This window comes from Streptomyces sp. NPDC051555, from assembly GCF_044454405.1.
GTDB lineage: Bacteria > Actinomycetota > Actinomycetes > Streptomycetales > Streptomycetaceae > Streptomyces.
Window position 1 is genome coordinate 399,198 of record NZ_JBITDP010000004.1, and the last position, 41,502, is coordinate 440,699.

A 41,502-nucleotide genomic window follows, 5' to 3' on the forward strand; every position below is an offset into this window, starting at 1 on the left:
GGCGGCGCCCCCGCCCGGGCGGCCCCCCCGGGGGCCGCGGGGGCGCCGGGGGGGGGGGGGGGGGGGGCGCCCCCCCCCCCCCCCCCCCAGCCCCGCAGGGCCCCCGAGCCGCACCCACGCCCCCCGCCCCGGAACGAGAGGCCCCGCAGGGCCCCCGAGCCGCACCCACGCCGACACCCGCCCCCGCCCCGGAACGCGAGGCCCCGCAGGGCCCCCGCCCCACTCCGGAGGAGACCCGAACCCTCGCCTCCTGGGACCGCGACCTGGACGCCCTGGAGGGCGAACTGCGCCGCTCCCGCGCCGCCGTCCGCGACGTCCAACTGCCCGCCACCCTCTCCGCGAGCCAGCTCCTGCGCCTGGCCGCCGACGAGGAGGGCTTCGTCCGCGACCTCGCCCGCCCGCTGCCCAAGCCCCCGCAGCCCGCCGCCCGCCAGGGCACCCGCTTCCACGCCTGGGTCGAGTCCCGGTTCGACGACCTGCCGCTGCCGCTCCTCGACGTACTGGACCCGGTCACCGAGCTGCCCGGCTCCGACCAGGAGGTGGCCGACGAGCGCGACCTGGACGCCCTGAAGGCCGCCTTCGAGCGCAGCCCGTACGCCGAGCGCACCCCGTACCGGATGGAGGTGCCCGTCCAGTTCACCCTCGCGGGCCGGGTCGTCCGGGGCCGGATCGACGCGGTCTACCGCAATGACGACGGCAGCTTCGAGATCGTCGACTGGAAGACCGGCCGGTCCGCCGAAGCCGATCCGCTCCAGCTCGCCGTCTACCGCCTGGCCTGGTCGGAAGCGACCGGAACCCCGCTCGACCGGATCACCGTCGCCTTCCTGCACGTCCGCAGCGGCCGGGTGATACGGCCCGCGAACCTGCCGACCAGGGCCCGCCTTGAGCGGATCCTCCAAGGCGAAACGGACACGGACGGCGCCCCACAGGCGGACGGTTAGGCTCGTGGGTATGAGCCAGACCCCGGACAGCGCCGTCCGCGCCTACATCGACACGCACCGCGCCGCCTTCCTCGACGACCTCGCCGAGTGGCTGCGCATCCCCTCCGTCTCGGCCCAGCCCGAGCACGCGGACGATGTGGAGCGCAGCGCGCGGTGGCTCGCCTCGGCGCTGGCCGCGACCGGCTTCCCGGTCACCGAGATCTGGCCCACCCCCGGCGCCCCGGCCGTCTTCGCCGAGTGGCCGAGCGAGGACCCGGACGCGCCCGTCGTCCTGGTCTACGGCCACCACGACGTACAGCCCGCCGCGCTCGCCGACGGCTGGCACACCGAGCCGTTCGAGCCGGTGGTCAAGGACAACCGGATGTACGGGCGGGGCGCGGCCGACGACAAGGGCCAGGTCTTCTTCCACACCCTCGGCGTACGGGCGCACCTGGCCGCGACCGGCGCCGCCGCCCCCGCCGTGCACCTCAAGCTGCTGATCGAGGGCGAGGAGGAGTCCGGCTCCACGAACTTCCGCGCCCTCGTCGAGGCCGAGGCCGCCCGCCTCGCCGCCGACGTCGTGATCGTCTCCGACACCGGCATGTGGTCCGAGAACACCCCGACCGTCTGCACCGGCATGCGCGGCATCGCCGACTGCGAGATCGAGCTGGACGGGCCGGACCAGGACATCCACTCCGGTGCCTTCGGCGGCGCCGTGCCCAACCCGGCGACCGTGGCCGCCCGCCTCGTCGCGGCGCTGCACGACGCCGACGAGCGGGTCACCGTCCCCGGGTTCTACGACAACATCGCCGTCCTGACGGACGCCGAGCGCGCGCTGATCGCCGAGCTGCCCTTCGACGAGGCCGAGTGGCTGCGCACCGCCAAGTCCCACGCGGCCTCGGGGGAGGCCGGCTACTCCACCCTGGAGCGGGTCTGGGCCCGCCCGACGGCCGAGGTCAACGGCATCGGCGGCGGCTACCAGGGGCCCGGAGGGAAGACCATCGTCCCCGCCTCCGCCCAGCTGAAGCTGTCGTTCCGGCTGGTCTCCGGCCAGGACCCGTACGAGGTCCAGAAGGCCGTGACGGACTGGGTCGCGGCCCGGGTGCCCGATGGGATCCGCCACTCCATCGTCTGGGGCGCCCCCACCCGGCCCTGCCTGACCCCGCTGGACCACCCGGCGCTGCGGTCGGTCGTACGGGCCATGGGGCGCGCCTTCGGGGAGAAGATCCGCTTCACCCGCGAGGGCGGCTCGGGTCCCGCGGCGGACCTCCAGGACGTGCTGGGCGCCCCCGTGCTCTTCCTCGGGATCTCCGTACCCTCCGACGGCTGGCACTCGCCGAACGAGAAGGTCGAGCTGGACCTGCTGCTCAAGGGCGTCGAAACGACCGCGTACCTGTGGTCCGACCTCGCCGAGAACTGGAAGCCCGCGTCCGCGTCCGCGCCCACCGCCGGCTGATCGCGCCCGCACCCGCGCCCGTACCCGTCCCACCACTCCGGGGGAGTTGGAAGTACTAGTGAGCATCTCGACCGAGCACGCCGCCGTTGACGGCCCGGCCGCCGACCGGCCCGTCTCGCTGACCGCGCCCAGCGGCATCGACCGCGCCGCGCACCACCGTCTCGACGAGGCCTGGCTGGCCGCGGCCTGGAGCCACCCGACGACCCGCGTCTTCGTGGTCTCCGGCGGCCAGGTGCTGATCGACGACACCCCGGACGGGGGCACGGAGATCGTCATGACCCCGGCCTTCGAGGCCCCGGCCACCGAGACCCACCGCTACTTCCTCGGCACCGGCGAGGACGGCGTGCGGTACTTCGCGCTCCAGAAGGACTCGCTGCCCGGCCGGATGGACCAGTCGGCCCGCCCGGCCGGCCTGCGCGAGGCGGGCCTGCTGCTCCCGCCGCGGGACGCCGGGCTGATGGTGCACGCTGTGGCCCTGGAGAACTGGCAGCGCATGCACCGTTTCTGCTCCCGCTGCGGCGAGCGCACGGTGGTCGCGGCCGCGGGCCACATCCGGCGCTGCCCGGGCTGCGGCGCGGAGCACTACCCGCGCACCGACCCGGCCGTGATCATGCTGGTCACCGACGACCAGGACCGCGCGCTCCTCGGCCGCCAGGTGCACTGGCCGGAGGGGCGCTTCTCGACCCTGGCGGGCTTCGTGGAGCCGGGCGAAGCCATCGAGCAGTCGGTGATCCGCGAGGTGTGGGAGGAGGCGGGCGTCCGGATCGGCGCGGTCGAGTACGTCGCCAGCCAGCCCTGGCCCTTCCCGTACAGCCTGATGCTCGGCTTCAACGCCCGCGCGATCTCCTCGGAGATCACCGTGGACGGCGAGGAGATCGAGGAGGCCCGCTGGTTCTCCCGCGAGGACCTGCGGCGCGCGATCGAGGCCGGCGAGGTGCTCCCCCCGGCGGGCATCTCCATCGCGGCCCGCCTGGTCGAACTCTGGTACGGCGCCCCCCTCCCCAGGCCCACCGCCTGACGCCCGTACCCGGCCGCCCGTACCTGACGCCCGTACCCGCCCCCCGCACGGGGACCGGGTACGGGCGGCCGGGTGGCCGGAAACAAATCATTTGTCGACTTCTGTCGGCCTGCGGATGATGGTCCGTCGTGAGTACTCCCCGACGCCTCGCCGCACTCCTGCCTGATCTGACGCCCTGGCGTTCCAGCCGTGACTTCCGGCTGCTCTTCTGGCAGGGCACGGTCACCTTCTTCGGTTCCTTCATGGCGATGATCGCCCTGCCGCTCCAGATCAAGCACCTCACGGACTCACCGCTGGCGGTGGGCGCGATGGGCGCGGTGGAGCTCGTACCGATGGTGGTCTGCGGCCTCTACGGCGGGGCACTCGCGGACGCGGTGGACCGGCGGCGGCTGATCCTGCTGACCGAGGCGGGTCTCGGCGTCCTGGCCTTGATCCTGCTGGTCAACGCGGTGCTCCCGGAGCCTCTCCTGTGGCCGCTGTACGTGGTCGCCGCAGGCGTCTCCGGTCTCGCGGGCCTCCAGCGGCCCGCCCTCGACTCCCTGATGGCCCGGATCGTCCCGCACGACCAGATGACGGCCGCGGCCGCCCTGAACTCGCTGCGCTACAACATCGGCGCCATCGCCGCACCGTCCCTGGCGGGCCTGGTCGTGGCGTGGGCCGGGTACGCCTCGGCCTACGCGGTCACGGTGATCGGTTTCGTCGCCTCCGTGGTGCTGTGCACCCGGCTGGCACCCGCGCCGCCCGTCCGCGGCGGCGAGCGGCCCTCGCTGCGCTCGATAGCCGAAGGCGCCCGGTACGCGTGGAGCAGGCCGGTGCTGCTCGGCACGTACGCGGTGGACCTCGCGGCGATGTTCCTCGCCTTCCCCAACACGATCTTCCCCTTCCTCGCGGACGAGCTGGACGCGGTGTGGGCCCTGGGCCTGATGTACGGGGCGGGCGCGGTCGGCTCCCTCCTGCTGGGCCTCACGAGCGGCTGGACCTCGCGCGTCCACCGGCACGGCCTCCTGGTGATCGGCGGGGCGACCGTGTGGGGCCTGGCCGTCGCGGCGGCGGGCTGGACCGGCAGCATCTGGGTGGTGCTGGCCTGCCTGGCCGTGGCGGGCGCGGGAGACATGCTCAGCGGCCTCGGCCGCGCCACGATCTGGAACCAGACCATCCCCGAGGAACTGCGCGGCCGCCTCGCCGGCATCGAGGTCCTCTCCTACAGCGTCGGCCCGCAGCTCGGCCAGGTCCGGGCGGGCACGATGGCAGGCTGGACCGGCACCCGCTCCGCGTTCTGGACCGGCGGCGTGGCCTGCGTGGCCTCGGTGGCCGTCCTGTCCGCGCTGCTCCCCAAGCTGTTCACGTACGACGCCCGCACCGACGAGGACGCGCTCCGCCGCCGGGCCGACCGTGAGGCCGCCGCCGCTGCCGACACCGCCGTCGCCGCCGACACGACCCCCGACACCGCCGCCGACCGCGCCCCGGCCGCCTGACCACACGCAGAAGGGCCCATGGAGCTTGGGGCCTTCCCCTGTTTCGAGTTGGAGCTTCCGCGGTCGAGCCGGCGGAGGCGTTGACCTGGCGTCTTTCGCGAGTGCGGTTCTCAACTCGTTCTGGAAACTGGACACGGCAACCCTGGTTCGGCGCGGTTCGGGGAGCAGGTCACCACGGCCACGGAGTGAAACACGGTGCCGCTGAGGTAGTGGCCCAGTGACACGTCACCGCCCCACGTCAGCCGCTCTACAGCGTTCCTCACCAGGACCACGAGCCGGGTCACGTCGCGCTCTGCTTCGATGGCGAACCGGGGTGCGAACTCTGCTAGTTGCAGGCCCAGCCATTCGCCGGACTCCTTCGGCTCCTCCCACGTTCCCCGGACCGTGGAGGGCGGCTTCATCAGCCAGTGCGCCGTCTGGATCGGCGGCATGCCACTCACGGGGAACTCTGCGACAGCCTGCCGGTACCGGTCGATGACCTCCTGCAGGCTCCCGACGGTCGGAGGCTCCCCCGGGGGACGACGAACGCCTTCCTTGTCGAAGTCCTGCTTCTCCCCGAGCCATGCGTAGCCGTGGTGGTGCACCGGTGCTCCGTTCCGAGAGATGACGACGGCCCCACCCGTCGGCGTGAGGGCAGGGCCGTCAGTTCAGGTGGTGCTCAGGGTTCAGGCGGAGAGCGTGAAGCGCGCGGGGTCGATGCCCGCCGCGTCCAGTTCCGCCGTGGTGAAGCGCAGCGGCTCCGCCTCCGGCCGCTTGCTGTCACCCAGGGCCCACGCGTCCGGGCCGATCTTGGCGAGGGTCACGCACGCCTCGCCGTCCGGGTGGGTGTTGCCGCCGCACGCCTTCGAGGAGGCGGCCGTGTTGATGTCGAGCGCGTACAGGTCGGTCATCGTTGCCCTTCCTGATCATCTGACGGCCCTGTGAGGCCGTCTCCCGCCCTCAGTGGGCGGAAGTCTCCGTGACCCTCATGGCCTCGGCTATCTGCTCCACCACGTCGGCCGGGAGCATCCCCAGATGCACGTACGGGAAGCCGTTGTAGGTGACCGTGGGCCGTATGCCGGACCATGCGGCTTCCGGGATATCGAGGGCCGCGAGGGTGGCGCGTATGGACTCAGCGGCGTCATCGGCCCGGCCCCAGGCGTCTCGCCAGGTCTGCATCTCCATCAGGCAGCCACCGCCTGAGCGCTGGGGCACTTGTTGTGCCGGTAGACGACGGCGGGGGCACCCGAGGTGCGATCGACAGTTCCCCTGCGGACGGGTTCGAGCGGCTTCACCGTCCGGGAACAGGCGGAGCACGTGCGCCCAGGGGCGTAGGTCAGGTACTCCCACTCGTCCCGGTCGAACTCCGGAACCTGATCCTGCTTCGCCTTTGCCATGTCGCACCCCTCGCGGTCGCCGTCGCTGCGGGGCAATCCTTCACCGCTTAGCAGGGGCGTAGCGCGATCATGCGCGTCATGGACTAAAGATCATCGGAGGGCGGTCGCGCACGCTGCCAGGAAGGCCCGTGCGTCGCTTCCGAAGATGGCCCGGTCTTCAAGGTGGGCGAACTCTTCCAGGTGGCTCACCACGTCCCGGGGGTCTCGGAAGACCATGACCCCCGTGGACAGCTCGACGGTGGCGATGCGGTCGTCGTAGACCGTGAAGGTGTTCAGCGGTGCGGGCCCGGTGGGGACGGTCAGCGGGATGATCCCGAGCCGTACGTTCGGCAGGTGCGTGAGCGAGGCCAGGTGGTCGATCTGCACCGCGAGCGCGTCCGGGCCGACGAGGGGCCACCGGACTGCCTGCTCAGTGAGTATGAACGTGAACCGCTTCGAGCGGTCGTACAGGACCTGTTGCCGTTCCAGCTTCCTGGCGATGGTCTTCGAGTGATCACCGGAGATGTGGGCGAGGCTCGCCCGGATGTACTCCGGTGTCGAGAGCAGGCCCGTGATCATCGACAGCAGGAAGAACCGGAACTCGGCCGACGATGCTTCGAGGCCGGCCAGCTCCAGTTGCTTCTTGTCGAGGCCCCTGCGGCGCATGCCCCGGGCGCCCTGCCACTCCGTATTCGCGAGACGTGCCAGGGTCATGACCTGTGTGACCAGAGCGGGGGCCGCATCGCAGGCCCTCAGGAGTTGCTCTACGTCCACGAGGGACGGGCGGACCTTGCCGTTCTCGATCCGGCTGACCTTGGACTGAGACATGTTGCAGCGGGCAGCGGCCCGAGCCCCTGAGAGCCCGGACCGCTTGCGTACCGCTTTCAGCAGGGCCGCCAGTTCCTCGCCTGACTGGCCAAGCTCCTCTGGTTCGACACTCACGTACTGACGTACTCCAGGAACGGCACAGACGCGGCTACGGCGATGCGCTGGTACTCGATGAACGGGGCGGGGTCACCCTCGTACAGTTCGCGGCTGATCTGCTTGCCGTCCGCCTCGTAGTGCATGAGGACGACGGTGGAGCGGTCGAACATCCAGAAGTCTCCGATGTCCGGCAGCGGGTTCGGCCGGTCGGTCACGTCGAGGATGCGGATGTCTTCTCCGGCCGGGGCCTGGTGCTGGTAGTACCGCTCGAACTCGAACCGCAGGTAGTCACTCAGCGGCTGAGTGAGGACGTGCACACGCCCGACGGCGCGGGTCCGCACCATCTCCGTCCACGAGTCCTCGTACGGGCCGGGGAACCGGGCCCCCGCCGTGAAGGCTGCGAACTCCTCCGCTTCCTGCGGTACGAGGTACTGCGGCAGTGTCTCAAGCCGCCAGGCTTCCGTCTGGAAGGTCTTGAACTTGGATGCCCAGTCTTCACCATCCAAGAGCACGGAACGCCTCCCTGAGCACTGCTTCGGGGATCTCTACGAGTCCCTCGCCGGTGGGCGGGGTGAAGGCTTCGGATACGTCGCCCTGGACGATGAACGAGCCGGACGCGGTCTGGTAGACGTTCGGGCAGTCCCCCTGTCCACACTCGCCGTTTCCGTTGCCTGTGAGCCGGGTCAGTTCCTGACGTGCCATGTGGAGCCCCCTCGGTGCCAGGCCCCCGCTGGGCCTGATGACCATGACCGTACGGAGCGACGGGCGAGGCCGTCTATGCGCGAACGCGACTATGCACGTCTTCGCATAAACCTGTGCCCGACAGTCCCGGGGCGGACAGCAGAAGGCCCCCGTCTAGGTCGCTGCGTGGCAGCTTCCGGGCCGGGGGCCAGTCTGTAGGTATGGAGGGGGATCGGGTCAGACGGCCAGTGCCTGCTTGACCTGGGCAAGCGACGGGTTCGTCATGACCGACTCGCTACCAGTGGAGGAAAGAACCAGAACCGTGGGAACGGTCTGGTTGCCACCGTTGGCCTGCTCGACGAAAGCGGCCGACTCGGGGTCCTGCTCGATGTTGATCTCGGTGTAGGCGATGCCTTCCCGGTCCAGCTGGCTCTTCAGCCGGCGGCAGTAGCCGCACCACGTGGTGCTGTACATCGTCACGGAACCCTTGTCCTGCATGGCGGGAGCTCTCCTCTGGGGGGTCTGGATACGTCCGAGTAGTCGAACGTACGAAGCGGCCCGCCCATTCCCGGGACCCCGGGGCGGGGGTCGACGCTGCATTCGTATGACCGGTTCGGACCGCCTGTGGACAGGTTTCTCGCCCGACCCACCGGACCTGGCAGCATGGCGGGGTGACAGCAGCAACGCACTCCTCATCCTTCCCGGCCGCCGCCGAATCGGCCGACGCGGTGCTCCTGGGCCTGGACCCGGAGCAGCGCGAGGTCGCCACGACCCTGCAGGGGCCCGTGTGCGTGCTGGCGGGCGCCGGCACGGGCAAGACGCGGGCCATCACCCACCGCATCGCCTACGGGGTGCGTTCCGGCCAGCTGATGCCGGCGAGCGTGCTGGCGGTCACCTTCACCAACCGCGCCGCGGGCGAGATGCGCGGGCGGCTGCGCACCCTGGGCGCCGGCGGTGTCCAGGCGCGGACCTTCCACTCCGCCGCGCTGCGCCAGCTCCAGTACTTCTGGCCCAAGGCGATCGGCGGCGACGTCCCGCGCCTGGTCGAGCGCAAGATCCAGTTGGTGGCCGAGGCCGGTGCGCGCTGCCGGATCCGCCTCGACCGCAATGAGCTGCGCGATGTCACCGGCGAGATCGAGTGGGCCAAGGTCACCCAGACCGTTCCCGCCGACTACCCGGCGGCCGCCCTCAAGGCGGGGCGCGAGGCCCCCCGGGACATGGCCGAGATCGCCCAGATCTACGGCACCTACGAGCAGCTCAAGCGCGACCGGTCGATGATCGACTTCGAGGACGTGCTGCTGCTCACCGTCGGCATCCTCCAGGACCGTCACGACATCGCCGAACAGATCCGCACCCAGTACCAGCACTTCGTCGTCGACGAGTACCAGGACGTCAGCCCCCTCCAGCAGCGCCTGCTGGAGCTGTGGCTCGGCGACCGGGACAGCCTGTGCGTCGTCGGCGACGCCAGCCAGACGATCTACTCCTTCACCGGCGCCACCCCGGACCACCTGCTCGGCTTCCGCACCCGGTACCCGCAGGCCACCGTGGTCAAGCTGGTCCGCGACTACCGCTCCACCCCGCAGGTGGTCCACCTCGCCAACGGGCTGCTCGGCCAGGCCAGCGGCCGGGCCGCCGAGCACCGCCTGGAGCTGGTCTCCCAGCGCGAGGCGGGCCCCGACCCGGCGTACGCCGAGTACCCCGACGAGCCCGCCGAGGCGGAGGGGGTCGCCGGCCGGATCCGGGACCTGATCGCCGCGGGCGTCCCCGCGGGCGAGATCGCCGTGCTGTACCGCATCAACGCCCAGTCCGAGGTGTACGAGCAGGCCCTCGCCGATGCCGGCGTGCCCTACCAGCTGCGCGGCGCGGAGCGGTTCTTCGAGCGCCCCGAGGTCAAGAAGGCCATGCTCACCCTCAGGGGCGCCGCGCGCTCCGGGGGGAACGACCCGCTGGTCGACGAGGTCGTCGGGCTGGCCTCCCAGGTCCGGGCCGTGCTCAGCTCCAACGGCTGGACCACCGAGCCGCCGGCCGGGTCCGGGGCCGTGCGCGACCAGTGGGAATCGCTGGCCGCGCTGGTCCGGCTCGCGGAGGACTTCGCCCGCAGCAGACCCCGGGCCACCCTGGCCGACCTCGCGGTCGAGCTGGAGGAGCGGATGGCCGCCCAGCACGCCCCGACCGTCCAGGGCGTCACCCTCGCCTCGTTGCACGCGGCCAAGGGCCTCGAGTGGGACGCGGTCTTCCTCGTCGGCCTCACCGACGGCATGATGCCGATCACCTACGCCAAGACCGACGAGCAGGTCGAGGAGGAGCGCCGGCTGCTCTACGTCGGCGTCACCCGGGCGAGGGTGCACCTGACGCTCTCCTGGTCCCTGTCGCGGGCTCCGGGTGGTCGGGCGGCCCGCAGGCCCAGCCGCTTCCTGAACGGGCTGCGACCGGGCTCCACGGCCGCGGGGAGCCGCTCGGCGGTGGCGATCGCCGAGCGCGGGGCCCGCAAGCGGGTCCGGCGCGGGCCCGCGCTGTGCCGGGTCTGCGGCAAGACCCTGACCGAGGCGGGCGAGCTGAAGCTGATGCGGTGCGAGGACTGCCCGTCCGACATGGACGAGGGCCTCTACGAGCGGCTGCGGGACTGGCGCGCGGGCCAGGCGAAGGAGCTGGGCCAGCCCGCCTACTGCGTCTTCACCGACAAGACCCTGATGGCGATCGCGGAGGCCGCGCCGTCCGAGGCGGGGGAGCTGTCGATGATCTCGGGTGTGGGTGGACGCAAGCTCGACCGGTTCGGGGCGGACGTACTGGCCATCTGCGCAGGTGAGGAGCCCGGGAGCGGTGCCGGGGACGACGCGTAGAAACTCGTCGGAAAAATAGTTTGCACATGCCCTGTGCAGCCCCATAGGTTCTTAGCAACGGAAACGGTGGCTTCTCCGAAGCCCCGGATTCGTGCTGTACTTATCCGAATACGCATGGGACAGGCCCTCGGGCCGACTCCCCGAGACGCCGAGAGGAGGCGAGACCAGTGACCAGCTTGATGACCACCACCAAACTGACCGATCGCTCGGTTGCCGCTTCCTCCTGCCTGCTTCTCGCTACCTCTGCGCCCTCCGTCCTGGGCACCGGTCTGTCCGCCATTTCCGCGGTCAGCCCCGTCGCCCTGGTCACCCGCCGGGTGAGCGAGCGCAATGAACGACCGTTCCAGGCACCGGTGGCAGTAGCAGCTGGCCAGGCCAAGGCGCATGCCTATGGCGGCTTCGCGGCGGCAGCCGGTGCCGGAAACCAGACGAAGCAGACGACGCAGCACCACCTGATGTGGGCCTTCCGCGGGCTCGAACCCTGGAGTGATCCAGCCTGATCGCATGATCAGGCCGGCGCCTTCAGGGCCGCGGAACCCCACCCGGGATCCGCGGCCCTTTTGTTTGTCCCCGACCGGGGACGACAACGCGAAGGGGCCACGGGACTGGCAAGAACAGGTACCAGCCGAACCCGGCCGACCGGCCGGAACGACGTGACGAACCAGACGAGGAAAAACCCACCGTGCAACTCGAAGCGCACGCCCCGTCCGTACCGCAGACCCAGACGATCTCCCCGCCCGCAGTCCCGGAGGACTCCACCTTGACTCCCCTCACCGCGCTCACCGCGCTCGACGACGCCATCGAGAACCTCGGCGTACCCGTCGCCTGCCGCACCTACGACCCGGAGGTCTTCTTCGCCGAGTCCCCGGCCGATGTCGAGTACGCCAAGTCGCTCTGCCGCACGTGCCCGCTGGTCGAGGCCTGCCTCGCCGGTGCGGTCGAGCGCCGCGAGCCCTGGGGCGTCTGGGGTGGCGAGCTCTTCGTCCAGGGCGTCGTCGTCGCCCGCAAGCGTCCGCGTGGTCGTCCGCGCAAGAACCCGGTTGTTGCGGCATGAACTTCACCGGAACCATCGACCGCCCCCTGACGCGCGATCCCCTGAAGCAGGCCCTCATGACCCCGCAGAACACGAGCGAGCAGCCGTCCGGCTCCGCCACCGAAGACTTCATCACCATGGGCGCGATCACCTCGCGTCAGAACAGGACCCGCGAGATGCAACTCATTCCAGAAGCCCTGGCCCGTGCCCATATGGCCGACCGTATGCGTGAGGCGGACGGCGAACGCCGTGCCCTGCGCGTGGTCGCCGCCCGCCGCATGCAGCGGCGAGCCGAGCGCGTTTCGCTGCGCGCCCGTCGTGCACTGGCCATGGCCGTCATGAACTGACCCAGGCCCCGCCTGGAGTGACACCAGCAGACCCCCGGGGGGCCGCTCCGTTCGGAGTGGTCCCCCGGTGCGTTGCGGAACGCCGCGCACCGGGCGGCGGTATCGTCGGGAGGTGGACCAGCCGACTCCCCGCCCCGCGCCCCAGGGACCCGAGGCCCCTCCCGTCACCTGCGCGCGCTGCGGCGCGCGCTGCCCCGAGGGCGCACCGCCCACCTGGACCTGCTCCGTCGAGAACGGCAGCAGACAGTACTTCTGCCACGACTGCGCCCGGGCCAACCTGCGCGCGATCGAGGGCAGGCTCGACTCCTCCTGGTGGTGAGCCGGGACGCGGCGCGGCGGATCAGGACTCCGGCAGGAACCCCGGGAGCCAGGCCTCCAGTTCCTCCCGCAGTCGCACCGTCGCACCCAACTGGCACAGCACCCCGATCGTGCTCAGCGTCACGCGGTGGATCAGCAGGTAGGACGGCGGGAGGTTGATCTGCCGGCCCAACTGGTGCGCGGGGGAGCGCGGGTCGGCGATCCGGGCCGCCTGGCTGCGCATCCACGCCCGGGTGAAGGTGAACTCGTCGACCTTCGCCGGTTCGATGATCGGGCGGAGGTAGTCCAGCACCGCGTCCGGGTCCAGCTCGATGGACTCCTTCACGAAGCCCTCGGCGCGCAGGTGCCCGTAGACCCCCTCGGCGTCGTCGTCCAGGGTCATCCGCAAGGAACGGCCCACCGGCTTGGGCAGCCCGCCCGGGAGGCGGTCGACCGTACCGAAGTCCAGTACTCCCAGCCGGAGTCGACCGTCCGGGCCCGCCATCAGCCGGAAGTTGCCCGGATGCGGATCGGCGTGCAGCAGCCCGGTGCGCGCGGGACCGGAGAAGAGAAACCGGGCCAGCAGCTGCCCGGCACGGTCGCGCTCCTCCTGGGTGCCGTCGGCGATGATCTCCGACAGCGGCGTCCCCTCGATCCACTCGGTCACCAGCACCTGGTCGCTCTGGTGCACGACATCCGGCACGACCACATCGGGATCGCCCTCGAAGGCCTCCGCGTGGATCCGCTGGGCCTCCGCCTCCAACTCGTAGTCCAGCTCCTCCGACACCCGGTCGCGCAACTCGGTGATCAGCGGCTTGATCTCCATGCCCGGGATCAGCGGTCCCAACAGTCCCGCGAACCGGCCGAGCTGCTTGAGGTCCGACAGCAGCGCCTCCCCGGCCCCCGGGTACTGCACCTTGACGGCGACCTGTCGCCCGTCGTGCCACACGGCCCGGTGGACCTGACCGATGGACGCGGCCGCCGCGGGCTTGTCCTCGAACTCCGAGAACAGATCCCGCCAGTCCTCGCCGAGCCGCTCCGCCAGCACCTGGTGCACCCGCGCGGCGGGCAGCGGCGGGGCGGCTTCCTGGAGCTTGGTCAGCGCGGCCCGGTAGGGCCCGGCGACCTCCTCGGGCAGCGCCGCTTCGAAGACCGACATGGCCTGCCCGAACTTCATCGCACCGCCCTTCAGCTCACCCAGGGTGCGGAAGAGCTGTTCGGCGGTGCGCTGTTGCAGTTCGCGCGCGACGATCTCCGCCGACTTGCCCCCGATCCGCTTCCCCAACCCCCAGGTGGCCCGGCCCGCTATGCCGAGCGGCAGCGCGGCCAGCTTGACGGTACGAGTGACCGCCTTCCGGGGAAGATCAGACATGCGCCCCTCCAGTTCCCAGACAGCCGCGCCGCACGCGGCGCCTACCCGGCCATTGTGTCCTGTCCCTCTCGGGCGACGGAGGAGTCCCCCTCCCTGGACCCCGCCGCCCCGCACGCGCACTCCGGATGAGCGCGCACCCGGGCCCGCTCCCAGTGCAGCCCGGGCAGCGCGGCCTCCCAGCGGGCCCCCGTCGACGCGGGCAACTCCCCGTCCAGGAAGGCCAGTGCATGGGCCGCCGCCAACCCCGCCACCGCGGTGGCCAACCCCAGGTCACAGGCGACCGAGCCGCGGCGCCGGTGGGCCCCGCGCCACTGCACCAGCATCCGCGCCCAGCCCTGGTCCCGCGCCACCCGTGCCCGCTCCATGCACCCCGCGCACCCCGTCGTCCCCGGCAGCACCAGCGGCCCCACCAGCCCGGTACCCTCCAGCACCCCGGCATACAGATGCGGGATCCCCGCGGCCACCCAATCCGCAGCGGTGTCCGGATCCGGGGCCCACGCCTGGAGCCCGTCCCGGGGCGCGACCACCACCAGGGCGAGCCCCGGCTCGGGCCCCTCCCACTCCTGGGCCCGCGGCGCCCGCCCGGGAGCCGACGCCCGCACCAGCGCCCCCACCGCCTCCGCCCGCAGCCGGCCCACGCTCTCCGGCCCGAGCCCGCCGGGCGCCACGTCCCCCGGCTCCACCCGGCCGCCGTCCAGCACCTCGACCCGGCCCACCCCGGCCCCCGCCAGCACCGCCGCGATCAGCGCGCCCACCCGACCGCTGCCCCGCACCTGCACCCGCACGGTCCGGCGCGCCGCGATCCCCCGCAGATCACCGCCGGGCTCCCGGCGCACCAAGGACAGCGAACCCCGGTCGGGCCCCAGCCGCTCCAGCACCTCCGGGCGCCGCAGCAACGACTGGGCCCGCGGCCCGCCCGCCGTGGCGTCATCGAGCACCCCGGCCGCCGCGAGCCGTCGCACCAGCTCGTCCACCTGCCCGCCCGGTAACCCCAGCGCGGCCCCCTCCTTGCGCAGCAGGTCCATGCCGCGGGTCCCGTCGAGCCGTTCGATCAGGGTCCCCGTCGCCGTGTCCACCGGCCCGAACACCACCGCGTGCGCGGGCGTCACCCCGAACTGCACGGTCTGCAGGTCCCGCCAGGCCCGCGCCAGCGCGGGCTTCACCTTCGGATACATCGCCCTTCCCCCTTCGCCTTTCGGCCTTCACCCTCGGCCTTCACCTTTCGGCCTTCGTCCACCGAGCGGCCCCGACGCCGCTCTCGCAGCATGACCGCACCCCGTCCGCGGCGCGGAAAGTTATCCACAGGCGGACCCGATTCGGCATATGAGCCGACCGCCCGGGGGCGTCCGGGGGCGCCGAAAGGAGCGAACCGCGAATCGATCATGTTCGAACCGCCGCGGGGCGGGACTTCGGCCCTGGCCACCCGGTACGGTCGTGCCGTGTCCGCCGATCCACCGCACCGCGCCGTCGAAGTCCGCCGGAGTGCGCGCCGCCGAAGGACCGTCTCCGCCTACCGCGAGGGTGATCGGACGGTCGTGCTCATCCCTGCCCGGATGTCCGAGGCGGAGGAGCAGCGCTGGGTGGGCGTGATGCTCGACAAGCTCGCCGCGCAGGAGAGCAAGCGGACCCTGGGGGACGCGGAGCTCACCGAGCGCGCCGCGCGTCTGTCCGAGCAGTACTTCGGCGGCCGCGCGCGCCCCGGCTCGGTCCGCTGGGTCACCAACCAGAACACCCGCTGGGGCTCCTGCACCCCCGCCGAGGCCAGCATCCGGCTGTCCCACCGCCTCCAGGGCATGCCGGAGTACGTGCTGGACTACGTCCTGCTGCACGAGTTGGCCCACCTGCTGGTCCCCGGGCACGGCCCGAGCTTCTGGCAGCTCCTGGAGGCGTACCCCCGTACGGAGCGGGCGCGCGGCTACCTCGAAGGCGTGGTCGCGGCGGAGCGCCTGCCCAAGGTCCCGGCCGCGCGCGAGGAATGAGCACGCGCCGCCGTGCCCCCGCGTGCCCGCGCCGCCGTGCCCCGCGACGTGACCCGTCCGTGATGTGTACCGGGTCGGTACCGGCTTGGTTCGATGTCGGCGGGAGCCGTTAGCCTGACGGGCACGCATTCATCGTCGGGATGGGGGACGGTCGTTACGTATGGCCAGGGAATTCCAGCGCGGCCACAAGGCCAAGATCAGTGATCTCACCGCGGGCACCGATCTGTACGTGGGTGTGCAGATCGCCGGGCCGGGGCTGACCTTCGACATCAGCTGCTTCGGCCTCGACGCGGAAGAGCGGCTGTCGGACGACCGCTACTTCATCTTCTTCAACCAGCCCAAGTCGCCCGAGGAGTCCGTCCAGCTCCTCGGCCGGCAGTCCGGTGACAGCGAATCCTTCCGGGTGACCCTGGACCGCATCCCGGCGGGCATCCGCAAGCTCTCCTTCACGGCGACGATCGACGGCGCCGGCCAGATGTCCCAGATCGGTCCGGGTTACATCCGGGTCGTCGCGGGCGGCGAGGAAGTGGTCCGCTACTCCTTCACCGGCGCGGAGTTCAGCACCGAGCGCGCCGTGATGCTGGGCGACTTCTACTTCAAGGACGCGTGGCGCTTCGCCGCCGTCGGCCAGGGCTTCGACGGCGGCCTGGAAGCGCTGCTGAAGAACTTCGGCGGCGAGGTCGCCGAGGAGGAGGCCCCTGCCCCGCAGCAGCAGGCCCCGCAGCAGGGCGCCGCGCCCTCCTTCGCGCCCCCGGCCTTCGCCGCCCCGCCCGGGGCCCCCGCGCAGGCCGCGCCGCCGCAGCAGCCGCAGTACCAGCAGCCGCCGCAGCAGGCCCAGCCGCCGCAGCACACGCCGCCCCCGGCCCCCGCGCCGTACGCCGCGCCGCCGCAGCCCGCCCCCGCGATGCACGCCGCGCCCACGATGGTGGGCCCGCTCGCACCGGCCCCGGCGGCCCCCGGGCCGTACGGCCAGCCCGTGCACCCGCCGCAGCCGCCGCCGAGCCCGTCGTACGGGCGCCAGGTACCGGGCCAGACTCCAGGCGGCTACCCGCCGCCGCCCGCCCCGGCCGGTCCCTACGGCCAACCGCCGCAGCCCTCGTACGGACACCAGGTCCCCGGCCAGGCCCCCGGCGGCTACCCGCCGCCCGGCGCGCCCGGGGCCCCGTACGGTCAGCAGCCCGGCATGGCAGCGCAGACCCCCGCCGCCCCCGGCCTCACCTCCGCCCTCCAGCTCTACAAGGAGGCCCCCACCGGCGCCCGCTGGACCGCGCAGAACCACCAGCTCATGCGCGTCGACCTGGGCATCGGCGGCCAGCCCGTCCTCGCCCGCCAGGGCAGCATGGTGCTGTACCAGGGCAAGGTGGACTTCAGCTACAAGGGCGCGGGCTTCGCCGGCCGCATCGTCGGCAACGCCACCGGCCAGGAGATGCAGCTCATGCGCTGCACCGGCCGCGGCCAGGTCTTCCTCGCCGAGAACGGCACCCACCTGCACGCCATCGAGCTCCAGGGCGACGGGATCTGCGTCTCCGCCGAGAGCGTGCTCGCCTTCGACGAGTCGCTCCAGCACGAGGTGCGCCGCATCGAGGGCCACGGCATTCCGGGCGGCGCCCTGTTCACCATGCAGTTCCAGGGCTCCGGCACGGTCATCGTCAAGACGCACGGCACCCCCGTGGTCCTGCCGGTCACCCCGACGACCTTCGCCGACAGCAATGCGATCGTCGCGTGGTCCGCGGGCGCCCAGGTGGTCATTTCCAGCCAGGTCCGGCTGCGCCGCAACGCCTACCCCGGGCACAGCGGGGAGACCGTGAACCTCCAGTTCCGGGGAGCCCCCGGAAACTTCATCATCGTCCAGCCCTACGAGGTCTGAGGGAGCCCGCCATGAACGCAATGAACGCCATGAACCCGCAGCTCGCCGGCTACGCCCCGACCCCCGTCGCGGCCCGCATGGAGAACCACGGACGCGCCATGCTCAAGGTCGCCATGCAGAGCGGCCACGACCTCTTCGCGCGCACCGGCTCGATGGTCGCCTACGAGGGCTTCGTGCAGTACGAGCCCAACCCGCCCGCCGTGCGCCAGATGGCCTCGCAGTGGCTGACGGGCGAGGGCGCACCGCTGATGAAGTGCACCGGCGACGGCCTGCTCTACCTCGCCGACTACGGCGCGGACGTCGTCGTCATCAACCTCAACAACGACGCCCTCTCCGTCAACGGCACCAACCTGCTCGCCTTCGACGCCCATCTCACCTGGGGCGTCGAGCGGGTCAAGGGGCTGGCGAAGTTCGCGGGCCAGGGGCTGTTCAACGTCCAGGTCTCCGGCACCGGCTGGGTCGCCCTGACCTCACGCGGCACGCCGATCGTGGTCGACTGCGGCCGTGGCGAGGACGAGACGTACGTCGACCCGGACGCGCTCGTCGCCTGGTCGCCGAACCTCAAGGTCAAGGGCAAGCGCAGCTTCAAGGCCTCGTCGATGATCGGCCGCGGCAGCGGGGAGGCCTTCCAGATGGCCTTCTCCGGCCAGGGCATCGTCGTCGTACAGCCGAGCGAGGACAGCACCGACCGGCTCCGGGCCCGGGGCTGAGGGGGAGCGGACACATCATGCAAAGTGCACTTTTCGGCCACTCCGAGGCGCAGTCCCAGGAGCGGTACGTCGTCCAGAACCCGCAGATGCTGCGGGTCTCCCTCACCGGCCAGGACGACGTCCTCGCCCGCAAGGGATCGATGGTCGCCTACCAGGGCCTGATCGACTTCGACGGCGAGTACCAGAGCACCAATCAGCGCAACGCCCGCGCCCGCACCGGTGAGGGCCTCGACCTCATGCGCTGCTCGGGGCAGGGGACGGTGTACTTCGCCAACCTCGCCCAGGACGTGCACGTGGTGGACGTCGACCAGGACGGTCTGACCGTGGACAGCAGTTACGTCCTCGCCCTCGACTCCACCCTGCACGCCGAGGCGATCGCGGTCGACAGCCAGTACGGCATCTCCGGCTCGGGGAAGTACCAGCTGAACATCACCGGCCGCGGCAAGGTCGCCCTGATGACCTCGGGGCAGCCGCTGATGCTCCAGATCACGCCCGACAAGTACGTCAACGTCGACGCGGACGCCATCGTCGCCTGGTCCACCTCGCTGCGCGTGCAGATGCAGGCGCAGACGCACTCCACCGGCGTGTGGCGGCGCCGCGGGAACACCGGCGAGGGCTGGGAGCTCAGCTTCCTCGGCCAGGGCTTCGCGCTGGTGCAGCCCAGCGAGCTGCTCCCGCCGCAGAACGCGCAGCTCGGCCAGGGCCTCGCCGCGCAGTACGGCATGGGCCAGCAGGGCGCCCAGGCGCAGAACCAGAACAACGCCTGGAACTGACGCCCGGCACTACGCCCGTGCGACGCGCGACGCCCGACGGCAACGCCGCGGGGGCGGACCCGGACCCTTCAGGATCCGGGTCCGCCCCCGCGCACCGGGCCGCCGGGCGTCAGAGCCGCGCCCGGGTCGCCTCCAGCAGCCTGACCACCGAGTCGTCCGCGACGGCGGCCACCTCGTCGTAGGCGAACCAGCGCAGGTCCAGGGACTCGTCGCTGATCGCCGCCTCCGCGCCGGCCGGGGCCAGCGCGGCGTACTGCACGTCCAGGTGCCAGTTGCAGGGCGCCGGAATGGGGTGCCGGTCCAGCCGCACCGGACCCCCGGGCAGCAGCGTCAGCCCGGTCTCGATCCCGGACTCCTCGCGGGCCTCGCGCAGCGCGGCGTCCACGACCGTGCGGTCATCGCTCTCGCAGTGCCCGCCCATCTGCAACCACATGCCGAGCTTCTTGTGCAGCGTCAGCAGCACGCGGCCGCGCACGGGGTCGATCACCAGCGCGCTGGCGGTGACGTGCCCGGCCTCGCACGGCTTCCACATCCCGTCCGGGTGGGCGGCCAGGTGCTCCAGGTACACCTCGCGGAGCCCGGCCTGCTCGCCCTGGCCGTCGTACTCCTTCAGGACGCGGACCGCGTCGTCGTACAGACTCACTTGGTGTCGTCACCGTCCTGCTCGCGCTTCTCGGCGGCCTCGCCGAGCATCTTGTCGAGCTCCGAGAAGTCCAGCTGCTCGCGGTGCACGAAACCGTCCGGGTCGTCCAGGTCGGAGGCCGTCGGCAGCATGTCCGGGTGCTCCCACAGCCCGTCGCGGCCGTCCACGCCGCGCGCGTCGGTGAGCGAGGCCCACAGCCGCGAGGCGTCCCGCAGCCGGCGCGGACGCAGCTCCAGACCGATCAGGGTCGCGAAGGTCTGCTCGGCCGGACCGCCCGAGGCACGGCGCCTGCGCAGCGTCTCGCGCAGCGCGTCGGCCGAGGTCAGACGGGGCTTGGCGGCCTCGTGCACCACGGCGTCCACCCAGCCCTCGACCAGCGCGAGCGCGGTCTCCAGACGGGCCAGGGCCGCCTTCTGCTCGGGGGTGTCCTGGGGCTGGAACATGCCGCCCTGGAGTGCTTCCTGCAGCTGCTCCGGATTCGACGGGTCGAGCTGGCCGACCACGTCCTCCAGCTTCGAGGTGTCGACCTTGATGCCGCGCGCGTATCCCTCGACGGCGCCGAACAGGTGCGAGCGCAGCCACGGCACGTGGGCGAAGAGCCGCTGGTGGGCGTCCTCGCGCAGGGCCAGGTAGAGGCGCACCTCGTCCGAGGGGACGCCCAGGTCCTTGCCGAACGCCGCCACGTTCAGCGGCAGCAGGGCCGCCCGGCCCGCCGGGCCCAGCGGCAGCCCGATGTCGGTGGAGCCGACGACCTCGCCCGCGAGCGTGCCCACGGCCTGGCCGATCTGCTGGCCGAACATCGCGCCGCCCATGGAGCGCATCATGCCGAGCAGCGGGCCCGCCATGGCCTGCATCTCCTCGGGCAGGACGTCGCCCATGGCCGCGCCCACCCGCTCGGCGACCGGGTCGACCAGTTCCTTCCACACCGGCAGGGTCGCCTCGACCCACTCGGCGCGGCTCCAGGCCACGGCCGTACCGGCGCCCGACGGCAGGGACGTGACGGAGTCCAGCCAGAGGTCCGCCAGCCGCACGGCCTCCTCGACCGCCGACTTCTCGGCCGGGCCGATGCTCGCGTCCTTCACGCCGTCCGCGGTGCCCTGCGCGACGGTCTGGCGGGCGATGTCCTTGGCCATGTCCCAGTTCACGGGACCGCCCTCGTAGCTGAGCATCTGGCCCAGCTGCTGGAAGGCCGCGCCCAGGTCGTTCGGGTTCATCGAACCGAACATCGCGGCGAACGGATTGTCCGCGCCACCGGGGCCGCCGGCGCCCGGCAGTCCGGCCCCGGGGAACCCGAACGGATTCGCCGGGCCGCCCTGACCGCCCTGATCGCCCTTCTTCTTGCCCTCGTCGCCGTTGTCCGGCTCCTCCGGCGGAAGGCCGAATCCGAATGGGGTGTCGCTCACGGGTTTCCTCGGCTCGTAGGGCCGTCGGCGGGAGCCGACGGGCAATGGTCCGACAACACCACCCAGCGTAGACACCACAGCCGCATCCGGGCTCGGTGCTCCGCCGACTCCTGGGCTGCGGCAGGATGGACATCACCTGGTAGGTGAGCGTCATGACGCTCACCTACTGAAGACAACCGCTGGAGACGCCCGGTGAGTTCCCCAGATCCGCAGGTTCGAGAGCCGCACGGCGACGAGAACCACCCTGACCACGACGAGCGCCCCGAGAGCGTTCGCCAGTCGCGAAACCCGTCGTCGCGGGGCCCCGTCGTCGCCGTGACCGGCGCCGCGGCGGGGGTCGGCGCTGCCCTGGTCGCCCGGCTCGCGGCCTCCGACGAGGTCAAGCAGGTCATCGCGATCGACGAGCGGCGCGGTGACTGCGCGAGCGCGCAGTGGCACGTCCTGGACGTACGGGACCCCGCGATCGCCGAGAAGCTGCGCGGCGCCGACGTGGTCGTCCACCTCGCGCTCGACCTCGACCTGGAGACCGACCCGGCGGCCCGCACCGCGTACAACGTGCGCGGGACCCAGACCGTGCTCACGGCCGCCGCGGCGGCCGGGGTGCACCGGGTCGTGCTCTGCACCTCCGCGATGGTCTACGGCGCCCTGCCGGACAACGACATCCCGCTCACCGAGGACTCCGAGCTGCGGGCCACCGCCGAGGCCACCGGCGTCGGCGACCTGCTGGAGATCGAACGCCTCGGCCGTCGGGCCCCGCGCGCGCACCCGGGGCTCAATGTCACGGTGGTGCGCCCGGCCGTGCTGGTCGGGGGTACGGACACGGCCCTGACCCGCTACTTCGAGTCGCCGCGCCTGCTGGTGGTCGCCGGGTCCCGGCCGACCTGGCAGTTCTGCCACGTCGAGGACCTGGTCAGCGCCCTGGAGTACGCGGCGCTGGAGAAGGTGGAGGGCGAGCTGGCCGTCGGTTGCGAGGGCTGGCTGGAGCAGGAGGAGGTCGAGGAGCTGAGCGGGATCCGCCGGATGGAGCTGCCGTCCGCCGTCGCGCTCGGCGCCGCGGCGCGGCTGCACCGGATCGGGCTCACGCCGTCGCCGGCCGGTGACCTCGCGTACACGATGCACCCGTGGGTGGTCAGCGTCAGTCGGCTGCACGCGGCGGGGTGGCGGCCGCGCTGGACCAACGAGGAGGTGCTGGCCGAGCTGCTCCAGGAGGTCGCCGGCCGGCACACGGTCGCCGGGCGGCGGCTCGGCCGCAAGGACGCGACGGCCGCGGGGGCCGCGGGAGCGACGGTGGCGCTGCTGGGCGCGGCCGCCGTGGTCCGCGCCGCCCGCCGCCGCCGAGGCCTCTGACCGGCCCCTGCCCTCAATCGCCGGGCGGGCTTCAGGCGGCCGACTTCCGGCCCGTTTCAGCCTCGCCCGGGGGCACCTCCCAGCGGTAGCTGGGGGAGTTTGAGGCGCCGCCGGAGGCCCCACGGACGGTTCGCCGACGGTCGGCGCCTGGCTCCCCGCCGTGCTCGGCCGGCGCTGCCTCCGGCGGGCCCTCGATCGCCGGGCGGGCTTGATCAGCCTCCGGCGGGCCCTCAAGCGCCGGGCGGGCTTGATTCGGCTGCCTCCAGCCCCGGCGGCGTTCGAGGCGTTCGGGCCCGGGTTCTGTAGGAGGCTCCATACACGGGGGGTGTGCGACCGGTCGAATCGGCTATTCCGCGATGTGAGAACCGTGGTGCACGATGAGTGCATGGCTCCGCACTTCGACCACCCCGGCGAGCAGGCCGCCCCGGACCCGATCCGACTGCTCGCGATCCGCGACACCCCGCTCTCGCTCGACGAGGTCTTCCGGGCCGTCGGCGACGACGCGACGGGAGGCACCGCGCTCTTCGTCGGCACCGTGCGCGACCACGACGGCGGGGCGGACGTCGACGCCCTCGGCTACTCCTGCCACCCGACGGCCGAAGCCGAGATGCGCCGCGTCGCCGAGCGCGTCGTGGCCAAGTACCCGGTCCGCGCCCTGGCCGCCGTCCACCGCGTCGGTGACCTCGGGGTCGGCGACCTCGCCGTGGTGGTCGCCGTGTCGTGCCCGCACAGGGGCGAGGCCTTCGAGGCCTGCCGGATGCTGATCGACGACCTCAAGCACGAGGTGCCGATCTGGAAGCACCAGACCTTCTCGGACGGCACCGAGGAGTGGGTCGGCGCCTGCTGAGGCGCGCCCCGCACCCCCGCGTCCGCACCCGAACGGACGCGCAACACGCCCTCGATTTGCGTAACCCCGCCCCGGGCACGAGCGTTGGATCAACAAACGGTTCGTTCTCGGGGTAGGGAGCACGCACATGGGTTCTTTGGCGTGGTTGCTGATTCCGCTTTTCGCCGCCATCGGCGCAGCGATATGGGGAAGCTGGGCGGCCCGCGACCGCACTTCCGGCGACATATCCGAACTCGCCGGCTACGCACGATTCCGCGAGGTCATGGGTACAGGCCAGGCCGACAAGGCCAAGGCGCATTCCGGTTCCGACGCCCTCTGACGCGTCCCGTGAATGGCCCGCCGGGCGTCCGACCCACCTCCCCACCGGGAACCCCCGGGCGCATCCCGTGCACCACCCCGTACGGACCGGCCCCACGGGCCGCCCCACAGGGCCGTCACGTACTGTCGATCCATGCCACGCCGCACTGCGACGATGCTCGCGTCCACCCTCATGCTGTTCGCGCTGCTCTGCGCCGGAGTGTTCATCAAGGTTCCGTACTCCGAGATGAGCCCCGGCCCGACCGTGAACACCCTCGGTGACTCGCGCGGCGAGCCGGTCCTGAACATCTCGGGCCGCAAGACCTACCCGACCAGCGGTCACCTCAACATGACCACGGTCCGGGTGACCGGCGCGGACTACGACATGAACCTGCTGGAAGCGGTCTACGGCTGGGCGGCCCACGACAACATCGTGGTGCCGCACGAGAACCTGTATCCGCACGGCAAGACGGACAAGCAGTCCACGCAGGAGAACGCGGAGGAGTTCAGCCAGTCGCAGGAGAGCGCCAAGGTGGCCGCCCTCAAGCAGCTGGGCATCCCCTTCACCTCCCGCGTGAACGTCGCCACCGTGGTCAAGGGCAGCCCCGCCGAGGGCGTGCTGCACGCCGGTGACGTGATCGTCGCCGTGGACGGCGCCCCGGTGAACGACCCGGCGGACGTCGCCAAGCTGGTCACCAAGCACAAGGCGGGCGAGAAGGTCGAGTTCACCGTCATCGGTGCGGACGAGGCGGCCGCCGCGAAGAAGGCCGGGCGCGACCCCTCGGGCACCAAGAAGGTGGAGATCACCACCGGGAAGGCGCCGGAGGACGGCCACGCGGTCGTCGGCATCCGGGCCGGGACCGACCACACCTTCCCGTTCCGCATCGACATCAACCTGGCCGATGTCGGCGGCCCCAGCGCCGGCCTGATGTTCTCCCTCGGCATCGTCGACAAGCTGACGCCCCAGGACATGACCGGCGGGAAGTTCGTCGCCGGCACCGGCACCATCGACGACGCCGGTACGGTCGGCCCGATCGGCGGCATCGAGATGAAGACCATCGGCGCCCGCCAGGCCGGCGCCCAGTACTTCCTGACCCCCGCCGAGAACTGCGCGGCGGCCGCCAAGGACGTACCGGACGGCCTCACCCTCGTGAAGGTCTCGACCATCGGCGACGCCGTCAAGGCACTGGAGAAGATCAGCAAGGGGGACAAGGCCGGACTGCCGCAGTGCGGCGCGTCCTGACCCCGTCCCCCCGCCGGCCGCCCCCGGGCGTCAGGAGAAGGTGGAGGCCAGCGCCTCGGCCAGGCCCGGCACCAGAGTGGCCCCGGTGAGCACCTCGCTCGCCGCGTCCTTCTCGCGCAGCCGTACGGCCGACTCGCGCGAACCGTCGCGCAGGACGCCCACGGTCAGGCGCACCTCCTGGCGCTCCGGGTGCCCGGCGACCCACTTGGCGAGCTGCTTGTCGTTCAGGTCGGACGGCACGGCGGCCTCCGCGGACGGCGGCAGCATCAGCCGCTCCACCGTCAGCGCGCAGCCGACGACCGAAGCGGGCCAGGCGACCGTGCCCAGGAACTTGTCCAGGGCCATGCCCTTCGGGAGTTCGTCCTGCTCGATCGGGGTCAGCTGGATCTTGCCGGCGTCGTCCTGGTCGAGGCCGAGCTGCTGGGCGAGGCGGGGCTCCTGCTTGCGCAGTCGGGCCGTGTCGACGAGGGCGAAGAGCCGGGCGGGCCGGTCCCAGCCCAGGCCGGCGGCGTATTCGTCGATCTCTAGCACGGCGCGGGTCAGCGGGCTGGCCGCCATCGGAGTGCCGGGGGAGGGGGAAAGGTTGGACATGGACAACATCCTGCCTCCTTTCGACGCGATACCGGGAACTGACTAAAGCCTCAGTAAGTTGCATGAGTGGGCTCTACCATCGGGGGCCCTGCTCTTGAAAATTTTCCAGTAACACACGACACACAGCGACTTTCGAGGTGCGCACCTTGGCTTTCCAGATGCCGGACCGCGGCGGAGGCCCCTCCGGGCCACGGATGAGAGTCGGCCGCCCCTCCCGGCGCGCCCGGACTCTCCTGATGACCCTGGGAGTCCTGGCCGTCCTGGCCATGGCCTTCATCATGTTCGCGGGCTTCTGGACCGACTGGCTCTGGTTCCGCTCCGTCCACTACTCCACCGTCTTCACCACCACGCTCTGGACGAAGGTCGGCCTCTTCGCCGTCTTCGGCCTGATCATGGCCGGCGCGGTCGGGTTCAACATCTGGCTGGCGCACCGGCTCCGGCCGCCGCTCAGCGCGATGTCGATGGAGCAGCAGAGCCTCGACCGCTACCGGATGAGCGTCGCGCCGTTCAAGAAGTGGCTGCTCCTGGGCATCGCGGTGCTCGTCGGGCTGATCGCGGGCGCCTCGGCGGCCGGACAGTGGAAGACCTGGCTCATGTACGTGAACGGGGTGCCCTTCGGGCAGAAGGACCCCCAGTTCCACATGGACGTGTCGTTCTACACCTTCGACCTGCCCTGGTACCGCTTCCTGCTCGGCTTCGGCTTCGCCGCCGCCGTGCTGTCGCTGATCGCCGCGGCCATCGTGCACTACCTGTACGGCGGCCTGCGCGTCACCAGCCCGGGCGCCCGCGCGACCGCCGCCGCCACCGGACACCTCTCGGTGCTGCTCGGCATCTTCGTCTCGCTCAAGGCCGTGGCCTACTGGCTCGACCGGTACGGCCTCGCCGTGAAGTCCAGTGACTTCAAGGCCGCCGACAACTGGACCGGCCTGCGCTACGTCGACGCCAACGCCTACCTGCCGGCCAAGACCATCCTCTTCTGCATCGCCGCGATCTGCGCCGCGCTGTTCTTCGCGACGCTGTGGCGCCGCACCTGGCAGCTGCCCGTGATCGGCTTCGGTCTGATGGTGCTCTCGGCCATCCTGATCGGCGGGCTCTACCCGGCGATCGTCCAGAAGTTCCAGGTCCAGCCGAACGAGCAGGCCAAGGAGTCGCCGTACGTCGAGAAGAACATCAAGGCGACGCGCGACGCCTACGGGATCGCCGATTCCGACGTGAAGGACTACGCGGGCGTGCCCGCCGAGGGCACGGACAAGGCGAAGCTGCGGCAGGCCGCCGACACCACGGCCAGCGTCCGCCTCCTCGACCCCAACATCGTCTCCCCGGCCTTCCAGCAGCTCCAGCAGGTCAAGGGCTACTACGCCTTCCCGTCCACGCTCGCCGTGGACCGGTACAACGGCCAGGACACGGTCATCGGGCTGCGCGAGCTGAACATCGGCGGCATTCCGAAGAACAACTGGATCAACGACCACTTCAAGTACACGCACGGCTACGGCGTGGTCGCGGCCAAGGGCACCACCGTCAAGGACGGCGCTCCCGACTTCACCCAGTCCGACCTCCCCTCCAAGGGGATGTTCGGCACGGACTTCGAGCAGCGCATCTACTACGGCGAGCAGACGAAGCAGTACTCGATCGTCGGCGGACCGCAGAAGGAGCTCGACTACTCGGACGACAAGGGCGAGAAGGAGACCAGCTACACCGGCGACAGCGGGGTCAACCTCGACAACCCGATCAACCGGGCCGCCTACGCCCTCGCCTTCAGCGAGCCGCAGATCATGTACTCCGGCGCCATCGGCAAGGGCTCGCGGATCCTCTACAACCGCACGCCCAAGGAGCGCGTCGAGGCGGTCGCCCCCTGGCTGACCATCGACGGCGCGCCCTACCCGGCGGTCGTCAAGGGCCGGGTCGTCTGGATCGTCGACGCCTACACGACGACCAACGGCTACCCCTACGCCTCGCGCACCACGCTGGGCGACAGCACCGCGGACTCGCTGACCAACAGCCAGCGCGCGGTGGTGGCCCAGGAGAACCAGGTCAACTACATCCGCAACTCGGTGAAGGCCACCGTCGACGCCTACGACGGCAAGGTCAACCTGTTCCAGTGGGACACCGAGGACCCGGTCCTCAAGACCTGGATGAAGGCGTTCCCGGGCACGGTCAAGGAGAAGAGCGAGATCTCCAAGGACCTGATGGCGCACCTGCGCTACCCGCAGGACCTCTTCAAGGTCCAGCGCGAGCTGCTGACCCGCTATCACGTCACCGACCCGCAGACCTTCCTCAGCGGCAGTGAGGCCTGGGCCGTCCCGGACGACCCGACGACCAAGGGCACGGCGGTCCCGCCGTACTACCTGTCGATGAAGATGCCGGGCCAGTCCGAGAAGGACCAGGTCTTCTCGCTCACGACGACCTTCACGCCGAACGAGCGGGACAACCTGAGCGCCTTCATGGCGGTCAACGCCGATCCGGGCACCCCGGACTACGGCAAGATCCGCATCCTGAAGATGCCGACCAGCAAGCCGGTCGACGGTCCCAAGCAGGTCCAGAGCAAGTTCAACTCCGAGCCCAAGATCGCCGAGTCCATCCGCCTGCTGCGCGGTGGCGACTCCGAGGTCGAGTACGGAAACCTGCTCGCGGTCCCGCTGGACGGCGGCATGCTCTACGTCGAGCCGGTGTACGTGCGCAGTTCCGGGCTGAAGTACCCGCTGCTGCGCAAGGTCCTCGTGACCTACGGCAACCAGACGGCCTTCGAGGACACCCTGGACAAGGCGCTCGGCGTGGTCTTCGGCGCGGACACGGCGACGCCGCCGACGACGCCGAACCAGCCGCCGCCGGGCGACGGCACCACCAAGCCGCCGGCCAACCAGGACCCGACGGTCAAGGCGGCCCTCGCGGACGCCTCGAAGGCCTTCGACGACGCCGACAAGGCGATGAAGGCCGGTGACTGGGCGGCGTACGGCAAGGCGCAGGCCGACCTCTCGGCGGCGCTGAAGCGTGCGGTCGAGGCCGAGGGCAAGCTGACGACCCAGCCGAAGCCGGGGGGCTAGCCGCCCGGCGATCAAGGATGAGGGGTTCCGTTCCGCGTCGTGCTACTGTGGTTTTACCGACGCGGGGTGGAGCAGCTCGGTAGCTCGCTGGGCTCATAACCCAGAGGTCGCAGGTTCAAATCCTGTCCCCGCTACTGAAGATGAAGGCCCGGATCCATGGGATCCGGGCCTTCGTCGTGCCCGATCCTGGGCCGCGCGGCGGTGACCCGTGCCCACGGCACATGCGGGACACGCCACGCGGTAGCTGAGGTGGGTGAGTTGGGGCGGGAGCGTGTTTGACTTGTCCCACTGGGGGCAAGTCGACAAAGCGCTGTAGTGACCTCACTAGTGACCTCACTGGCTGCGACATACCAGGTGTACGCGGGTAGCAGGTGATGCGACGATGGGATTTATGGGGGACAGGTCAACTCTGCTGGAGACAGGGCGGTTTGTGAGGGCGGAGGCCGAAACGGGCACGGGAGCCGGTGAACCGGCCGTGGCCGTGAGCGCGGAGCCCGTACGGACCGGCGCCGACCAGCGGAACACGTACCGCACCGACGAGGTCTTCGACGGAGCCGAGGCCGACGCGGCGAGCGACGCCGAGTTGGAGGCCCGCCACCGCGGAGCCGCCGACAAGGGCGACCCCGGCGCCATGAGCGTGCTCGGGGCGCTGTTGCTGCGCCGCGGCGACCTGGCCGGGGCCGAGCCGTACCTGCGCGGAGCCACGGCCGCGGGAGACCGCGCGGCCGCCAACAACCTGGGCGTCCTGCTGCACCAGCGCGGCTACCCCGAGGACGCGGCCGGCTGGTGGCGGGTCGCCGCCGTGGCCGGATCCGCACCCGCCGCCCACGCGCTGGGCCGGCACTACCGCGAGCGGGGCGACGAGCCCGCCGCCGAGTACTGGCTGCGCCAGGCAGCGGAGTCCGGCCACGCCCTGGGCGCCTTCGGGCTCGCCGACCTGCTGGCCCACCGCGGGGACGGCGGGGCGGAGCGGTGGCTGCGCGCCGCCGCCGAACAGGGCCACCGCGAGGCCGCCTACCGGCTCGCCCGGCACCTGCGCCGCCGCGAGCCCGCCGAGGCCGAGCAGTGGTACCGCCAGTCCGCCGCGCGCGGCCACCGCCGCGCCGCGCTGCACCTGGGCGCCCTGTTGGAGGCGCGCGGGGAGCTCAAGGAGGCCGGCCGCTGGTACCTCAGCTCCGCCAAGCAGGGCGAGGCGCGGGCCGCCTGCGCCCTGGGCTTCCTGCTGCGCGACGCCGGGGACGAGGACAACGCCGTCACCTGGTGGCTGCGGGCCGCCCAGGACGGCGACGGCAACGCGGCCAACGCGCTGGGCGCGCTGCACGCCGCGCGCGGGGAGACGCAGACCGCCGAGCGCTGGTACCGCAGCGCCATGGACGCGGGCGACCAGAACGGCGCGTACAACCTCGCCCTGCTCTGTGCGGCGCAGGACCGGACCGCGCAGGCCGAGCAGTGGTACCGCCGCGCCGCCTACGCCGGGCACCGCGAGGCGGCCAACGCGCTCGCCATCCTGCTGCTCCAGGGCGGCGACGCGGCCGGGGCCGAGCCGTGGTTCTCCAAGGCGGCGGAGGCGGGCAGCGTGGACGCCGCCTTCAACCTGGGCATCCTCTTCGCCAGCCGCGACGAGGACCGTACGGCGCTCAAGTGGTACGAGCGGGCGGCCTCGGCCGGGCACACGGACGCGGCCCTCCAGGTCGGCATCGCGCTGGTCCGCGACGGCGAGGAGCGGGCGGCCGAGCGGCACCTGCGCTGCGCGGCGGGCGGCGGCAGCGCGGAGGCCGCGTTCCGGCTGGCCGCGCTGCTGGAGTCGCTGGCCCCGCCGCCGGAGCCGGTGGCGCTGGGCGAGCCGATCGGCGGCGCGCCCAAGTCCGAGAGCGAGGAGTGGTACGAGCGGGCCGCCGAGGAGGGCCACCGCCGGGCCCAGGTCCGGGTGGGCATGATGGCCGCCGGGCGCGGTGACATGGTCGCGGCGGCGCGGTGGTACCGGGAGGCGGCGGAAGCCGGCTCCCGCAACGGCGCCTTCAACCTCGGGGTGCTGCTGGCCCGCGAGGGCAGCGAGCCCGAGGCCGCCCTGTGGTGGACCCGGGCCGCGGTGGCGGGGCACGGCCGCGCCGCGCTGCGGCTGGGGCTCTTCGCCGCGCGGCACGGGGACCTGGCCGAGGGGCAGAAGTGGTGCGCGCGGGCCATGGAGCTGGGGCCGGCGGAGGTCTCGGAGCGGGCCGCGCGGCTGCGCGAGGCGCTGGCCGAGGAACTGTCGGCCTGAGCCGGCGGCCCCGCGGGGCCGCCGTTCAACGGATTTGCTCCCGCAGGCGACCTTCGCGTAGAGTCAGGTTTACCGACGCGGGGTGGAGCAGCTCGGTAGCTCGCTGGGCTCATAACCCAGAGGTCGCAGGTTCAAATCCTGTCCCCGCTACTGAATGACCGAAGGCCCGGATCCCCTGGATCCGGGCCTTCGGTCGTTTCCATGTGCGCAGACCGTACGACGAAGGGCCGGGGTGGCGACCCCGGCCCTTCGTCGTACGTCGAACGTGCTGCTAGGCGCCCGCGCAGTTCGGGCAGATGCCCCGGTAGGTCACCTCGACCGCGGAGACGGCGAAACCGAAGCGCTCGCTGTCGGGCAGGTCGGCCAGCGGGTTGCCCGCCGGGAAGACGTCGCGGATCGCCCCGCACTGGGCGCAGACCAGGTGCTGGTGCGGGCGGTGCGCGTTGGGGTCGTAGCGCTTGGCGCGCCGGTGGTCCGTCGACACTTCGAGGATCTCACCCAGAGTGACGAGTTCGCCCAAGGTGTTGTAGACCGTCGCCCGGGAAATCTCCGGGAGCCTGGTCACGGCGCGCGCGTGTACCTCGTCCGCCGTCAGGTGAACGTGGTCACCGTCGAGCACCTCGGCCACGACTCGCCGCTGGGCAGTCATGCGCCAGCCGCGTCCGCGAAGTCTCTCCAGCAGGTCACTCATAGACGCCAGCCTAACAGCGAGGTGACTCGGTGTAGATCCCGAATCAGTGTGGACTTGGATGCTTACTTGACTTAGACAAAGTCCATCGTAGGATCGGTTACGGCAAACGCCAAGGACAGGACTTGCAGGAATGACGCAGGAGGCGCACGTGACGCAGGGACCGCTCACCACGGAGGCCGGGGCTCCGGTCGCCGACAACCAGAACAGCGAGACCGCGGGCGTCGGCGGCCCCGTCCTGGTCCAGGACCAGCTGCTGCTGGAGAAGCTCGCGCACTTCAACCGCGAGCGCATCCCGGAGCGCGTCGTGCACGCCCGTGGCGCGGGTGCCTACGGCACCTTCACCCTCACCCGTGACGTCTCCGAGTGGACCCGGGCGAAGTTCCTCTCCGAGGTCGGCAAGCAGACCGAGACCTTCCTGCGCTTCTCCACCGTCGCCGGCAACCTCGGTAGCGCGGACGCGGTGCGTGACCCCCGCGGCTGGGCGCTGAAGTTCTACACCGAAGAGGGCAACTACGACCTCGTCGGCAACAACACCCCGGTGTTCTTCATCAAGGACGCCATCAAGTTCCCGGACTTCATCCACACCCAGAAGCGCGACCCGTACACGGGCTCGCAGGAGGCCGACAACGTCTGGGACTTCTGGGGCCTGTCGCCCGAGTCGACCCACCAGGTGACCTGGCTCTTCGGTGACCGCGGCATCCCGGCGTCCTACCGCCACATGAACGGCTACGGCTCGCACACGTTCCAGTGGAACAACGAGGCCGGCGAGGTCTTCTGGGTCAAGTACCACTTCAAGACCGACCAGGGCATCAAGAACCTCACCCAGGCCGAGGCCAACGTCCTCGCGGGCGAGGACGCCGACTCGCACCAGCGCGACCTGCGCGAGTCGATCGAGCGCGGCGACTTCCCGACCTGGACCGTGCAGGTCCAGATCATGCCCGCGGCCGAGGCGGCCCAGTACCGCTTCAACCCGTTCGACCTCACGAAGGTGTGGCCGCACGAGGACTACCCGCCGATCGAGATCGGCAAGCTGGAGCTCAACCGCAACCCGGAGAACGTCTTCGCCGAGGTCGAGCAGTCGATCTTCTCCCCGGCGCACTTCGTCCCCGGCATCGGTCCGTCCCCGGACAAGATGCTCCAGGGTCGCCTCTTCGGCTACGGCGACGCCCACCGCTACCGCGTCGGCATCAACGCCGACCACCTGCCGGTGAACCGCCCGCACGCCACCGAGGCGCGCACCAACTCCCGTGACGGCCACCTCTACGACGGTCGCCACGCGGGTGCGAAGAACTACGAGCCGAACAGCTTCGGCGGCCCGAACCAGACGGACCGTCCGCTGTGGGAGCCGCTCCCCGTCACCGGGGGCACCGGCAACCACCCGGCCGCGGTGCACAGCGAGGACACCGACTTCGTCCAGGCCGGCAACCTCTACCGCCTCTACTCGGAGGACGAGAAGTCCCGCCTGATCGAGAACCTGTCGGGCTTCATCGCCAAGGTCTCGCGCGACGACATCGTCGAGCGCGCGATCAACAACTTCCGCCAGGCGGACGGCGACTTCGGCAAGCGGCTCGACGCCGCGGTCCAGGCCCTTCGCGGCTGATCGGATCTCTTGTCGTAGGCGACGGGCCGGGACCCCCACGGGGGTGCCGGCCCGTCGGCCTTCCCGCCCGCTTCCCGGGCGGGCGCGCGGGAAGGCGGGTCGGGCTCAGCGCAAGGGGGACGGGGAGGGCAGGATCGTACGCCGCTGCGGCAGCCAGCACCGGATGATGTCGCGCACGGAGACGATGCCCACCGGCCCGCCGTCCTCCAGCACGATCAGATGCCGGAAGCCGCCGCGGACCATGGCCTCGGCGGCTTCGTTCAGCGTGGCGTCGGGAGTGCAGAACACCACGTCGGTAGTGGCGTGCGCGCTCAGGATCTCGCGGTCGGGGTCGTGCCCCGCGCCGATCGAATTGAGGATGTCACGTTCGGTCAGGATGCCGATGCCGCTGTGTTCCGGATCGAGCACGACGGCCGCGCCGACGTGCCGGCCGGACATCAGACACGCGGCCTGCCGGAGGGTGTGGGTGGGACCGAGGGTGAGGATCAGGGTGCTCATGGCGTCACGGACAAGCATCATGAAGACAGCCACCTCCTAGGGGTGAGACCCTCCGCCCGGTTCACAAACCCACAAGCGGAGGAGCCCCAGATTCCCACGGACACGGAGTGTCATCAAGAGGGCGCACTCAGTCGCTCGGGCGCAAGTACCCGAGCAGCTCATCGTGCAGTACGCCGTTGGACGCCGCCGCGTTGCCGCCGTGCACGCCGTCGATCCCGTCCAGGCCGGTGAAACGCCCCCCGGCCTCCTGTACGACGATCGCGTTCGCCGCCATGTCCCACAGGGACAGCTCCGGCTCCGCGCAGATGTCCACCGCACCCTCGGCGACGAGCATGTACGGCCAGAAGTCCCCGTACGCCCGGGTCCGCCACACCGCGCGGGTCAGGTCCAGGAAACCGGGCAGCAGCCCGCGCTCCTCCCAGCCGCCCAACGAGGCGTACGAGAAAGAGGCGTCGGCCAGGGAGGCGACCTTGGAGACCCCGATCCGGGTCCCGTCCGCCGGCCCGCGCCCCGTGTACGCCCCGCCGCCCTCGGCGGCCCACCAGCGACGGCCCAGCGCGGGCGCGGACACCACGCCGACCACCGGCCGCCAGGTGCCGTCGGCGCCCTCCACCATCAGGGAGATCAGCGTGGCCCACACCGGGACCCCGCGCACGTAGTTCTTCGTACCGTCGATGGGGTCGACCACCCAGCGCCGCGGGCCCGTGCCCTCGACCCCGTACTCCTCGCCGAGGATCGCGTCCTGCGGCCGCGCGGCCAGGATGCCCGCGCGGATCAGCTCCTCCGCGGCCCTGTCGGCCTCGCTCACCGGAGTCATGTCGGGCTTGGTCTCGACCTTGAGGTCGAGGGCCTGGAAGCGGGCCATCGTGGCCACGTCGGCGGCGTCGGCGAGCTCGTGGGCAAGGCGAAGGTCATCGTCATACTCGGGCATGGCCGAACAGTATCGACATCGGATCGGCCGGACCAACGGTGTCCACGATCAAGCCGCACACCGGCCGACGGCCGCTCTTGACAGGCTCCGCGCACGCGTCAACCCTGACGGACAGACGAGCGGAGGCGAAGATGCCGGCAGCGCGGGAGTCCTTGCTTGAGGCGGCGGTGGCGGCGCTCGCGGCGCGCCCGTGGCCCGTGGTGCGGATGGTGGAAGTGGCCGCCGCGGCCGGGGTGTCCCGGCAGACCCTCTACAACGAGTTCGGCGGCAAGGACGGCTTGGGCCGGGCCCTGGTCCGCCGCGAGACCGACCGCTACCTCGCCGGAGTGGACCGGGTGCTCGGCGCCGAGGAGGGCGCCCACGAGCGGATGGCCGAGCTGGCGAGCTGGACCGTACGCACCGCCCGCGCGCACCCGTTGTTACGGGCCCTGCTCACCGGATGCTGGGACGCGCGGCTCCCGCTGCTCGTGCCCGGACCGCGCCCGGAGGAGCTCACCCGGGCGGTCCGGGACCGGGCCGCCGCCGCGCTCGCGCCGGGGGAGTGGACCGCGTACCGGTGCGAGCTGGTCGTGCGCCTCGCCCTGTCCTATGTGGTCGCGCCCGGCGGGGACGCCCCGCTGGGGGACCTCGCCCTCTTCGGGCCGGGCCGCGGGCTCAGTGCGCCGAACCGGACAGCTGGAGACCGATGACCCCGAGGATGACCAGCGAGATCGAGACCAGCTTGAGGGTGGAGACCAGGTCGCCGAGGAAGATCATGCCGTAGATGGCGGTACCGGCCGCGCCGATGCCCGTCCAGACCGCGTAGGCGGGACCGACGTCGAGCTTCTTCAGCGCCATCGTGAGCAGGCCGAAGCTGCCGAGGGCGAAGCACGCGAAGGCGATGGTCGGCCACAGCCGGGTGAAACCGTGGGACAGCTTGAGGCAGACCGCGAAACCGGTCTCCAGGATTCCCGCGACCACGACGAGCAGCCACGCCATGTCGAATGCCTCCCCGCGCTCGTGCGGCCCGGCTCGCGCCGGCGCCGCTTGGTGCGATTATGCATTTACCAGACACGGCGTCCGGCAAACCCCGCCGGACGATCGACCACCGCCCGGCGAAGGCCGATCAGTCGCCCTCGCGGCGCTCACGCGTCTGGAGCAGCCGTCGCAGCGAGTACAGCCGCGCCGGATCCGCGTGACCGTCCTCCACCCACTGGTCCAACGCGCAGTCCGCCTCGTCGTGACTGCACGCGCGCGGGCAGCCCTCGGTCCCCGGCACCAGCTCCGGGAAGGCCAGGATCACCCGGGACGGGTCCACGTGGTGCAGGCCGAAGGAGCGCACGCCCGGGGTGTCGATGACCCAGCCGTCCCCGCCCGGCAGCGGCAGCGCGAGGGCCGAGGTGGTGGTGTGCCGGCCGCGGCCGGTCACCGCGTTCACCACGCCGGTGGCGCGCTTGCGGTCCTCGGCGACCAGCGAGTTCACCAGCGTGGTCTTGCCGACGCCCGAATGGCCGACGAAGGCGGTGATCCGCCCGTGCAGCCGCTCGCGCACCCGCTCGGCCGCGTCCCCGGTCGCCAGCTCCTCGCGGTTGGTGACGACGTAGTTCAGGCCGAAGGTCGAGTAGATCTCCAGGATCTTGTCCGCGGAGGTCAGGTCGGACTTCGTGAGCACCAGCAGCGGTTCGAGCCCCGCGTCGTACGCCGCCACCAGGCAGCGGTCGATCATCCGGGGCCGCGGCTCCGGATCGGCCAGTGCGGTCACGATGGCCAACTGGTCGGCGTTGGCGACGACCACGCGCTCGTACGGATCGTCGTCGTCGGCGGTGCGGCGCAGCACCGACTTGCGCTCCTCGATCCGCACGATCCGCGCCAGCGTGTCCTTCTTGCCCGACAGGTCGCCGACGATCCAGACCAGGTCGCCGACCACCGCCGCCTTGCGCCCCAGCTCGCGGGACTTCATGGCGTGGATCGGGCGGCCGTCGACCAGACAGGTCAGCCGCCCCCGGTCCACCGTTAGGACGAAGCCCTCGGCGGCGTCCTCGTGCTTGGGGCGGATGCTGGTCCGCGGCCGGTTGCCCTTGGGGTTGGGCCGCTGGCGGATGTCGTCCTCATCGGTGTGCTTGCCGTACCTGCGCATGACGGCCCCTACGCTCCCGCTCCGGTTCCGGTTCCGGTTCCGGTTCCGGTTCCCGCGAGCATGTCCGCCCACATCCGCGGGAAGTCCGGCAGGGTCTTCGCGGTCGTGGCCACGTTCTCGATCAGCACGCCCCGCACCGCCAGGCCGATCACCGCGCCCGCGGTGGCCATCCGGTGGTCGTCGTAGGTGTGGAAGGTCCCGCCGTGCAGCGGGCGCGGGCGGATGCGCAGGCCGTCCGCGGTCTCGGTGACATCGCCGCCGAGCGCGTTGATCTCCGCGGTCAGGGCCGCCAGCCGGTCCGTCTCGTGCATCCGCAGGTGCTGCACCCCGCGCAGGACCGACTCGGAGTCGGCCAGCGCGGCCACCGCCGCGACGCCCGGGGTCAGCTCGCCGACGTCACCGAGGTCCACGTCGATGCCGTGGATCTTGCCGGACCCGGTGAACACCAGGCCCGCGTCGGTCAGCTCGCACGAGCCGCCCATCTCGGTGAAGATCGCCCGCAGCGCGTCGCCGGGCTGCGTGGTGCGCCGCGGCCAGTCGGGGACGGTCACCGTGCCACCGGTGATCAGCGCGGCCGCCATGAAGGGCTGCGCGTTCGACAGGTCGGGCTCGACGACCATGTCGCGGCCCAGCAGCGCGCCGGGCGTCACCCGCCACACGTTCTTCTCGCCGCCCGCCTCGGGGGTGTCCACCTGGGCGCCGGCCGCGCGCAGCATCTCCACCGTCATCCGGATGTGCGGCATCGACGGCAGGTTGCTGCCCACGTGCCGGACCTCGACGCCCTGGTTGAAGCGCGGGGCGGAGAGCAGCAGCGCGGAGACGAACTGCGAGGAGTTGGTCGCGTCGATCTCGACCGTGCCGCCCTCCAGGGCGCCGCCGCCGTGGACGGTCAGGGGCAGCGCGCCCCGGCCGTCGTCGTCGATGCGGGCGCCCAGGGCGCGCAGTGCGTTGATGACCTCGCCGAGCGGGCGCTCGTAGGAGCGCGGGTCGCCGTCGAAGCGGATGTCGCCGGCGGCCAGGGTGGCCACGGGCGGCAGGAAGCGCATGACCGTGCCCGCGTTGCCGACGTCCACCGTCGCGGGGCCGTGCAGGGCCGCCGGGATGATCCGCCAGGCCTCGCCCGTCTCGCCGTCGCCCGCGGAGCTGGAGGAGACTGTTTCCTCGATGCCCACGCCCATGGCCCGCAGCGAGTCCGCCATCAGCTGGGAGTCCCGCGAGCGCAGCGGCCGGCGCACCCATCCGGGCTCGGCGGAGAGGGCGGCCAGCACCAGGGCCCGGTTGGTGACCGATTTGGACCCGGGGACGGTGACGGAGGCCCGCACGGGCCCGTCGGCTAGGGGGGCGGGCCAGAGGGCGGACGGCGCGGGGGTGTCGGTCATGGCCCTCACTTTAGTTGGTCGGGCCCGACCCAGATCTTGATCGGCTCACAGGTCCAGCAGCCAGCGCCCGCCGCCGATCAGCGAACACAGCGAGACGGCGTGGAAGAGGAACAGCCACATCACCGGGTGCACGTGCGTGAGCCGCCCGAGCTGGTCCGCGTCGGAGTCCGGAGCCCCGCCGCCGCGCCGCTTGTGCTGGAGCTCGAAGACCGGACGCACGCCGCCCAGCAGCAGGAACCACACCACGCCGTAGGCGAACGCCGCCTGCACCTCGGCCGGGGCCAGCCAGGACACGAGCAGGAACGCCCCGCCGGACAGGAAGACCGTCAGCACGCCGTACGCGTTGCGGATCATCAGCAGCATCGCCAGCAGCAGCGCGGTCGCCACCCACAACAGCAGGGTGATCCGATGCGCGGCGAGCAGCCAGGCCCCGCCCAGCCCCAGCAGGGAGGGCGCGGTGTAGCCGGCGGCGGCCGTCAGGATCATGCCGATCCCGGTCGGCCGGCCCCGGCTCACCGTGAGCCCGCTCGTGTCCGAATGCAGCCGGATCCCGTTGAGCCTGCGCCCGGTGAGCACCGCGACCAGCCCGTGCCCGCCCTCGTGCGCGATGGTCACGGCGTTGCGCGAGAGCAGCCAGAGCGGCCGGGGCACCACCACGGCCAGCGCGACGACGGCCGTGGCGATCACCAGCCAGAGTTCTGGCGCGGTCTGTATACCGGTGAGCCGGTCCCACAGGCCGGCGGCGGAGAGGGTGTGCGTGTCGTCCACGGGTGTGCCGGCTCCTTGCGGTGGTGATCGGGTGTCATGGCAGTCTGGCAGCCATGTGCGGTAGGTATGGAGAACGCCGACCTGACATGACGTGCCTGTGAGGGCAAAACGGCAGGTCAACGAGGTAGGGCCCCGGAGTGATCCGGGGCTTTTCTCATGCCCGTGCTGGTTCCGTGCTGGGTCCCGTGGGGTCTGTTTCGGACCGCTTGGGACCACTGAGCTGGTGCTGTGCTGACTAGGACGCCCGGGGCACTGGCAGCGGTTCCTGCCCCCGGAGCAGCGTGGGAATTCCAACGATGCTGGCCGACGTGATCCGGCCGACCGCACCGGTTTCCAGTAGTGGAAACGGGAACCCCTTGCCCCACCTACACCCGGCCGACAGCATCGGACCGGACACCAACGGCGACGAGGGGGAACAGTGGCGACCGAACTGACACGGCTGGTCGGAGACTGCGACGAGGGCGAGTGCCCCACCATCTACGCCACCGACCGGGGCACCCTCGCGTTCCAGGGAGAGGAGATCATCGACCACGGCCGAACCATCCCCGCGCACGAAACCATGGTCGAGATCCCGCTCGAACTCATCCGGAAGGCCATCCGTGACAACCTCATCTAAGTCCCTGGGGGACTGGCTCAAGGACTTCGAGCAGGAAGCGTTCCGCCTCGAAACGCTGGACGACTACAGCCAGTCGGGCGGCGTCGGCGCCTATCAAGACTTCCTCGCTGGAAAGCCTCAGCCTGAGGACTTCAAGACGGCCGACTGGGTCGCCACAGTGGGCAACGCGACTCAGGCCGGTAAGCGCATGTACCGCGTCCACATCGTCACCCGGCCCCTTACGGATTATCTCCGCTTCGAACTCGGGTGGGGATATATCCGCAACATGGCGGCCGGGGAAGAGTTCTTCATCCTCGATATCACCGAGCAGGAGAATCCCATCCCGGGTGCTCCTGACTTTTGGATGTTCGACAATCGCACGGTCGGCGCCATGAGCTACGACAGCGAGGGTAAATACCTGGGATCGGAATTCATCGGAGAAAGCCAGCTGTCAGAGTTCCTGGCTTACCGGGATTCGGCTCTGGCTGCGGCCGTGCCGTTTCCCGAATGGTGGGCACAGTACGGCGAGTGAACAGATCTAGTCTCGGGTCAGCGTTGCGGGCACTGCGGGAGTCCTCCGGCATGGAGGCCAAAGCGGTAGCCCGCAATGCTGCTATGTCCCGCTCCAAGCTCTCCAAGATTGAAAACGGCAACACGTCGCCCAGTGTCACCGACGTGGACTGCATCCTCACGGCCATAGGAGTGTCCGAGGAAGCCAAGGCCGAGTACATGGCAATCGCGAGGGCCGAAGCCACAGAGGTGACTGCATGGCGCCTCGTCCGACGCTTGGGCTACAGCCGGAAGCAGCAGCAGGTGCAGGCTGTGGAAGCCCAGACCAACCTGCTGCGCCTCTTTCAGTCATCCCTCGTTCCCGGGCTCCTTCAAACTCCGGAATACATCCGGGCTGCGTTCCTCCGGAAGAACGTCACAGAGGTCCAGCTAGAGCGCACCATTAGTGCGCGGCTGGCTCGCCAAACCGTGCTCCACGCCGAAGGCAAGGCATTCCGGTTCGTCGTCACGGAATCTGTACTTCGGTGGCGAATTGTCCCGCCGCTCGTCATGGTCGGACAACTCGACCGCCTCGTGTCCGTCTCCCGGCTTCCCAACGTTGATCTCCGTATTGTTCCGTTGGATGCCCCGCAGGCCGACTTTCCTGGGCACTCGTTCTCCATCAAGGATGATCGAACAGTAACCATCGAAATGATCCATGCCGAGACTGTGGTAACCGATCCACGGGACGTTGCCCCGTACATCGCGAAATTCGACGGGTTTGCCGGCATGGCGCTTTCTGGTGATGATATGCGCACCTTCGTTGAGTCGATCCGCGATGGGTTTTTGCGCGAACAGGAAACTGTCTAGAACGAAGTCTGTCGCTCGTACACCATTAGCGCCGATGCACGGGAACGGCAGCGAAGGGGTACGGCATGGCAAGGGCGAAGAAGGCAGAGACGCCGGAGTTCGACCGGGACGCATGGGAGTACCTGACCTATGCCCCGGGAAGCACGTGCTCCGCCTGTTCCCGCACGGTGAAGGCACTCGAACCCGTCCGCCGAGGAGTCGTCGACCGCACGTCTGGTGCGCCCGTCACCGTCTACCGGCACAACAAGTGCCCCAGCGCTCAGGCTGTGGCCGCCTGATGGAGATGCAGACCTGGCGAGACGCCTGGGGCCGGGCCGATGACGCCTCAGAGTCCATACGCGCGGCCCTGGCCGCCCTCGGCGTTTCAGAGTCCGTGTTGCGCTGCCTGCGGCCCACCGTGACGAACTCCGGCGGGTCCTACGTGGACTTCGGCAAGCTCCCGGCTGATGTGGTCGAGCTGATAGCCGAGGCTCTCCGGCACCCCGCGACTTCCGCCTGACCCAGGGCGGGGGACGGCCCGGTACAGGGCCGTCAGCAGATCAGGAAGGACAACGATGACCGACCTGTACACGCTCGACATCGACGGGGCCGCTTTCTCGAAGGCGTGCGGAGGCAACACCCACCCGAACGGCGAGGCGTGCGTGACCCTCGCCAAGATCGGCCCGGACGCGTGGGCCCTGGGTGACAGCAAGCGGCCGGAAGCGGAGCCGCTGCGCTTCACCACGGCGGAACTCGACGCGGCGGGCATCAGCCCCGCGCGGTTCGACCTTTCCGCCTGATCCACCGCACCACCTGAACTGACGGCCCTGCCCTCACGCCGACGGGTGGGGCCGTCGTCATCTCTCG

47 protein-coding genes and 2 tRNA genes are annotated in these 41,502 nt (G+C 71.2%); 29 read left to right on the top strand and 20 right to left on the bottom strand.

Going from position 1 to position 41,502, the window contains the following annotated elements:
• The 4 genes from ACIBEA_RS12940 to ACIBEA_RS12955 all read left to right on the top strand — a co-directional run.
• Positions 1 to 941 (top strand): PD-(D/E)XK nuclease family protein (locus ACIBEA_RS12940; protein ID WP_399260026.1); only part of this gene is annotated, 941 nt, incomplete at its 5' end.
• Between the two features lie 10 nt (positions 942 to 951).
• Positions 952 to 2,376 carry a dipeptidase gene (locus ACIBEA_RS12945; RefSeq protein WP_399260028.1) on the top strand — a complete coding sequence of 475 codons (1,425 nt, stop codon included), beginning with the start codon at positions 952 to 954 and terminating at the stop codon, positions 2,374 to 2,376.
• Between the two features lie 46 nt (positions 2,377 to 2,422).
• Positions 2,423 to 3,394: an NAD(+) diphosphatase gene (gene nudC / locus ACIBEA_RS12950; protein ID WP_399260030.1), complete on the top strand. Its 972-nt coding sequence runs from the start codon at positions 2,423 to 2,425 to the stop codon at positions 3,392 to 3,394.
• 128 nt (positions 3,395 to 3,522) lie between these two features.
• The gene (locus tag ACIBEA_RS12955) at positions 3,523 to 4,869 is read left to right on the top strand and encodes an MFS transporter (protein WP_399260032.1); all 1,347 of its coding nucleotides are present in this window, start codon (positions 3,523 to 3,525) and stop codon (positions 4,867 to 4,869) included.
• Positions 4,870 to 4,979: 110 nt separating this feature from the next.
• Here ACIBEA_RS12955 and ACIBEA_RS12960 read toward each other — a convergent pair whose 3' ends face one another.
• The 8 genes from ACIBEA_RS12960 to ACIBEA_RS12995 form a co-directional block, all read right to left on the bottom strand.
• Positions 4,980 to 5,453: a hypothetical protein gene (locus tag ACIBEA_RS12960; RefSeq protein WP_399260034.1), complete on the bottom strand. Its 474-nt coding sequence runs from the start codon at positions 5,451 to 5,453 to the stop codon at positions 4,980 to 4,982.
• Positions 5,454 to 5,534: 81 nt separating this feature from the next.
• Positions 5,535 to 5,759, bottom strand: a complete 225-nt coding sequence (locus ACIBEA_RS12965; RefSeq protein WP_399260036.1) for a DUF397 domain-containing protein — start codon at positions 5,757 to 5,759, stop codon at positions 5,535 to 5,537.
• 49 nt (positions 5,760 to 5,808) lie between these two features.
• Positions 5,809 to 6,027, bottom strand: a complete 219-nt coding sequence (locus ACIBEA_RS12970; protein ID WP_399260038.1) for a hypothetical protein — start codon at positions 6,025 to 6,027, stop codon at positions 5,809 to 5,811.
• A 5-nt stretch (positions 6,028 to 6,032) separates the two neighbouring features.
• On the bottom strand, positions 6,033 to 6,245 hold the full coding sequence (locus ACIBEA_RS12975) for a hypothetical protein (RefSeq protein WP_399260040.1): 213 nt from the start codon (positions 6,243 to 6,245) through the stop codon (positions 6,033 to 6,035).
• Positions 6,246 to 6,335: 90 nt separating this feature from the next.
• On the bottom strand, positions 6,336 to 7,166 hold the full coding sequence (locus ACIBEA_RS12980; RefSeq protein WP_399260042.1) for a helix-turn-helix domain-containing protein: 831 nt from the start codon (positions 7,164 to 7,166) through the stop codon (positions 6,336 to 6,338).
• Positions 7,163 to 7,660, bottom strand: a complete 498-nt coding sequence (locus tag ACIBEA_RS12985; RefSeq protein WP_399260044.1) for a DUF6879 family protein — start codon at positions 7,658 to 7,660, stop codon at positions 7,163 to 7,165. The genes ACIBEA_RS12980 and ACIBEA_RS12985 overlap by 4 nt, the downstream gene beginning before the upstream one ends.
• The gene (locus ACIBEA_RS12990) at positions 7,644 to 7,850 is read right to left on the bottom strand and encodes a hypothetical protein (protein WP_399260046.1); all 207 of its coding nucleotides are present in this window, start codon (positions 7,848 to 7,850) and stop codon (positions 7,644 to 7,646) included. Before ACIBEA_RS12990 ends, ACIBEA_RS12985 begins: the two co-directional genes overlap by 17 nt.
• A gap of 216 nt (positions 7,851 to 8,066) precedes the next feature.
• Positions 8,067 to 8,327 (bottom strand): mycoredoxin, encoded by a 261-nt coding sequence (locus ACIBEA_RS12995; protein WP_399260048.1) that lies wholly within the window; start codon positions 8,325 to 8,327, stop codon positions 8,067 to 8,069.
• A 173-nt stretch (positions 8,328 to 8,500) separates the two neighbouring features.
• Here ACIBEA_RS12995 and ACIBEA_RS13000 point away from each other — a divergent pair, with 173 nt between their 5' ends.
• From ACIBEA_RS13000 to ACIBEA_RS13020, 5 genes are all read left to right on the top strand, one after another.
• Positions 8,501 to 10,669, top strand: coding sequence for an ATP-dependent DNA helicase UvrD2 (locus ACIBEA_RS13000; protein WP_399260050.1), 2,169 nt, complete (start codon positions 8,501 to 8,503; stop codon positions 10,667 to 10,669).
• 167 nt (positions 10,670 to 10,836) lie between these two features.
• The gene (locus ACIBEA_RS13005) at positions 10,837 to 11,169 is read left to right on the top strand and encodes a hypothetical protein (RefSeq protein WP_399260052.1); all 333 of its coding nucleotides are present in this window, start codon (positions 10,837 to 10,839) and stop codon (positions 11,167 to 11,169) included.
• 182 nt (positions 11,170 to 11,351) lie between these two features.
• Positions 11,352 to 11,723: a WhiB family transcriptional regulator gene (locus tag ACIBEA_RS13010; RefSeq protein WP_330332501.1), complete on the top strand. Its 372-nt coding sequence runs from the start codon at positions 11,352 to 11,354 to the stop codon at positions 11,721 to 11,723.
• Positions 11,720 to 12,049 carry a hypothetical protein gene (locus ACIBEA_RS13015; protein WP_399260054.1) on the top strand — a complete coding sequence of 110 codons (330 nt, stop codon included), beginning with the start codon at positions 11,720 to 11,722 and terminating at the stop codon, positions 12,047 to 12,049. The genes ACIBEA_RS13010 and ACIBEA_RS13015 overlap by 4 nt, the downstream gene beginning before the upstream one ends.
• A gap of 112 nt (positions 12,050 to 12,161) precedes the next feature.
• Complete coding sequence (locus ACIBEA_RS13020; RefSeq protein ID WP_399260056.1) at positions 12,162 to 12,368, top strand: hypothetical protein; 207 nt, start codon at positions 12,162 to 12,164, stop codon at positions 12,366 to 12,368.
• Between the two features lie 21 nt (positions 12,369 to 12,389).
• On the opposite strand, the gene ACIBEA_RS13025 is transcribed toward ACIBEA_RS13020, so the two are convergent.
• Positions 12,390 to 13,718: an ABC1 kinase family protein gene (locus tag ACIBEA_RS13025; RefSeq protein ID WP_399260058.1), complete on the bottom strand. Its 1,329-nt coding sequence runs from the start codon at positions 13,716 to 13,718 to the stop codon at positions 12,390 to 12,392.
• A 41-nt stretch (positions 13,719 to 13,759) separates the two neighbouring features.
• Complete coding sequence (locus ACIBEA_RS13030) at positions 13,760 to 14,893, bottom strand: ThiF family adenylyltransferase (RefSeq protein ID WP_399260060.1); 1,134 nt, start codon at positions 14,891 to 14,893, stop codon at positions 13,760 to 13,762.
• 207 nt (positions 14,894 to 15,100) lie between these two features.
• On the opposite strand from ACIBEA_RS13030, the gene ACIBEA_RS13035 reads away from it, so the two are divergent.
• The 4 genes from ACIBEA_RS13035 to ACIBEA_RS13050 all read left to right on the top strand — a co-directional run bounded on the left by ACIBEA_RS13035 (position 15,101) and on the right by ACIBEA_RS13050 (position 19,047).
• Positions 15,101 to 15,697, top strand: coding sequence for a M48 family metallopeptidase (locus tag ACIBEA_RS13035; RefSeq protein WP_399260062.1), 597 nt, complete (start codon positions 15,101 to 15,103; stop codon positions 15,695 to 15,697).
• Positions 15,698 to 15,857: 160 nt separating this feature from the next.
• Complete coding sequence (locus ACIBEA_RS13040) at positions 15,858 to 17,564, top strand: TerD family protein (protein WP_399260064.1); 1,707 nt, start codon at positions 15,858 to 15,860, stop codon at positions 17,562 to 17,564.
• Positions 17,565 to 17,593: 29 nt separating this feature from the next.
• Positions 17,594 to 18,274, top strand: coding sequence for an AIM24 family protein (locus ACIBEA_RS13045; RefSeq protein WP_351043374.1), 681 nt, complete (start codon positions 17,594 to 17,596; stop codon positions 18,272 to 18,274).
• 17 nt (positions 18,275 to 18,291) lie between these two features.
• The gene (locus ACIBEA_RS13050) at positions 18,292 to 19,047 is read left to right on the top strand and encodes an AIM24 family protein (RefSeq protein WP_399260066.1); all 756 of its coding nucleotides are present in this window, start codon (positions 18,292 to 18,294) and stop codon (positions 19,045 to 19,047) included.
• A gap of 109 nt (positions 19,048 to 19,156) precedes the next feature.
• Here the strand turns inward: ACIBEA_RS13050 and ACIBEA_RS13055 are convergent, their stop codons facing one another.
• Positions 19,157 to 19,690 carry an NUDIX hydrolase gene (locus ACIBEA_RS13055; RefSeq protein WP_399260068.1) on the bottom strand — a complete coding sequence of 178 codons (534 nt, stop codon included), beginning with the start codon at positions 19,688 to 19,690 and terminating at the stop codon, positions 19,157 to 19,159.
• Positions 19,687 to 21,093, bottom strand: a complete 1,407-nt coding sequence (locus ACIBEA_RS13060) for a zinc-dependent metalloprotease (protein ID WP_399260070.1) — start codon at positions 21,091 to 21,093, stop codon at positions 19,687 to 19,689. The genes ACIBEA_RS13055 and ACIBEA_RS13060 overlap by 4 nt, the downstream gene beginning before the upstream one ends.
• Positions 21,094 to 21,285: 192 nt before the next feature.
• Here ACIBEA_RS13060 and ACIBEA_RS13065 point away from each other — a divergent pair, with 192 nt between their 5' ends.
• The 4 genes from ACIBEA_RS13065 to ACIBEA_RS13080 all read left to right on the top strand — a co-directional run bounded on the left by ACIBEA_RS13065 (position 21,286) and on the right by ACIBEA_RS13080 (position 24,827).
• Positions 21,286 to 22,440, top strand: a complete 1,155-nt coding sequence (locus ACIBEA_RS13065) for an SDR family oxidoreductase (RefSeq protein WP_399260072.1) — start codon at positions 21,286 to 21,288, stop codon at positions 22,438 to 22,440.
• A 385-nt stretch (positions 22,441 to 22,825) separates the two neighbouring features.
• Positions 22,826 to 23,287 (top strand): molybdenum cofactor biosynthesis protein MoaE, encoded by a 462-nt coding sequence (locus ACIBEA_RS13070; RefSeq protein WP_399260074.1) that lies wholly within the window; start codon positions 22,826 to 22,828, stop codon positions 23,285 to 23,287.
• A gap of 127 nt (positions 23,288 to 23,414) precedes the next feature.
• Entirely contained in the window at positions 23,415 to 23,606 is a 192-nt protein-coding gene (locus ACIBEA_RS13075) for a hypothetical protein (protein ID WP_399260076.1), read from the top strand.
• 132 nt (positions 23,607 to 23,738) lie between these two features.
• Entirely contained in the window at positions 23,739 to 24,827 is a 1,089-nt protein-coding gene (locus ACIBEA_RS13080) for a PDZ domain-containing protein (RefSeq protein WP_399260078.1), read from the top strand.
• A gap of 30 nt (positions 24,828 to 24,857) precedes the next feature.
• Here ACIBEA_RS13080 and ACIBEA_RS13085 read toward each other — a convergent pair whose 3' ends face one another.
• On the bottom strand, positions 24,858 to 25,427 hold the full coding sequence (locus tag ACIBEA_RS13085) for a PPA1309 family protein (protein WP_399260080.1): 570 nt from the start codon (positions 25,425 to 25,427) through the stop codon (positions 24,858 to 24,860).
• A 149-nt stretch (positions 25,428 to 25,576) separates the two neighbouring features.
• Here ACIBEA_RS13085 and ACIBEA_RS13090 point away from each other — a divergent pair, with 149 nt between their 5' ends.
• The 4 genes from ACIBEA_RS13090 (at position 25,577) to ACIBEA_RS13105 (ending at position 30,869) form a co-directional block, all read left to right on the top strand.
• A complete protein-coding gene (locus ACIBEA_RS13090; RefSeq protein WP_399260158.1) occupies positions 25,577 to 28,459 on the top strand; it encodes a UPF0182 family protein in 2,883 nt (960 codons plus the stop codon).
• 60 nt (positions 28,460 to 28,519) lie between these two features.
• Positions 28,520 to 28,593 (top strand) — tRNA-Met (locus ACIBEA_RS13095).
• A 257-nt stretch (positions 28,594 to 28,850) separates the two neighbouring features.
• Positions 28,851 to 30,719: a sel1 repeat family protein gene (locus tag ACIBEA_RS13100; RefSeq protein WP_399260082.1), complete on the top strand. Its 1,869-nt coding sequence runs from the start codon at positions 28,851 to 28,853 to the stop codon at positions 30,717 to 30,719.
• Positions 30,720 to 30,795: 76 nt separating this feature from the next.
• Positions 30,796 to 30,869: transfer RNA gene (locus ACIBEA_RS13105), tRNA-Met, on the top strand.
• Between the two features lie 121 nt (positions 30,870 to 30,990).
• On the opposite strand, the gene ACIBEA_RS13110 is transcribed toward ACIBEA_RS13105, so the two are convergent.
• A complete protein-coding gene (locus ACIBEA_RS13110; protein ID WP_399260084.1) occupies positions 30,991 to 31,410 on the bottom strand; it encodes a Fur family transcriptional regulator in 420 nt (139 codons plus the stop codon).
• Between the two features lie 130 nt (positions 31,411 to 31,540).
• Between ACIBEA_RS13110 and ACIBEA_RS13115 the strand changes: the two genes are divergently transcribed.
• Positions 31,541 to 33,010 carry a catalase gene (locus ACIBEA_RS13115; protein ID WP_399260086.1) on the top strand — a complete coding sequence of 490 codons (1,470 nt, stop codon included), beginning with the start codon at positions 31,541 to 31,543 and terminating at the stop codon, positions 33,008 to 33,010.
• A gap of 105 nt (positions 33,011 to 33,115) precedes the next feature.
• Here ACIBEA_RS13115 and ACIBEA_RS13120 read toward each other — a convergent pair whose 3' ends face one another.
• A complete protein-coding gene (locus ACIBEA_RS13120) occupies positions 33,116 to 33,526 on the bottom strand; it encodes a CBS domain-containing protein (RefSeq protein WP_330335180.1) in 411 nt (136 codons plus the stop codon).
• A 109-nt stretch (positions 33,527 to 33,635) separates the two neighbouring features.
• Positions 33,636 to 34,439 (bottom strand): histidinol-phosphatase, encoded by an 804-nt coding sequence (gene hisN, locus ACIBEA_RS13125; RefSeq protein ID WP_399260088.1) that lies wholly within the window; start codon positions 34,437 to 34,439, stop codon positions 33,636 to 33,638.
• A 131-nt stretch (positions 34,440 to 34,570) separates the two neighbouring features.
• Here hisN and ACIBEA_RS13130 point away from each other — a divergent pair, with 131 nt between their 5' ends.
• A complete protein-coding gene (locus tag ACIBEA_RS13130; RefSeq protein WP_399260090.1) occupies positions 34,571 to 35,128 on the top strand; it encodes a TetR/AcrR family transcriptional regulator in 558 nt (185 codons plus the stop codon).
• Here ACIBEA_RS13130 and ACIBEA_RS13135 read toward each other — a convergent pair.
• The 4 genes from ACIBEA_RS13135 to ACIBEA_RS13150 all read right to left on the bottom strand — a co-directional run bounded on the left by ACIBEA_RS13135 (position 35,094) and on the right by ACIBEA_RS13150 (position 38,702).
• The gene (locus ACIBEA_RS13135) at positions 35,094 to 35,417 is read right to left on the bottom strand and encodes a DMT family transporter (protein ID WP_399260092.1); all 324 of its coding nucleotides are present in this window, start codon (positions 35,415 to 35,417) and stop codon (positions 35,094 to 35,096) included. The genes ACIBEA_RS13130 and ACIBEA_RS13135 overlap by 35 nt on opposite strands.
• Positions 35,418 to 35,544: 127 nt before the next feature.
• Positions 35,545 to 36,555 (bottom strand): ribosome small subunit-dependent GTPase A, encoded by a 1,011-nt coding sequence (gene rsgA / locus ACIBEA_RS13140; protein WP_399260094.1) that lies wholly within the window; start codon positions 36,553 to 36,555, stop codon positions 35,545 to 35,547.
• A gap of 8 nt (positions 36,556 to 36,563) precedes the next feature.
• Positions 36,564 to 37,934 (bottom strand): 3-phosphoshikimate 1-carboxyvinyltransferase, encoded by a 1,371-nt coding sequence (aroA, locus tag ACIBEA_RS13145; protein ID WP_399260096.1) that lies wholly within the window; start codon positions 37,932 to 37,934, stop codon positions 36,564 to 36,566.
• Between the two features lie 45 nt (positions 37,935 to 37,979).
• Positions 37,980 to 38,702 (bottom strand): M50 family metallopeptidase, encoded by a 723-nt coding sequence (locus ACIBEA_RS13150; RefSeq protein ID WP_399260098.1) that lies wholly within the window; start codon positions 38,700 to 38,702, stop codon positions 37,980 to 37,982.
• A gap of 418 nt (positions 38,703 to 39,120) precedes the next feature.
• Here ACIBEA_RS13150 and ACIBEA_RS13155 point away from each other — a divergent pair, with 418 nt between their 5' ends.
• From ACIBEA_RS13155 to ACIBEA_RS13180, 6 genes are all read left to right on the top strand, one after another.
• Entirely contained in the window at positions 39,121 to 39,318 is a 198-nt protein-coding gene (locus ACIBEA_RS13155; RefSeq protein WP_399260100.1) for a hypothetical protein, read from the top strand.
• On the top strand, positions 39,302 to 39,829 hold the full coding sequence (locus ACIBEA_RS13160) for a DUF6879 family protein (protein WP_399260102.1): 528 nt from the start codon (positions 39,302 to 39,304) through the stop codon (positions 39,827 to 39,829). Before ACIBEA_RS13155 ends, ACIBEA_RS13160 begins: the two co-directional genes overlap by 17 nt.
• Positions 39,826 to 40,656, top strand: a complete 831-nt coding sequence (locus ACIBEA_RS13165; RefSeq protein WP_399260104.1) for a helix-turn-helix domain-containing protein — start codon at positions 39,826 to 39,828, stop codon at positions 40,654 to 40,656. The genes ACIBEA_RS13160 and ACIBEA_RS13165 overlap by 4 nt, the downstream gene beginning before the upstream one ends.
• A 65-nt stretch (positions 40,657 to 40,721) precedes the next feature.
• Entirely contained in the window at positions 40,722 to 40,934 is a 213-nt protein-coding gene (locus ACIBEA_RS13170) for a hypothetical protein (RefSeq protein WP_399260106.1), read from the top strand.
• 5 nt (positions 40,935 to 40,939) lie between these two features.
• Positions 40,940 to 41,155 (top strand): hypothetical protein, encoded by a 216-nt coding sequence (locus ACIBEA_RS13175; RefSeq protein ID WP_399260108.1) that lies wholly within the window; start codon positions 40,940 to 40,942, stop codon positions 41,153 to 41,155.
• A gap of 55 nt (positions 41,156 to 41,210) precedes the next feature.
• Complete coding sequence (locus tag ACIBEA_RS13180) at positions 41,211 to 41,435, top strand: DUF397 domain-containing protein (RefSeq protein WP_399260109.1); 225 nt, start codon at positions 41,211 to 41,213, stop codon at positions 41,433 to 41,435.
• The last annotated feature ends 67 nt before the right edge of the window (positions 41,436 to 41,502 follow it).

What these genes read in the sequence shown, in the direction of transcription:
- ACIBEA_RS13035 (WP_399260062.1), top strand. Translation starts at nt 15,101, where the DNA reads ATGTTCGAACCGCCGCGGGGCGGGACTTCGGCCCTGGCCACCCGGTAC.
- ACIBEA_RS12990 (WP_399260046.1), bottom strand. Translation starts at nt 7,850, where the DNA reads ATGGCACGTCAGGAACTGACCCGGCTCACAGGCAACGGAAACGGCGAG.
- rsgA (WP_399260094.1), bottom strand. Translation starts at nt 36,555, where the DNA reads ATGCGCAGGTACGGCAAGCACACCGATGAGGACGACATCCGCCAGCGG.
- ACIBEA_RS13180 (WP_399260109.1), top strand. Translation starts at nt 41,211, where the DNA reads ATGACCGACCTGTACACGCTCGACATCGACGGGGCCGCTTTCTCGAAG.
- ACIBEA_RS13130 (WP_399260090.1), top strand. Translation starts at nt 34,571, where the DNA reads ATGCCGGCAGCGCGGGAGTCCTTGCTTGAGGCGGCGGTGGCGGCGCTC.
- ACIBEA_RS13040 (WP_399260064.1), top strand. Translation starts at nt 15,858, where the DNA reads ATGGCCAGGGAATTCCAGCGCGGCCACAAGGCCAAGATCAGTGATCTC.
- ACIBEA_RS13085 (WP_399260080.1), bottom strand. Translation starts at nt 25,427, where the DNA reads ATGTTGTCCATGTCCAACCTTTCCCCCTCCCCCGGCACTCCGATGGCG.
- ACIBEA_RS13170 (WP_399260106.1), top strand. Translation starts at nt 40,722, where the DNA reads ATGGCAAGGGCGAAGAAGGCAGAGACGCCGGAGTTCGACCGGGACGCA.
- ACIBEA_RS13080 (WP_399260078.1), top strand. Translation starts at nt 23,739, where the DNA reads ATGCCACGCCGCACTGCGACGATGCTCGCGTCCACCCTCATGCTGTTC.
- aroA (WP_399260096.1), bottom strand. Translation starts at nt 37,934, where the DNA reads ATGACCGACACCCCCGCGCCGTCCGCCCTCTGGCCCGCCCCCCTAGCC.
- ACIBEA_RS13075 (WP_399260076.1), top strand. Translation starts at nt 23,415, where the DNA reads ATGGGTTCTTTGGCGTGGTTGCTGATTCCGCTTTTCGCCGCCATCGGC.
- ACIBEA_RS13110 (WP_399260084.1), bottom strand. Translation starts at nt 31,410, where the DNA reads ATGAGTGACCTGCTGGAGAGACTTCGCGGACGCGGCTGGCGCATGACT.
- ACIBEA_RS13070 (WP_399260074.1), top strand. Translation starts at nt 22,826, where the DNA reads ATGGCTCCGCACTTCGACCACCCCGGCGAGCAGGCCGCCCCGGACCCG.
- hisN (WP_399260088.1), bottom strand. Translation starts at nt 34,439, where the DNA reads ATGCCCGAGTATGACGATGACCTTCGCCTTGCCCACGAGCTCGCCGAC.
- ACIBEA_RS13015 (WP_399260054.1), top strand. Translation starts at nt 11,720, where the DNA reads ATGAACTTCACCGGAACCATCGACCGCCCCCTGACGCGCGATCCCCTG.
- ACIBEA_RS12995 (WP_399260048.1), bottom strand. Translation starts at nt 8,327, where the DNA reads ATGCAGGACAAGGGTTCCGTGACGATGTACAGCACCACGTGGTGCGGC.
- ACIBEA_RS13115 (WP_399260086.1), top strand. Translation starts at nt 31,541, where the DNA reads ATGACGCAGGAGGCGCACGTGACGCAGGGACCGCTCACCACGGAGGCC.
- ACIBEA_RS12975 (WP_399260040.1), bottom strand. Translation starts at nt 6,245, where the DNA reads ATGGCAAAGGCGAAGCAGGATCAGGTTCCGGAGTTCGACCGGGACGAG.
- ACIBEA_RS13050 (WP_399260066.1), top strand. Translation starts at nt 18,292, where the DNA reads ATGCAAAGTGCACTTTTCGGCCACTCCGAGGCGCAGTCCCAGGAGCGG.
- ACIBEA_RS13045 (WP_351043374.1), top strand. Translation starts at nt 17,594, where the DNA reads ATGAACCCGCAGCTCGCCGGCTACGCCCCGACCCCCGTCGCGGCCCGC.
- ACIBEA_RS13030 (WP_399260060.1), bottom strand. Translation starts at nt 14,893, where the DNA reads ATGTATCCGAAGGTGAAGCCCGCGCTGGCGCGGGCCTGGCGGGACCTG.
- ACIBEA_RS13175 (WP_399260108.1), top strand. Translation starts at nt 40,940, where the DNA reads ATGCAGACCTGGCGAGACGCCTGGGGCCGGGCCGATGACGCCTCAGAG.
- ACIBEA_RS13100 (WP_399260082.1), top strand. Translation starts at nt 28,851, where the DNA reads ATGGGGGACAGGTCAACTCTGCTGGAGACAGGGCGGTTTGTGAGGGCG.
- ACIBEA_RS13025 (WP_399260058.1), bottom strand. Translation starts at nt 13,718, where the DNA reads ATGTCTGATCTTCCCCGGAAGGCGGTCACTCGTACCGTCAAGCTGGCC.
- ACIBEA_RS12945 (WP_399260028.1), top strand. Translation starts at nt 952, where the DNA reads ATGAGCCAGACCCCGGACAGCGCCGTCCGCGCCTACATCGACACGCAC.
- ACIBEA_RS13120 (WP_330335180.1), bottom strand. Translation starts at nt 33,526, where the DNA reads ATGCTTGTCCGTGACGCCATGAGCACCCTGATCCTCACCCTCGGTCCC.
- ACIBEA_RS12965 (WP_399260036.1), bottom strand. Translation starts at nt 5,759, where the DNA reads ATGACCGACCTGTACGCGCTCGACATCAACACGGCCGCCTCCTCGAAG.
- ACIBEA_RS13135 (WP_399260092.1), bottom strand. Translation starts at nt 35,417, where the DNA reads ATGGCGTGGCTGCTCGTCGTGGTCGCGGGAATCCTGGAGACCGGTTTC.
- ACIBEA_RS12970 (WP_399260038.1), bottom strand. Translation starts at nt 6,027, where the DNA reads ATGCAGACCTGGCGAGACGCCTGGGGCCGGGCCGATGACGCCGCTGAG.
- ACIBEA_RS13090 (WP_399260158.1), top strand. Translation starts at nt 25,577, where the DNA reads ATGCCGGACCGCGGCGGAGGCCCCTCCGGGCCACGGATGAGAGTCGGC.